The sequence below is a fragment of the Pauljensenia sp. 20925_1_25 genome, assembly GCF_041433955.1.
Classification (GTDB): Bacteria; Actinomycetota; Actinomycetes; order Actinomycetales; family Actinomycetaceae; genus Pauljensenia.
In genome coordinates, this window is the sequence record NZ_JAPWCL010000019.1 from 1 (window position 1) to 47,414 (window position 47,414).

A 47,414-nucleotide genomic window follows, 5' to 3' on the forward strand; every position below is an offset into this window, starting at 1 on the left:
ATTGACCGACAACCTCCTCCAGTCGAGAAGGTCTCATACGAACGGCGAGGGGCGCGTCCGCGGAAAACGCGGGCACGCCCAACTCGTCGAATGCTTCAGAATCAAACAGATCCATGAAACCTAGCCTACGTCAGGGTGACTCCCTGCGAGGAAGATCCGATCTTCGGACCGGACAGGACCTGGAGGACGACGAGGCCCCCAAGGATCAGCATGCACGCACCGGCACCGAGCAGGTAACCGTTCAAGCCCTCGGACTCATCGGCGGCATTCGAGGAGGACAGGACCTCCGCATGCAACTTCACAGAACCGGATGCATCCACCGACGCGCCCGCGCCGGCAGCCCCAACGGTCGACGCGACCTTAAAGTCGGCCCAGCCGACCAGCTGGTGCGAGCGGTTCGCCACGACGACCTTGTATTCGCCCATGGGCAGGCCGGCCACGTCCATCGTGACCTTGTTACCGTCTTCAACCTGAAGCCAGCGTGCCTCACCCGTCTGCATGATGTTGGCGCTCACCCACTCGCCAGCGCCAGCCTTGTCGGAGGGAACATTGATCGTCAGCTGTCCACCAGTGAAAGCCGCGCTCACGCCACCCTTATTTGCATCAGTCAGCTCAGACACATCCGATACGGGGGACACCGGGGTATCGGACGGCTGCGTCGCGTTCGCCGCAGGAGAGGCCGAAGCGGAAGGCGTTGCCGAAGGCGACGCGGAAGAAGTTGCGGTCGGCTGGACAACCGGCAACTGCGGATCATCAGGCTGAGGCGCGGGCGCGGGACTCACGGACGGTCCCGGGGCGGGACTCACGGGCGACTCCGGCGCGGGACTCACGGGCGACTCCGGCGCGGGACTCACGGACGGCTCCGGCGCGGGACTCACGGACGGCTCCGGCGCGGGACTCACGGGCGACTCCGGCGCGGGACTCACGGACGGCTCCGGCGCGGGTTCAACCGTGGGGTCTGCAGTCGGCTCCGGCGTTGGCTCGGCCGTCGCCGACGGGCTGGACGGCTCGAAGACCTTCACCGAGTAGTTGAATGTCTTCGCCAGGGTCTTGTCGTCCTGGTAGATCACGACGGTGACCCAGTGGGAACTACCGGGTTCCCAGGTCACATGTTCACCGTTGTTGGCGCCATTAGGAACCGGAACGACCATTCTGTAGTTGTCGAGCGCATTTACCTTCCACAGGCCATCAGCGGTCACCGTGACTGTTTCACCGGAGCGCTCGAAGGTAAGAGGCGCGGTCGGCGTTACGCCACCGTTATCCAAGATGACGCCCCAGTAGCCTGTCTTACCGTATTCCGCTTCAAACTCGGAGGCATTCTCGAGGTTGATAACGAACGTGGTGTTCGGGATAGGGAGGGGACCATCGTTGTTATCGGCACGCGCAGCGAAACCGGGAATGGCGAGCGCACCTGCGGCGAAGAGGCATAGGGCCATGAGCACGCTCATTACCCGACTGCGGCCAGCGAGCACCCGCGCTGCGAGGGCGGAAGTAACCCGTCCGTGCTGCATAACGGTTCTCCTTTGGGACTTAAATACTCAGAAGATATTGCCTGATAACCAGAGTAACAGCTACATCGGCTTCATGTGAAGCACGAACACGCACCATGCGGTCAGTGGTGATCACATTGGCATCGTGCGCTGCTCGCTCGATCTAGTGGAATGATCCATGCGACTTGCGCACAATGCTGACCGTCGCGATGGCACCGAGCAACGCAAGCGCCCCACCACCTGCAAGGATCCATCCGTTGAGGCGGCCCTCTTGCTCGCGGGCAGCTTGCTCCGTAGCCTGTTGCTCCGAGCGAGACCTAGGTCCAATCTCAGAAGCAGACACGCTCTGTTGTTCAGTAGACGAGGACGGATCGGGGGTGGGAGATCCCAGCTGGGACGAGCCGCCATTCACATATCCCCGCGACAAAGCACTCCCGGGACGTGACGACCCAGTACTTGCCGAGGCAGGGGGCGCAGAGGCATCCGTCGATGACGAAGTCGAGACCTGAGCGTCGGAAGCCTGGTCACCTCTTACCTCAGAGGTAAGTACTTTTGGTTCGTCAGCAGGAATGGCGGGCCGTGCCACCGTCGAGGCAGATTCACCGGGATCACTGTCTGCGGGAGCAGAGGGAGTCTCCTCCCCCGGCATATCTGGCACCACGACGGCGTAGCCAGGATCGGAGGGGTCAGGACTATCAGCGTTCATGGAGCATGTCCGAACATCAACGGCAGTGTCAACGACACGCACCTTAGCTTCGACATACGTTCCGGTGACAGCATCGCCAATGTAAACCACATGGGCTGACCCAACTTCCCAGGACGACGGGAGGGGAATATCCGTTGAGAAGGTTCCATCGGACGCCACGTCGGCGACGGCCCAGGCAGTACGATCACGACGAACAGCATCGGGAACCCAGCTGGGCAATTCCATTCCATCGGGGCGCTTCGTCTCACCATCATCGAGGGTGATGATAACGAATCCGCGTATCTGCTCAGTACCTGGACCCCAGCCAGAACCCTCAACATGAACCGATTCGCCCGCATGCACAATCGAGGAAAGAGAAGCCATCGACTCCGGACCCTGCGCAACGAGACAGGCGGCTGAAGCATCCGGGAGGGCATCGTCACCAAAAGCAGGAGGTGCAGTGACAAACACGCCACCAACAATGGACGCCGACGCGGCCAACGCAAGCAGGGACAGACGCAGCCCCTCGCTTCGCGTGAACGACCGTGGCGCCATGCGTGCCACCTTCCTTCCCTCATGGATAATTTTAGTAAGTTCGCTCAATTATGAACAGACCAACATGTCAGTGTCCGAGTAACTACGAGCCATACGCTCCATCCTATTAGTTCGTCCCCAACACGCAATTGCGAACAACAAGCAAATTCACGGACCGGTGCACCAAAACCAGGTTTTACAAGGAAAATTATATTTAATTGAAAAAAATTGTGAGCTAAATTATCGAATAACTGTCATCTAAAGTGACCTTCTGGTCAACATTTGAGACTATGAATCTCGTTTCTACCCCCCGCTAACGACGTGGAATGACCAGCGGTGCCCCCGACTCAGGATCCTCGATGACAACGCATTCAACCTCGAATACGTCGGAGATCAGAGAGGGCGTCACAATGTCTCGCGGCACTCCCTGAGCAACGATCCGCCCATCTTTCATACACACGAGATGCGTCGCGTAGCGGAAAGCAAGGTGAAGATCGTGCAATACCGCGACAACTGTCCGACCCCCCTCACGTAGGCGGTCCGCTAAACGCAGAACCTCCAGTTGATGATTCAGATCCAAATAGGTCGTCGGCTCATCCAAGAGCAGGATATCCGTCGACTGCGCCAGAGCCATCGCGATCCAGACCCTCTGACGCTGCCCACCAGAGAGTTCGCCGACACGTCTGGAGCAAAATGCGCTTACTCCGGCGTCACGCATTGCACGCGCCACGGCCTCGTCATCCTCCGTGCTCCACTGATGTGCGAGAGATTGATGCGGATAGCGGCCGCGCGCAACCAGGTCCTCCACCAACATGTCGCCCGGTGCAACAGAGGATTGCGCGAGGAGACCAAGGCGGCGCGCAAGGGCCTTCTGATTCAGCTCATTCAGGACCTGCCCATCCAACTCAACGACGCCGCAGCGCACGCTGAGCACGCGGGCGAGTGCCCGCAACAGCGTCGACTTGCCACATGCATTCGGGCCGACGATGACCGTCAGTTCGCCCTGCAGAACATCCAGTGAAAGCCCCTCCAGAATCGGAGAGTCCTTCCCGTAGCCAACGGTGATCGAATGGGCACGAAGCCCACCTTCACTGTGCCGATCAATCATGACGTTACCTCACCTCACGAACGAGTAACACGAGCAGATAGATGCCACCCACGACGCCAGTCACGACGCCCACCGGCATTTCATGGGGTGCCAGGAGCCGTTGCGCAACCACATCGGAGGCGAGCACAAGAAGCGCTCCCACGACGGCAGACGATGCAAGCCCCACTCCCCCGTGACCACACACGCGACGAGCAACGTGGGGTGCCGCCAAAGCCACAAAGGCCACCGGGCCTGCAACAGCGGTTGCCATGGAAACCAACACCATCGCCGCAGCGATCACCGCGATCCGCACCTCGCGTACCCGCACCCCCAAGGCCATCGCCACATCATCCCCCATCGCAAGCACAGCGAGTGGACGTGCGAGCCACGCAAGAACCAGTACGGTCACCGCAAGAACGAGAATGAACGGAACAATGCGCACCATCGTCACACCGGAGAACGATCCTGCACTCCATAACTGCGCGCGCTGCGCCGCTTCCAGGGGAGCCTTGACGATCAGCAGTGAATTAATAGCGTGGAGAGCGGCGGAGAAACCGATGCCGACCAAGACGACCCGAATACCTGTCACGCGGACGCCACCCGCGCAGGCAAGAATGAGCGCCCCCGACACGAGACCGCCCACGAGCGCTCCGACGCCCGTCGTCGCAGGACTGGACCCACACACAATGATCGCAAGGAGAGCGCCCGTCGCCGAGCCAGTCGACAGGCCGACGATGTCGGGACTACCGAGCGGGTTGCCAGAGATCGTCTGGAAGATGGCACCCGACAGGCCGAGCGCACATCCGACTCCCAGCGCCGCACACACACGCGGAAAACGAACAGACTGCACGAAGTACACGCCCAAGAAATCGTCTCGAGGCCCGCTGTCGCCCATCAGTCGACGGAAAGACTCTGCGGCGCTGAGACCATAATCCCCCAGCGTCAGCGAGTAAACGGACAGGCACACGGCAAGGAGTAGTCCAGCAACGACGACCGTGGCACTACGCCGATGAATGCGTAGCGAGACCCACGGCAATGCTAGTACCACGTAACGCCCGCTGTTCACGACATCCCCCGTCCACGCGCAGTTGCGATAAAGAAAGGTGCCCCAATGAGCGCGACGATGACACCGACAGGCACCTCCTGAGGAGCCAGCACGAGGCGCGAGGCAACATCTGCGACGCACACCCACGCAGCCCCCACAATGACGGACCAGAGAGCGATCAAGCCATGACGCGCGCCAACCGCGCGTCGGACGAGGAGCGGCACGGCGAGACCAACAAACGTGAGGGGACCCCCGAGTGCGGTCGCTCCTCCCGCGAGGGCTGTGACTGCCAGGGTTGCGAGTCCTCGAACAAGCCGCACCCGAACGCCGAGACCGACGGCGACCTCGTCTCCGAGCGTCAGAATGCCAAGAGCGGACGTCAGAAGCGCACCGAGTAACACCCCGCCGCCGATGACAACGCTCGCCAAGACGAGCGAATCAACTCCGATCCCCTCGAAGGAGCCGGACGCCCAATAGCGGAACTCATTGAAAGCAAACTGGTTGGCCGTCAGGATGGCCGACGTCAGCGATGCCAGTGCGGCTGACACGGCGATACCCGCCAGTGCCAGGCGTGCACGCGAGGCGCGTGCGCCCCGGCCAGACAGTGCAAAGACGAGGGCGGAGGCAACTCCGGCTCCTATCAACGCAGCGCCGAGGGTGACGGCACGCGTCGACACGCCCATGAGTGCGGTCGCCGACACGACCGCGAAGGCAGCCCCTGCGTTGACGCCGAGGATGCCAGGATCAGCGAGCGGATTGCGCGTCATCGCTTGCATGATTGATCCGGCCAACCCGAGCGCGCCCCCGATGATGAGCGCCGCGATGGTCCGGGGTACACGAAGGGATAGCACCACCCGCGCGTCCTGGGAGGTTCCGCCGTGGACAAGGGACTCCCAGACAATATTCGGGGCGATCTGCCGGGATCCCAGGGCGAGCGAGGCCATCACGACGACACCAAGCACCAGCGCCGCCACTGCACAGGCAATAGCGACGCTGGTGAGTCGGTGGGCGCTCATTCGCACAGTGCGCACCTGACCGCGTGTCCCACGCTCAGGACGCCGGGACAAACTGAGCTTCGATGGACGAGACGATACCGTCCATCAGCAGGTATCCGCCGGTCGAGGTCCACAGGGATCCATCGACGGGAATGACGTGGTTTGCCTGGACAGCTCCGAGAGAATCGAAACCAACAGTATTCTTCGCCTCCTCGAGTGCGGCGGCAGACGCCTCAACACCGGTGGCTCCGCCTGCCGACGGGTTGTTCACCGAGGACTTGCCGAGCGTGCCGAAGAAGATCCAGTCCGCGTCGATTTGGTCGATGTTTTCGAGGGAGACGGGCTCGGAGTGTCCCTCTCCATCACGGTCCTGATTGGCGGGGCGCTTCATGCCTAGAGCGGTCAGGGCTTGTCCGGCGGGCAGCTCCTTGAGAATCAGGCCTGCACTATCGCCCTGCCAGCGCACAACCGAGTATGTCTGGTCGAGGTAGCCAGCATCCTTCAGGCGGGCGCTCACATCTGCGACATGCTGGTCGAACTCCGCGAGTTTGACGTCAGCCTGTTCGGGCACGCCGAGCGCATCCGCGGTGAGGGCGAAAGTCTCGCGCCAGTCGCCGCCCGACTGCGTGGTGAAGAAGACGGGAGCTATCTGGCCGAGGGCCGTCAGAGTCTCGGTGTCGTTGTTCTTCACGGACGTGCCGTCAACGAGAATCAGGTCCGGGTGGGCGGCACCAATGGCCTCCAGGTTGGGGGTGCCGATGGAACCCAGAATCGGGATGTCTCCGGCGCGATCAAGGAGGTAGTTGGGGACCGTCTGCTGGCCGCGGCCCGATACGACACCAATGGGCGTCACTCCCAGGGCGAGCGCGTTGTCGGTGGTCGGTTCGGAAAGCGTCACGACGCGGGTCGGATGCGAGGGCACAGTGACCTCCTGTCCGGAGGCATCGGTAACGACGCGGGTCTCGCTGGTCCCGTTCGCTCCAGAGGACGAGGCCGGGGCGGGCTGCGTGGAGGAGCAGGCTCCCAGGGTCAGGGATGCAAGAGCGAGAGCCGCGAAAGCGCGAACTCGTGTCGAGATATGCACGTGTTCCTCAATTCGATTAGATCACGATAGATGCATAGGCAAGCCTAACCTAGCGGTGCAAAGGGCGCTCTCTTCGCATGCAATGGTGGATAGGCTCACGCGAACCATCTGTCGAGCATTCGCACGAGCCCTTCGCGCCACCATGCAACGTCATGGCCACCGGGATAGGACTCGAAACTGACAAACGATCCCGCCCCCTCTAAAAGAGCAGTACAATGCCGAGTTACAGGTAGCATCGCCCGCTCGCGCTCACCCACCTGACACAACACTGTCAAGCCTTGACCAAGACACCTCTGTCCCCTCATTAGTTCTTTTATCAGCGTCCCCTCGCCCCGGCCTCGTTCCTCTCCACCCCACCATAGAGAGGGGGACTGTGCGAGGAAACACTCGACGGGCAACGAACCCAGACAGGCAGCCTCGAGCACTGCAAGCCCACCGAAGGACTGACCGGCCAGAGCAACAGGACCAGCCCCGACCTCGGCACAAATGTCTCTCACGAGCTCCTCAACACGGCCCGCCTCGGTTAACTCCTCCTGGCGAGCGCGCAGATCACCAGCATCGATCGTCACGACGCGAAGACCAGGGTAGCGCCAGGTCAGCCAGCCAACGCCATTGGCTCGCCACATCTCCCCGTCGAAGAGAATGAGGGTTCTGCGTGCGGGGCACTCGCCGTCGTGGACCACGATGGAACGGGGTCGCTCACGCTCACGACGTGTACTGATGCGAACACCGATGTCTTCCTCACGGGCAGCACGCATCTGCAGAGAGCGGAGGCTCTCCGATGGCCACACGACGCTCGCATCGGGTCCCACAAACAGTGAGGCAACGTTTCCTCGCCCGTTGATGAGACTGCGGACGTTAGAGCAATCAGGGCGAGCAGCCTGACTTAATCGCAGCCAATCACCCCTATCCATGCTCGTGCGCGGATCGATGCCACCAGCGTCCACAATCGCGAACTGATAGCTGAGGATCGCATCCGCCGGCAGCGCACACGCGAGCACGTGCACGCGAGATCCGGGCACGCTTTCCAGACGAAAAGCGTCAAGGTGATCGCGGTTGCGATCCGTCACGGTATTGACGATAACGAAGCACTGAGCATTCTCAGGAGCATCGCACCGAAACGTCACGCGAACGGCGTTAACCCCGTCGAGGACGAGCCGACGACCGACGCGCGGGCCATCGGCGCACCCATGGTCATCCCAGTCCTCAGGATCGCTCTCGAGCCGACAAAACCCCGTCTCAGAAAAGAACTCCTCCTCGAAGGCCATCGGTCAGTCGAAAAGCGAAATATCGCCCGCGCCGACGCGCGCGACGACAGCGTCGCCTCCCGCAAAGTCGATGACCGTCGTCGGCTCAGCGACGCCGACAGGACCCACGACCACCAGATCAACCTGATGCCCGATGCGCTCGTCCACGTCAAAGCCGTCCGTCAGAGGCTCCTTCTCACCCGGCATGATGAGCGTCGAACAAGCTAGCGGCTCACCGAGGGCCTCGACAATCGCCTGGGTGATGACATGGTCCGGGATGCGCACGCCGACCGTGTGCTTCTTCTTGTTCAGCATGATGCGCGGAACTTCCTTGGTGCCACGCAGGATGAACGTGTAAGGTCCGGGGGTCAGCGCCTTCATCGTGCGGAACTCATGATTATCGACGATAACTAGCTCACCGAGCTGCGCGAACGAGTGGCACAGCAGCGAGAAATTGTGCTTGTCATCGAGCTTACGAACCGCGCGAATGGTGTCCATGCCCGACTTGTTGCCAATCTTGGTCGCGATCGCGTAGCCGGAGTCCGTGGGCAGCGCAATCGTACCGCCGCGTTCCAGCAGGTCAACGACCGTGTTAACCAGACGTGCTTGAGGATTTTCCGGATGCAACTCAACGTACGACATGTCTCTATTGTGCACGAAACCCCCACCGGCCGGGGCCAGATGGGGGTTTCGTGGACAGAACGCGCGAGAGCTAGATCACTTCTTCCCCTCGTCTGCGACCTCTTCACCGCGCTTCTTCGGCTTCGCGTCAACGCCGGCTTCCTTACGCTGCGCAGGCGTAATCGGAGCCGGGGCCTCGGTCAGCGGGTCGAAACCGCCGCCGGACTTCGGGAAGGCGATGACATCGCGAATCGACTCGGACTTCGTCAGCAGCGAGACGATACGGTCCCAACCGAACGCGACACCGCCGTGCGGCGGGGCACCGAACTTGAAGGCATCGAGCAGGAAGCCGAATTGCGTCTGGGCTTCCTCCTCGCCGATACCCATCACGTTGAACACGCGGTTCTGGATGTCGCGGCGGTGAATACGAATCGAACCGCCACCGATCTCGTTGCCGTTGCAGACGATGTCGTAGGCGTAGGCCAACGCATTGCCCGGATCCTTGTCAAAGGAGTCGATCCACTCGGGCTTGGGCGAGGTGAAAGCATGGTGGACGGCCGTCCAGGCGCTGTGGCCCAGCGCGACGTCGCCCTCGGCCTCAGCATCGCCGGTGGGCTTGAAGAGCGGCGCGTCCACAACCCAGGTGAAGGCCCAGGCATCGGGGTCGATGAGGTCGCAGCGCTTGCCGATCTCCAGGCGGGCAGCGCCGAGCAGCTCGCGCGAGGGGGTCGGCTTGCCGGCAGCGAAGAAGATGCAGTCGCCGGGATTGGCACCGGTGGCGGCAGCCAGGCCCTCACGCTCAGCCTCGGTGATGTTCTTGGCAACGGGGCCGCCCAGCGTACCGTCCTCGGCGATGGTGACGTAAGCCAGACCCTTCGCGCCGCGTGCCTTGGCCCATTCCTGCCACTTGTCGAAAGTGCGGCGAGGCTGCGAGCCACCGCCGGGCATGACGACAGCACCCACGTAGGGAGCCTGGAACACGCGGAAGGTCGTGTCCTTGAAGTACTCGGTGAGCTCGGTCAGCTCAAGGCCGAAGCGCAGGTCGGGCTTATCCGAGCCATAGCGTTCCATCGCGTCCTTGTAGGTCATGCGCGGGATCGGCGTGGACAGGTCGTAACCGATGAGCGCCCACACGTTCTTCAGGACGTCCTCGGCGACCTCGATGACGTCGTCCTGGTCCACGAAACTCATCTCGATATCGAGCTGGGTGAACTCGGGCTGGCGGTCGGCGCGGAAGTCCTCGTCGCGGTAGCAGCGCGCGATCTGGAAGTAACGTTCCATGCCCGCCACCATGAGCAGCTGCTTGAACAGCTGGGGCGACTGGGGCAGGGCGTACCAGGAACCCGGGGAGAGGCGGGCGGGGACGATGAAGTCGCGGGCACCCTCGGGGGTCGAACGGGTCAGGGTCGGCGTCTCGATCTCGACGAAGTCGCGGGCGTACAGGGCCTCGCGGGCGGCACGCGAAACCTTCGAGCGCAGGCGGATCGCGTACTGCTCGGGTTCGCGGCGCAGGTCGAGGTAGCGGTACTTCAGGCGGGTTTCCTCGCCGACGTTGCCGGAATCTTCAGCATTGGAGGACACCTGGAACGGCAGGGGCGCGCTAGTGTTCAGGATTTCGATGTCGTCACCCATCACCTCAATGGCACCGGTGGCCAGGTGGGGGTTCTCGTTGCCCTCGGGGCGAGCGCAGACCTCGCCGGTGACCTTCAGGACAAACTCGGAGCGCAGCTCGTGGGCGACACGCTCGTCACGGACGACAACCTGGGCGATACCCGACGCGTCGCGCAGGTCGATGAACGCCACTCCACCGTGATCGCGGCGACGATCCACCCAACCGGTGAGCGTCACGGTCTGACCGACCAGGTCGGTGCCGAGGGTTCCAATGTTGTGAGTGCGAAGCACTGTGATTCCTTTCGTTGTTACCATCCGCGAGACAGGCGGCGGCAGTATTATTGTACGCGCGCTCGGTCTGGGAGCACGCTCGCCGCAAATAGAATGGGTACTATGGCCGTCGTCTCTACTTCTTCTGTCCCCTCCTCCCCCGCCTGGACACCCACCGAGATCGGTCTGGCAATAGGTTCTGTCCTCTTGATCACGCTTGTTGCGTTTGAGGAGCTGGCAGCCACGACGATCATGCCGACGGTCGTCGCTTCCTTCGACGCCGCACCCTGGTATCCGATTGCCTCGGGTGCCGCGTTGGCGGCGCAGCTGAGCGCCACGGTAGTCGCGGGCGCATTGGCGGACTGGAAGGGACCTCGCGCCGTTCTCTTCACCGGTATGGCGCTCTTCGCCGTGGGCCTGATCATCTCCGCTGTGGGTCCGAACATCATTATCTTCGTCGCTGGCCGCGCGCTGCAGGGGCTGGGCGGCGGACTTCTCGTCGTTCCCCTGTATGTCCTGATCGGTGCGGTTGCCGCCCCGGCCCACCGCCCGTCGTTTTTCGCGGCCTTTTCGCTGTCGTGGGTACTCCCCTCATTGGTGGGTCCCGCAATCGCCGGCTACGTAACTCAAGTGTGGGGGTGGCGCTACGTCTTCGGCGTCGTCCCGATTGTCGTCGTCGTTGCGGCCATCCCCGTCGGCTACGTGCTGCGCACGCTGCCCGCCGCTGAGGCACGCAAGGCCGCGCGCTTGGCAGCACTGTCGTGTAACGCGGTCTTAGCGGGCACGGGTGTCATGCTCCTGCAGCTTGCAGGCGCGCTTACCTCCGTTCTTTCTCAGTTCGGTGTGTTCTTGCTCGGTGCAGGCCTCACGGTGTGGGCGCTGCCCCACCTGCTGCCGCGCGGCACGTTTGCATCCCGTCCAGGCATGCCGTCGGCGATCCTTGCACGCCTATGTGCCCTGGCCTCGCAGGTCGGACTCGCTGTCATGATTCCCCTCGTCCTGCAGCGAGTGCACGGGTGGTCCGAGGCTTCGTCCGCCTGGTGGGTCACACTCGGGTCGATCACGTGGTCGCTGGGCGCTGTCGCACAGGCACGCGTACACGATCCGCGCAAGCGTAAGGTTCTGCCCGTCGTCGGCGGCTCGCTCATCGCTATCGGCGCAGTGCCGGTAGGCGTGCTCCTCATCCCTGCAATTCCGGTCTGGGTCGCTCTGATCGGCTGGCTGTTGGTCGGTCTCGGCGTCGGCCTGGTCCACGCTCCCCTGTCGGTCCTGGCTCTCGAGGTGACCCCCGAGGCCAAGCACGGGCGCGTGGCCTCGTGGCTGCAGGTCGCTGACTCGGCGGGTCCGGCCCTCGAGCTCGCCCTCGTGTCCGTGGCTATGAGCGCGTGGGCCGCCACCGCCACGGTGGGCGGGGCGGCCTACGCTCCCTATTGGGTCATTGCAGTGGTCCTCGCGGGCCTCGCCGTGTTCGCCGTGAGGCGACTCCGACCGGCCGAGTGAAGGCTACTCTCAGTCGTCGTAGCGGCGCTTACCGAAGTGGCGGCGTCCGCCCTCGCGGTCTCCGTCCCGCTCCCAGCCATCGCGGCCACTCTCGCGGTCGCGGCGCGCACGCTTGATGTCCTTCTCCCAGCGCTCGGTACGAACACTGCGGCGCGGACGTGAACCGTCGCCCTTCTCGAAACGGTGCGGGCGCTTCTCGTCGCGCTCGCCGGAACGGCCCTCACGGTCACCGTAGCGTCCGTCGCGTTCCCCGCCGAAGCCACCACGACCTCGGGAATCGCGGTCGAAGTCGCGGCGCTCGCGACGCTCAAAGCCGTCACGCTCGCCACGAGCGCCCGGCCCCTCATCCACGCGGATGCGCAGCTGACGGCCGGAGACGTAGCCCTTGGAGATGCGGGAGAGCTGCTCGCCGGACAAATCGGCGGTGATGTCGACCAGAGAGAAGGTCGGGTAGATCTCGATGTTGCCGATGTCGCGGCCGTCAATACCCCCCTCGCCAGCAATCGCACCGACAATGGAGCCGGGCTTGACACGGTCCTTTTTACCCACCTCGATGCGGTAACGCGTGCCCGAGCCGGGGGCAGGACGACCGCCGCCACGACGACGAGCGCCGTTCGCACCACCCTTGAGCGGGCGGTCCTTGTCGCGGCCCGCCTCGAAGGAGGCACCCACGAACTCACCGGACTCGTCCAGGCGTTCCTCGCGGCGGATCTTGCCGTTTCCGCGACGATCCTTCTCACGGCGCGGGGCCGGTCCCTCGTCGCCGACAGCCGTGGCCATGAGGGCCGCGGCAATGTCTTCAACGGAGGACTCCTCACCCATGTCCGCCAGCAGGCCCTTATACATGTCAAGGCGACCGCGCTCAATGCGGGCGGCCAAACCCTCGAGCAGGCGGCGGGCACGGAACTCGGAGACAGCTGCGGGCGACGGAATCTCGACCTCTTCCATCTCGGTTCCCGTCAGCTTTTCGATGCGGCGCAGCCGACCATGCTCACGCGGGGTAAAGAAGGTCAGCGCGCGGCCCTCGCGACCCGCGCGACCGGTGCGGCCGATGCGGTGCACGTAGGCCTCGGGTTCACGCGGAACGTCGAAGTTAACGACCAGGGAGATGCGCTCAACGTCGAGGCCGCGTGCAGCCACGTCGGTGGCGACCAGCACGTCGAGGGAGCCGTTCTTCAGGCGCTCAACCATGCGCTCACGCTCGGTCTGGGCGACGTCGCCGGAGATGCCGGCGGCACGGAATCCGCGGCCCGACAGCTCGAGGGAGACCTCTTCGACGTCGGCGCGTGTGCGCACAAAGACAATGGCGGCGTCGGCTTCTTCCTGTCCCTTAGCGATGTGTTGGGCGCGGGTTGCGAGCACGCGGGACAGAGCGCCGATCTTGTGCTTGTAGGGCACGACGGCGTAGGTCTGGTGGATCGTATCGACCGTGGAAGACTCGGTGGAGACCGCGACCTTGACAGGGTCCTTCAGGTGCTCACGCGCCACCTTTTCGATGGCGGCGGGCATCGTGGCGCTGAACAGCGCGGTCAGGCGATCATCGGGGGCGCTCGACGCAATCGTCTCGACGTCCTCAGCAAAGCCCATGCGCAGCATCTCGTCGGCTTCGTCGAGCACGAGCATCCGCACGTTCGACAGGTCCAGCGCGCCCTTCTCGATGAGGTCGATGACGCGGCCCGGGGTACCGACGACGACCTGGGCACCGCGCTTGAGCGCGCCGATCTGCGGGCCGTACGGTGAGCCGCCGTACACGGGGACAACATCGAGGCGGGCCGTGCGCGCTGCAAAGTCTTCAATCGCCTGGGCGCTCTGCATGGCAAGCTCGCGGGTGGGTGCCAGGACGAGGGCCTGCACGTCGCGCTCATCCGCGTCGACGATGGCGAGCAGCGGCAGGCCGAAGGCTGCGGTCTTGCCGGTGCCCGTCTGGGCGATGCCGACGACGTCGCGCAGCTCCAGCAGCGGCGGGATGGCGGCTGCCTGGATCGGGGTGGGGACGCGGAAGCCCATGTCGGTCACGGCCGCGAGGATCTCCTCGGGCAGGCCGAGGCTCGCGAAAGTCACGGTGTCGTCATCCGCGTCGTCAGTGTCCTCGGCGTCGTCAAGGTCGGTGTCTTCGTCCGCACTGTCGTCGACGAGGCCGGGATCCTCGTCCGCATCAATGATGTCGTCGCGCTCGTCTTGTTCGTCGCGGTCCATGTAGTCCTCAGAGGGCATAGTGATTCCTTGTCTGTTGCATGTGGGGTAGCAAAACCATCGGGGCGGGCCATCTCGGCTCCTCAGCGCGGCCTCACCCATAACAACAAAACCCGCATCCCGCGGGGCACCATAACAAGGGGCTGCGCCTCATCGCTCCCACCAGCATAGCGTGCACTTCCTCAGAAAAGGTGCCCGTGGTCGGCGAATTCACTGTTCGACGCCGCTGGTGAGCGCCGCTTCACACCCTCTTGTCGAGGTGGAGGCGTGCCACGAACGAGGCAATGGTGACCTGGCGATTATCTTCCGCCCGCAGCGGGGCGACGACGAGACGGTCAACCTCGTCGCGGCACATGGCACGCACGTCGTCCATGACCGCCCGTTTGCGGCGGGACGCCACCCAGGAACACAGCGCTCGATTCAGGCTCGCGCACAGGAAGGTCACCGCGAAGCCGCAAACGAGAATCACCGTGGGCATAGGGATCGGGCCGATGGCGGGGACGTCGGTATCGATGAGCACGGCACGTCCCAGGTGCACGAGGCCGATCCACGCAGCGCCCATGAGGCTGACCATCCACGCAATAAGCTGGAAGCCGCCGAGGATGCGGGAGAGACTCGGCGCGCTCGCGCTCACGCGCAGGTTGTTCGCCACCTCGCGGTGCGCCGCTGCGGGCACCACGGCTGCGCCAGACAGGGCGCGCTCGACGAGCAGTCGGCGCCAGCGCTCGGGGCGCCCCTGCGAGCGTGCGGCCACCTCGCGACGCACGGCGTTCGCGAAGGCCGCCTCGTCAGAGGCGGATCGCGTCGGCAGCGTTGGAGTCGTCGCACTCTCCTGGCGTTCCTCCTCCCCCAGGTGCAGACGCCGCAGGGGATCAACCCCCAGGCGCGCGAGCCAACGCAGCGGCAGCCAGCCACCCGTACGCGTGCCGGCGCGCAGGGTCGAAGCGGCCACGGCCTCAGCGATAATCGGGGCTCCGACAAGATCGGCGGCCACCCTCGCCAGATCACTTGCCATTCCCTCGGTTTCAACGCCACGAATCGCGCCCTCGACGCCCACCGCGTCGCGCACAAGCCGAGCTGCCTGGCTCAGGGCGGCCCGCGCCCGGGCAGCCTGACGCGAGACGCGGGCCGCCTCATCTGCCAGATGGGAGGCCAGCTCAGCCACTCCCTCCCCCGTCGTCGCACTGACCGGGACAACGCGAGCGCCCGTCAGACCACGCTCATCCAGGATGCGGCGCAGGTCGGACACGATGGAGGTCCTCTCAGCCACGCCGAGCGTGTCGATGTGGGTCAAGGCAACCGTCACGGAGGCATGCGAGGTGCGCAAGCGTTCCAGCCACTCATCGTGCAGGCGCGCATCCGCGTACTTCTGCGGATTAACAACGACGACAAGGGCGTCCACACGCGTGGCCAGACGCCCGGCCACCTGCGCGTGAGAAGTCTCGACCGAATCGATGTCGGGCAGGTCAATAATCGCGGTGTCGCCCGATAAGTCACCGGGCGCGCAGACGCGGGTTCGCACGCCCAACCAACCGAGCAATTCCTTCGGCTCGCGGCCCGCGGGCAGGACGGCACACGCCTCGTTCGTCGTGGGCCGCAAGACACCGGCACACACGACCTCTCCCCCGGCGAGAGCGTTCACGAGGGAAGATTTCCCGGCACCCGTTCCGCCGAGCATGCCGATGACACACCAGGTCGGGTCGATCTCGGCCCGATCCGACGTCACATCGATGAGTTCCCGAATACGCTCCAGTATCTGCGGCTCAATATCAGAGGCTGCGAGCGTCGCGATCTGGTCCAGCTCCGCGGCAGCCGCGGCAACCGGCGTTGCTGCGCGCTTCATACCAGCGCCTCCCGCGCGGTGGCGAGAGCAGACTCAAGCGCGTCAATCCGCTCGTGCTCCCGCGAGTTGTCGAGCCTCATCGCAACAGGCGCGACGACCTCTGCCAGCGAATCGGCAGCCAGTCGTTCGAGCGCCTCGCGCGCCTGCATGGCCAGGGAACGCACCGTACGCTCGCCGAAATAGGATTCGAGGATCGTCTGCGACAGCGCAGCAGAGGCACCAGCGACGCCAACCTCGACCCCGGTCACCCCGCCCGTCATCGCGAAAACGCTGACCATGAGCGAGAGCGTCACAACGTTGATGCCGCCCGCCAGCAGCCGACCGCTCACGCGTGAAGACTGTGCCTGGCCACGGACGATGTCCGTTACCTCGCTGGTCCATTCCTGCGCGGTGTGGCGGGCGCGCTCGGCAGCCCCGTCCACGTCCAGCATCGGTTCCAGTCCCGCGGCCTCTCCCACCGACGCAGCCAAGCGCAGGGCGTCGTTCCACGCGCGGTGATAGGAGTCCCCAAGACGCTGAGCCACGCCACCCGTCAGGTCGCGACGCACCTGTTCCTCCGGGGCTGCCGTGCCCCGCACGGCACCCACGATGCGTTGGCGCACCGACGCCACAACGCGGGAAAAGGTTCGCGTCATGTCCCAGGACCCCAGCACCTCGGCGATGCGCGCGCTCACCTCACCGCGCAGCACATCGTCGCTCGAGGACGAGGCAACCTCGTGGGCCCGCGAGACGACCGTCGCCTCAAGCTCCTCGCGCGCAAAGTCCACTGCACGACAGCTATCACGAGACGCATCCAGAGCACGATCAGACTCCTCGAAGGACGCTGCGACAGCGCCGGTGAGGGCACGACGCACGATCACCGCACGCTCCTGCGCATCGTGCCCGATTCCCTCCAAGAAAGAACCGACCGGGTAAATAGCGTCAATGGGTAGGCGACCATCGGTCAGCGACTGCTCAGTAATGACGATAATCGGGACCTCGCCCAGGCCTCGTCGTTGCACGAGCGAGGCAAGATCCGCACGGATCTCAGCCTCAGCGCCCGGGGGGACGCGGTTGAGGACGATGGAGACGCGCAAGCCGCGCGCGGCTGCCTCCTCCAGGTGCGTCCAGGCGACCGCGTCGGCGTAGCGTGCGGCACTCGTCACGAAAATCCAGAGATCCGCGCCATCGAGCAACTCTGACGCGAGCCGTCGATTGCCTTCCTCAACCGAGTCAATATCGGGAGCGTCGAGGATACCCATGCTCGGCCACATCAAGTCGTCCACCGTGATCGTCACGGCATCCAGGCTCGTGCCCTCCCCACCCTCATGTTTGGCCAGGCGCGGCAGCACGCGATCCGACATGAACCACGAGCGGGCCTGAGGCGCACACACGAGAACCGGCCGCCGTGTCGTCGGACGAACAGCGCCCGCCCGACTCACCGTACGTTCAAGCAAAGAGTTGACGAGCGTTGACTTACCCGCCCCCGTCGAGCCGCCAACCACCACGAGGAGCGGCGCATCGGCTTCCTCTAGACGAGGCAGCACAACGTCCTGCAGTCGGCGCAGTGCCCTCTCAGCGTCCGCGCGAGCACCCGAGGGCATCGCACTGAGCGCCTGCTCAAGCGCACCCGCCAGGCCGCGGGCTGCTTCAACCGCAGAGGCCGACACTCAGGGCATCACCTTCTCGACCGAAGGGGCTGCGTCCGCCTCGGGCACAACCCAGGTGGCGGCGTCGGCGTCCACCTGCTCACCCGTGCGAATGTCCTTGACCGTGTCGGCTCCATCCTCGCCCGGGAACCAGACGAAGGGGATGCCACGCTTGTCGGCGAACTTGATCTGCTTACCGAACTTGGCCGCGCTTGGTGCGACGTCCGTCGAAATACCACGCGAGCGCAGGATGGCCGCGATCTCCTCGGAGCGCTCGCGACGCTCCTCGTTCGTGACGGCAACGACGACGGCCGTGGGAACCTTGCGCGAGGCGCGCGCCAACGGCACGGAAATCATGCGGGAAACCAGTCGCGAAACACCGATGGACAGACCCACACCCGGGTAGGTGCGCTTGCCATCCTTCGCCAAGGAGTCATAGCGCCCGCCCGAACAGATCGACCCCAGGTCCTCGTGGCCCTCGATCTCCGACTCGTACACGCTACCCGTGTAGTAATCCAGGCCGCGCGCGATCTTCAGGTCCGCGACGACCGCGCCCGGCATCCGCTTGTTTGCGGTGTCGAGCAGAGCGGTCAGCTCGCGCAAACCCTGCTCGAGCAGCTCTCCGCTCACACCCAGCGCGCCCAGGCGCTCGCGCACCTCGACCGAATCGGCCGTGCGAATCTGCGCCATCTGCAGCAGCACGGACGCCTGGTCACCGCCGATACCGGATTCGGCGAGTTCCTGAGCCACACCCTCCGGGCCAATCTTGTCGATCTTGTCCAGTCCGCGCAGGGCCGCCTCAACGTCGGTGACGCCCAGCGACTCACACACGCCCTGTACGACCTTGCGGTTGTTGACGAGTACGCGCACCGGCGGAATGGGCAGGTTGTTGAGCGCCTCAGCCATCACGAGGGGCAGGTCCACCTCGAAGTGGAAGGGCAGCTCGCCGTTACCGACGACGTCGATATCGGCCTGCGTGAACTCACGGAAACGCCCCTCTTGGGGGCGCTCGCCGCGCCAGACCTTCTGAATCTGGTATCGCTTGAACGGAAAGTCCAGCTCGTTCGCGTTCTCCACGACGTAACGCGCGAAGGGCACGGTGAGGTCGAAGTGCAGACCCATGCCCTTGTCCTTGGGGGCACGAGCGCCGGAAGCGGCAGCTTTGAGCGCCTGCAGGCGGTCCAGGACGTAGATCTCCTTGGAGGTCTCGCCCTTGGCTTCAAGCTGGGCCAGAGTCTCGACCGCGCGCGTCTCTATGCCAGCGAAACCGTGCAGCTCGAAAACGCGGCGCAGCTCGTCGAGGACGTGCATCTCGACGATGCGGCCCTCGGGGAGCCATTCGGGGAAACCTGACAGGGACGTGCGAGCCATGACGTAATCCTTCGCAAACAAACGGCACCGACGCTAGCCAATACGGCGAGCGCGGATCAAATACTGGTTGGAGCGTATCTCATCGGCCATCGTTGTTGCCGGACCGTGGCCGGGGATGAGGATCGTGTTCGGGTCCAACGCGTTGGAAATAGTACGCAGTGAGTGACGCATTTGCGTTTCGTCACCACCGGGCATGTCGGTGCGTCCAACGCTGTCCTTGAACAGGACGTCGGCGCTGAGCGCCCACGGCACGCACTCCTCGTTGGCGTAGAACGACTGGTTATTGACACGGATGTCCAGGGGGCTGTGCCCCAGGAAGACCGCCGATCCCTCCGTATGGCCGGGGGCGGGAACCATGCGAACCCACACGCCGGGGGTCAGCTCGACCGAATCCGCGGGCATCTCACGCAGGTCGGTGGGCTTGACCCACTCCCCCACGAAGTCAGGCAGGGGCATCGGCAGGAACGAGGCCGGGTCATCCATGCGGTACATGTCCGGTCCGGGCAGGTAGACGGGCACGGTGGTCCCGTCAAGGCCCCACGTGGAGACTTCGGCGGCGTCCCACACGTGGTCAGGGTGACCGTGTGTGAGCAGGACAGCGCCGACGTTCACCCCTTCGGTCTGAAGAACTTCGCGGATCAGATGCTGGATGCCTGCGGAAGGGTCAACAACAAGGGCTGTGCCCGCCCCGGAAGGGACGAGCACAAGCCCATTTGCCGCGTAGAAAGGCGACGGGATAACGTGAAGGCGCATGTCACTCCATGGACGAGGAGATCTGCGCGAGCCAGGCGCGCTTGGTTTCGAGGGTCTCACGCACGGCGGAAGCCGCCTTGTTGTCGCCCTTAGCCTCGGCGTCAGCGAGGGAACGCTCAAGCTGAGTGATCTGTTCTTCGAGCTGTCCCACCATGCCGGCGGCGCGTGCGCGCGTTTCGGGGTTGGTACGGCGCCATTCCTTCTCTTCCGCTTCGCGCACGGCGGCCTCGACGGCACGCAGGCGACCTTCGATGCGGTGCAGGTCGGAGGAGGGCACGCGACCGACCTCTTCCCAGCGGTCCTGAATGTGACGCAGCTGAGCCTTGGCACGCTCGATGTCCTTCACGGGCAGGATCGCTTCGGCGTCAACCAGGATTGCTTCCTTGGCGGCCAGGTTCTCCCGATACTCGGCATCCGTGGCTTCGTCCTTGGCGCGACGGGCGTCGAAGAACACCTGCTGAGCGGCGCGGAAGCGGGCCCACAGGGCATCATCTTCCTTGCGGGAGGCGCGCGGGGCGGCCTTCCACCGGTTCATCAGCTCACGGTAAGCGCTCGAGGTGCGCGACCAATCGACGGAGGAGGACAGTGCCTCGGCCTCGGCGATCAGTGCTTCCTTGATGCGCTTGGCCTCAGACTGCGCCTGATCCAGCTGCGAGAAGAACTGTCGGCGGTGACGGTCGAACTGGGTGCGCGCGGAGGAGAAACGCTTCCACAGCTCGTCCTCCACGGCCTTTTCCAGGCGCGGGCCGCGACGCTGCAGGGTCTTCCACTCTTCCAGCAGGTCACGCAGGGTCTGGCCCGACTGCTTCCAGTGCGTCTTGGCGGGATCCTGGGCAACGATCGCCTCGGCGCGCTCAACGACGGCCGTGCGGTCTGCGAGAGCCTGAGCTTTGGCGGCCTTACGCTCCTCGCGGGCGATCTCCTTGCGTTCTTCGGCGGCCTCCGCGGCGGCCTCGACGCGAGCGCGCAGAGCCGGGATGTCACCGACGACGTTCGGGGAGGCAACCTGCTCGCGCAACGTGGCCAGGGTCTGGTCAATGTCGCGGGGACTCAGCTGAGCCATGCGGTCTTCGAAGAGCTTGATGGTGGCCTCGAGGTCGGCGTAGCGACGCTCGTAGAGAGCGTACGGCGAAGCGGGAATTCCCTCGGGGAAGCCGCCGATAACGCGTTCCTCGTCTCCATCCTTGACATAGACGGTCCCGTCCTCACCGATGCGGGCGAAGGGGTGCTCGGGCAGCTCCGACGCGGGAATCGCAGAGGCCGTGGTCTCCTCGGATGCAGCCGTGACGGCTTCGGGGGTGGTTTCGTTGGTCGGAATCGACGTCTCGGTCACGATATTCCTTCTAGGACGAGGGCTGACGCCCGGCGCGGTCGTGTGCCGATGTGACACACAAAGCTAGTGTGTCACATCTAACGGGAAAATGGGCGTACGACACCGAAAAAGGGGACGGATGTAACACGTCGCTGTCCCATGTGAGCGCGTGGGTGTCACGACCTCGTCTAAGCGTCGGAGCCGATCCGAACCGCCTCAAAGACCCCGTCGACCCGGCGCAGCGCCGACAGGACCGCGTTCAGATGCCCCAGGTCCGCCAGCTCGAAAGAGAAGTTTCCGGAAGCCACCTGGTCGCCATCCGTCTTCAGGGCTGCGGCCAGAATATTGACACGATAATCCGACAGGACCCGGGTCAGGTCCGAGAGCAGACCGCCGCGGTCAAGCGCGCGCACCTCGATCTGGACACGGAACGGAGCTGTCATACCCTCGGCGTTCCACGACACGTCGACGAAACGTTCGGGCTGAAGCTGAGCCAGGCGCACCGCGTTTGCACAGGTCCTGCGGTGCACGGACACCCCCTGGCCTCGCGTAATGAAAGCGACAATCTCGTCACCCGGAACGGGCGTACAGCACTTCGCGAGCTTCACCCAGATTTCGTTCGGACTCAGACCCGCCACAGTAATGGCCGCGTCGCCCGACGCTTGCGAACGGGGCTTTGTAGAACCCGGTGTCACGCCCTCGGAGAGCGTCTCCTCGGTGCCGTCTCCCCCACCCAGGTTGTCCATGAGCCGGTTGACGACGTTCTGCGCCGAAATATGCCCGTCGCCCACCGCCGCGTACAGGCCCGACACGTCCGGGTATCCAAACGACGTCGCAACCGACAGGATCGACTCATGATTCATGAGCCGCTGCAGCGGAAGGTTCTGCTTACGCATCGTGCGAGCGAGCGCTTCCTTGCCCGACTCGATGGCCTCCTCGCGGCGCTCCTTCGAGAACCACGCCTTAATTTTCGAGCGAGCACGCGGCGAGGCGACAAACGCCAGCCAGTCGCGTGACGGTCCAGCCTTATCCGACTTCGAGGTCACGACCTCGACCGTCTCACCCGACTCCAAGCGCGTGTCGAGGGCGACGAGGCGCCCGTTCACCTTCGCGCCAACCGTGCGGTGACCGACCTCGGTGTGCACCGCGTAGGCGAAGTCAACCGGAGTCGCACGGGCTGGCAGGACGATGACCTCACCCTTCGGGGTGAAGACGTACACCTCGTCCCCGGCGATCTCGTAGCGCAGCGAATCCAGGAACTCCTCCGGATCACCCGTCTCGCGCTCCATCTCAACGAGAGCGCGCAGCCAGTTCGCCTGCTCCTCCGAACTCATGCGATCCGAGTCGCAGCTCGTGGCGTTCGGGTTCTGCTTGTACTTCCAGTGCGCGGCGACACCGTGTTCCGCGCGCTCGTGCATGTCATACGTGCGAATCTGGATCTCCACCGGTTTACCACCCGGACCGATGACCGTCGTGTGCAGCGACTGGTAGAGGTTGAACTTGGGCATCGCGATGTAGTCTTTGAAGCGGCCCGGGATCGGGTTCCACCGACCGTGCAGGGCACCGAGAACGCCATAGCAGTCCTTGATCGAGTCTACCAGCACACGCACGGCGACCAGGTCGAAGACCTCGTTGAAAGCCTTGCCTCGCACAATCATCTTCTGGTAGATCGAATAGTGGCTCTTCGGGCGACCACTGACCGTGCCCTTCGTACCCGAGCGGCGCAGATCCTCTTCGATCTGGTCGATGACGTCACGCAGGTACTCTTCACGCTGAGGGGCCCTCTCCGCAACGAGGCGGTCAATCTCCTCGTAGATTTCCGGATACAGGGTTTTGAAGGAAAGCTCCTCGAGTTCCCACTTGACCATGTTCATACCGAGGCGGTGAGCCAGCGGCGCGTAGATCTCCAGCGTCTCCTGCGCCTTCTTCGCCGCCGACTTGGCCGGAACGAAACGCCACGTGCGGGCGTTATGGATGCGATCGGCCAGCTTAATGAGCAGCACGCGGATGTCGCGGCTCATGGCGACGAGCATCTTGCGCAGCGTCTCGGACTGAGCAGCAGCTCCATAGCGGACCTTGTCGAGCTTGGTGACACCGTCGACCAGATTCGCGATGGGTTCACCGAAGTCGGCGGTCAGTTCCTCGAGCGTGTAGTCCGTATCTTCCACGGTGTCATGCAGCAGTGCAGCAACCAGCGTCGGGGTCGTCATTCCCATCTCGGCAAGGATCGTCGCTACGGCCACCGGATGGGTGATATACGGCTCGCCAGACTTGCGCATTTGCCCACGGTGGCATTCTTCAGCCTTGCGGTAGGCCCGCTCCACCACGCTGATATCCGCCTTCGGATGATTCGCGCGCAAAGCCCGCACAAGCGGCTCAATCTCGGGGATCGTGGCGCGTCCACGGGACCCGAACCACACGAGGCCGGAGCGCACTCGGGAGACGGCCGCGGGCAATGCGGCCCCTGAAGTCGTGTCGTCGCTACTCATGAACCAATGATAGCGACGAACGAGCGGGTCCGGGGATCGTGACAATCCCCGGACCCGCTCGTCTCTGTGAGTTGGTCGCTCAGACGTGCAGTGCGGTTTCCACCGTCACACCGTCGAGCTTGCTACGACCGTTGAGACCGTCGAGCTCCATCAGGACAGCGAGGGCCTCGACCGAGGCACCACACTGATTGAGGAGGTCGACTGCCGCACGCGCGGTGCCACCCGTCGCCAAAACGTCATCAATGATGAGAACGCGCTGACCCTCGCGGACCGACTGAGGGCGGATCTCCATGCGGGCACTGCCGTACTCGAGCGAGTAGTCGACACCGATGACCTCACCGGGCAGCTTGCCAGCCTTGCGGATCGTCAACATGCCCAGGCCCAACTCGGCGGCCACGGGGGCACCGAGGATGAAGCCGCGCGATTCCAGGCCGGCTACCGCGTCGATGCGGCCCGCGTAGCGCGCGCCGATCAACTCCACAAGTTCCTTGAACGCGGGTCCGTTCGCGAACAGGCCGGTAATGTCGCGGAATAGAACGCCCGGCTCGGGAAAGTCCGGGATCTCGACCAGGTTGTCCTGCACGAGAGTGGCGATGCGATCGCCGAGTTCGCCGATCATCGATGAGTCTTCTTCCTCTGAGGCTGATTCTCGTTGCCCAGGCGCCTGCCGGGCTTAATCGGAGCCACCTTAACGGCTTTCGCGGGCGAGGCCTCGTCGGTGGCGTGGCGGTGTTCGCGCTCGTACGCGACTGCCGCGTCGTGCTCGCGGGTGGTGTTCGACAGCTCCTGGAAGGTGACGAGGAGCGGGGAGGCGATGAAGATCGACGAGTAGGTACCCGCGATCATGCCGATGAACAGCGCCAGCGAGATATCCACCAGCGTACCCGGACCCAGGGCCACAGAACCGATGATAAGGATCGCACCGACCGGGAGAAGCGCCACAACCGAGGTGTTGATGGAGCGAACCATCGTCTGATTGACCGCGAGGTTGACGTACTCGGCGAAGGTGTAGTGCTTCTGATCGTAGACGTCCGCGGTCAGCTCGCGCACCTTGTCGAAGACGACGACGGTGTCATAGAGCGAGTAGCCCAGAATCGTCAGGAAGCCGATGACGGTGGCGGGCGAGACCTCAACCTGTAGGATCGCAAAGACACCGACCGTCACCGCGATGTCGTGCACGAGCGCGAGAAGCGCAGACACTGCCATCCGCCACGAACGGAAGTACACGGTCATCAGCAGGGCCACGAGGGCCATGAAGATGACGAGAGACTGAGCGGCCTTCGTCGTCACCGAGGAACCCCACGAGGGACCGATCGAGGAAGACTGAACCGAGGACGGATCAACGCCGTAGGCGCTTGCCAGAGCGTCACGCACCTGTGCTGTCGTCGCAGAATCCAGCGACGTGGTCTGGATGCGCACGGAGTCGCTTCCGACGCGGGTCACCTTCGAAGCACCTTCGACGAGGCCGGTGTCGGCCACAGTGCGCGATGCGAAGGACTCGCTCTGGTCGCTCACGTGAGCGACGTCGAACTGGGAACCGCCCGTGAACTCGATCGAGCGGTTCAGCCCCATGATCGCGACCAACACAAAACCGATCACGAGGACCGCGGCAGCCAGACCGACGAACGTCTTACGGTTGGGAATGACGGCGTAGGACTTCTCGCCGGAGTACAGGGCGTTGCCCCACTGAGCAAAACTCATCATGTCAGTTCTCCTCTTCCTGCGCCGCGGACGCATTCTGCGCCGCCAGACGCGCCGCACGGCGACGCTCGGCGATCGACAGACCGTCCCCGGCCTCGTCCTTCGTAGCCTTCGCCTCGGATTCACCGCGCACGACGACGCGACCGCGCCCGGCGTACACGAGGGCATTCTTCGCGCCCAGGTGCTCGGGATCAAGGCCCGAGAATTTGTGGCCCTCACCGAAGAAGCGCATGCGGATGAGCAGCTCCATCATCGGGTGGGTGAACAGGAAGATCACGGCGATGTCGATGACAGTCGTGACGCCCAGGGTAAACGCGAAGCCCTGAACGCCACCCACGGCGAGCAGATAGAGCACGACAGCGGCGACCAGGTTGACCGCGTCGGAGACCAGAATCGTGCGCTTGGCGCGATCCCAGCCCTCTTCGACGGCGGCGCGCAGCGGGCGTCCATCGCGGACCTCGTCACGGACACGCTCGAAGTAGACGATGAACGAGTCGGTCGTGACGCCGATGGCCATGATCAGGCCGGCGACACCAGCCAGGGACAAGCGGTATCCCATCCACCACGACAGCAGCGTGATCACCAGGTAGGTGATGATCGAGGCGACAACGAGCGAACCAGCCGAAATAATCGCCAGGCCGCGGTACTGCCAGATCAGATAGAGAATAACGAGCAGGAAGCCGATCACGGCGGCCCACAGACCAACCGTCAGGTGATCGGTACCGATCGTCGCAGAGATCTGCTGCTCGGACTCAACCTCGAAGTTCAGCGGCAGCGAGCCGAAGCTCAGCTGGTTGGCAAGCGTACGCGAGGTCGCGGCAGTGAAGTTACCCGTAATCTCGGCCTGTCCGGTCGGGATGATCGAATTCATCGACGGAGCCGTGATGACCGTCCCGTCCAAGACGACGGCGAAGTGGTTACGGTCAGGGGTACCCGCGCCGCCGTTGCCGCCAGCCTCGGGATCCGAATCGTGGAAGCCGTAGAGAATCTCAGAGCTCTCCTTGAACTTCTCGGCACCGTCGTTGTTGAACTGGAGGGACACGGACCATGCGCCGGTCGATCCGCCCGTCTGGGTGCGAACCAGGCCCGCGGTCGCCGACTTCAGGTCCGAGCCGGGAACTGTGACGGGGCCAAGGATGTACTTGATTCGGCCGGAATCGTCACAGGCGGCGTACGGCTTGTCAGCGGGACCTTCGACGCGCTTGACGTCAGCGGAGGCCGAGCAATCGAGGGTCAGGAAGTCGTACAGGACTTGCTCGGTCTCCCACTTAAGGGAGGAAGCATTCTCGGGGTCCTCAGCCGGAGTATCCGAGAGAACGCCGTCGCCGTTCTTGTCGGCAAAGCTCATCGCGACCGCCGGGTCAACGGCAGTCGAACGCAGCTCGGTCTGGCCTGGCTTCGATGCTTCGGCGGCCGCGCCCGACTGCGACGCCACGGTGGCGGCCTGGCCCGACTGGGCGTCCTCACCGGACTGCGCGGTGACCTCACCCGACTGGGTGGTAGCGCCCGACTGAGTATCCGTCGAGCTGGCGTCACCGGACTGCGCGTTGGTGTCCTGGACCGGCGCGTTCGTCTGCGCCAGTCCCATGCGCAGCACGGGGCGGAAGTTCATCTGCGAGGAGGCACGGATCAGGTCCAGCTGCTCCTGCGAGGGGGTGCCGGGGATCGACACCATGATATTCGAGTTGCCCATCGAGGAGATCTCGGACTCGGACACACCGGAGGCGTCGATACGATTACGAATAATCGAGATCGCCTGCGTGATGTCGTCGTCAGTGATCTCGCGCTGTCCCCCGGCCGTCACGGTCGGAGTCAGGATCAGCTGGGTGCCGCCCTTCAGGTCGAGGGCCAGGTCGGGGTACGGTGATACGCCCTTGGTGAAATGCCCCAACGCCAGCGCCGCGCACGCCGCCACGATGGCGACGGTGAGCGTCACGAGCGCGCGCACGGGGCGTCGCTTATGAGATGCCACGGTTCTACTTTCCGTTCAGCCTTGACTTACTTCTGTTGCTCGTCGGAGTCCTTGGAGGACGGCGCGTCGTCGAGACCCAGGATGGCCTCGTCCTCGTCGCTGATCTCCTCCGTCTTGGTGCCGTCGGTCGCCTCGTCGTCCTCTGTACTGGCGAGAGGCGGCTGGCCGCCGATCTCGGCGATCATCTCGCGTTCCCAGTACATTTCGTGACCGTCGGTCGTCTCGAGGACGACAATGTCGCCGTCGAGGTCGACGAAACGGCCCCAAAAGCCGACGCGGGTACGAACCCACTCGCCGGGGGTGACGGCCGCGAGCTGCTCACGCTTGTCCTGCTCCATCTTTTCCATCTGCTTCTTGCGGGAGCGCGAGCTCCACCACATGAAGGCGATCATGACGACGAGCAGGCCCATGAGGGTGTAGTTGTTCATAAAGGCTGGTTCACTTTCGATGACGGTCGGGCGCTTGAAGCGCACTGTGACAGTCTAATGCCGAAGGAGGGTTTTAGCCTATGCGATATGAGCCGCGCGGCACCGCGCATGCTACCGCCGGTCGCGCCTTGTCACGATGACGCGGACCGTCGCGCTTCTCTCTCTTCGACGAGGCCCGCTCCCCTAGTCAAAGAGGGAACCATCCGGCATGGGTGGGTTCAGGCCGAGGTGTCCCCACGCCTTCGGAGTCGCCATACGTCCGCGGTTGGTGCGTACGAGGAAACCCTCGCGCACCAGGTACGGTTCGGCGACGGTTTCAACGGTTTCCGCTTCCTCGCCGATGGTGACGGACAAGGTCGTGAGGCCCACGGGCCCGCCGGCGAAGCGACGGCACACGGCCTCGAGAACAGCGCGGTCGAGGCGGTCCAGGCCGGAGGGATCGACCTCGAAGAGTTCGAGGGCACCGCGCGCGGCATCCAATGTGAGTGTTCCGTCACCGTGCACCTGCGCGTAGTCGACGACACGGCGCAGAAGCCGGTTCGCGATGCGGGGCGTACCGCGCGAACGTGACGCGATCTCATGGGCGGCGCGAGCGTCGATGGGCGAGCCGAGGAGACTGGCTGAGCGGGTGACGACCGACTGGAGTTCGTCGGTCTCGTAGAACTCCAGGTGCGCGGTGAAGCCGAAACGGTCGCGCAGCGGGGCGGGCAGCAGGCCGGATCGTGTGGTCGCTCCGACGACCGTGAAAGGCGGGAGCGTCAGGGGGATCGAGGTCGCACCGGGCCCCTTGCCGACGACCACGTCGACGCGAAAGTCCTCCATCGCGAGGTAGAGCATTTCCTCGGCCGTGCGCGCCAGGCGGTGGATCTCGTCAATAAAGAGGATGTCGCCTTCCTGCAGGCCCGACAGGATTGCGGCCAGGTCGCCCGCATGTTGGATGGCGGGGCCGGAGGTCAGGCGCAACGAGGTCCCCATCTCGGCGGCGATGATCATGGCGAGCGTCGTCTTGCCCAGACCGGGAGGGCCTGCGAGCAGGACATGATCGGGGGTGGACGCACGCATGCGGGCGGCGTCGAGGACCAGCTGGAGCTGGCCTCGCACGACGCGCTGACCTACGAACTCGGAGAGCTTCTTGGGTCGTAGAGCCGCCTCGGCGGCGCGCTCGAGCTCACCCGCGTCCGGGGCGATGATGCGCATCATCTCGATGTCGGGCTGCTCAGCCACGGCCGCCTCCCAGGCTCACCAGCGCGGCGCGCAGCATGTCGGAGGCACCCAGCCCACTGCCTGCGAGCTTCTCGATGGCCTTGGTGGCCTGCGCCTCGGACCAGCCCAGCCCCACCAGGGCGGCACTGACTTCGGAGGCGACCGTGTCCTCGCTTGGGACGGGAGCTGGGGTGGCCTCGGCACCGGGCAGGGCCGCGGGAGTGCCGAGTTTGTCCCCGATCTCCAGGGCCATGCGCTGGGCAGACTTTTTTCCAACGCCGGGGATGCGCTGAAGCGTGGCCAGGTCCTGGTCGCGCACGGCGCGGCGCAGGTCGTCGGGGCGCAGCACAGCCAGGGCAGCCAGCGCGATCTTCGGGCCGATGCCGGAGACCGACATGAGCGTGGTGAACACGTCGCGCTCGTCGCAGGACTCGAAGCCGTAGAGGGTCATCGAGTCCTCGCGTACGATCATCGAGGTATAGACCGTGATCTCCTCATCGCGCGCATTCCCCTGCGCGAAAGCGGGGGTCACGTGGACACGGAAGCCGATGCCTCCAACCACAACGTCGATATGGTCGAGTCCGACGCTTGCGACAATGCCGCGCAGAATCGAGATCACTGCGGTCCTTTCCCTGGCACGAGACCCGCCGACCGGCGGGCGAACATATGTACGATTCTAGCCGCGCCTGCGCCGAGGATCGACGGCACCCGTCCGGCGTTGCGCGGCCTGGGCCTCGGCCCACGCCCGCTGTGCGGGGGTCATCGAGCCACGCGCAGTGAGACGACCCGAAATGGAGACCGCGACCGAGGAGTCCTCGGGTGCGCCGAGCAGACCGGTCCCCCGCCAGGCGTGCGTGATCGCGATCGCGAGGGCGTCAGCCGCGTCCGCGGGCTTGGGCGCCTTGGCGAGGCCGAGGATGCGCGCGACCATCGTCTGCACCTGCGCTTTATCTGCGTTTCCATTGCCGGACACGGCGGACTTGACCTCCGAGGGCGTATGGACCGCCATCGGCAGACCCGCGCGACCTACGCAGGTCATGGCCGCACCCATGACCTGCATGGTGGCCGTCACCGACTGCAAGTTATCCTGCGCGAAGACGCGCTCGATGGCGACTACCTCGGGCTGGTATTGCTCGATGACTGTGTCGATCGCGTCGGCGATCGTACGCAGGCGAAAGTGCGTCGCCAAGTCCTTGTCCGTGCGGGCGACGCCGACGTAGACGAGGCTCGCTCGACGCGAGGCGTCCACGTCGACGACGCCGAGGCCGCACCGCGTCAGGCCCGGGTCGATGCCCATCACGCGCATTACGCGCGGGCCACCATGTCGACGAAGAGGCCGTGGATACGGTCGTCTCCGCCCACCTCGGGATGGAAAGACGTCGCCATGACGTTGCCGCGCCGCACCGCGACGATCGGGCCGTCGGCGGCATTCCCAGCGCGCGCGATCACCTCGACGCCCTCTCCCACCGACTCAACCCACGGAGCGCGGATGAAGACGGCGTGGAAGGGGCCCCCGTCGAGACCCTCAAGGTCCAGGTCCTCCTCGTAGGAGTCGACCTGACGGCCGAAGGCGTTGCGGCGCACGACCATGTCGAGAGCACCGAAAGATCGCTGATCGTCGCGGCCGTCCAGGATCGACGAGGCGAGCATGATCATGCCCGCGCACGTGCCGTACACCGGCATGCCGGAGGCGATGCGGTCATTAAGAGTGTCAAACAGGCCGAAAGACAGGAGAAGATTCGACATGGTGGTCGACTCGCCGCCCGGAATGACCAGGCCATCGACCTGGTCGAGTTCAGAAACCCTACGCACAAGCAGCGTGCGGGCGCCGGAGTTTTCCAGCGCCCGCACGTGCTCTGCGACGTCGCCCTGCAGGGCGAGAACGCCGATGGTCACCATCCGCGCTCCGCGAGGCGGTGATCCACGGGCAGGTCGTCGACGTTAATGCCGACCATTGCCTCACCCAGGCCACGCGAGACCTCGGCGATGACGGACGGGTCGTCGTAGAAGGTCGTGGCCTTGACGATGGCGGCCGCACGCTTGGCGGGGTCACCGGACTTGAAGATGCCCGAACCGACGAAGACGCCCTCGGCACCCAGCTGCATCATCATGGCAGCGTCGGCGGGGGTGGCGATGCCACCGGCCGTGAAGAGCACGACGGGGAGGCGGCCCTCACGGGCGACCTCAGCGACGAGCTCGTAGGGGGCCTGCAGCTCCTTGGCTGCGACGTAGAGTTCGTCCTCGGGCAGGGAGGTCAGGTGGCGGATCTCGTCGCGAATCTTACGCATGTGCGTGGTCGCGTTGGAGACGTCACCGGTGCCAGCCTCACCCTTGGAACGGATCATGGCCGCGCCCTCGTTGATGCGGCGCAGCGCCTCACCGAGGTTGGTCGCACCGCAGACGAAGGGAACCGTGAAGTTCCACTTGTCGATGTGGTGGCTGTAGTCGGCGGGGGTCAGCACCTCGGACTCGTCGATGTAGTCGACACCCAGGGACTGCAGGACCTGCGCCTCGACGAAGTGACCGATGCGGGCCTTGGCCATGACGGGGATCGACACGGCTTCGATGATGCCTTCGATCAGGTCCGGGTCGGACATACGTGCCACGCCGCCCTGGGCGCGAATGTCGGCGGGGACGCGCTCGAGGGCCATGACGGCCACGGCGCCCGCGTCCTCAGCGATCTTGGCCTGCTCGGGGGTGACGACGTCCATGATGACGCCGCCCTTGAGCATCTGGGCCATGCCGCGCTTAACCTGCGGGGTGCCGACCTCGCGCTTCGCGGTGCTCTCGCTCATGGTTACTCCTGCTCTTCCAGCTGGGCACGAACCTCGTCTGAGAGGGACATGTTCGTGTAGATGTTCTGCACGTCATCGGAGTCCTCGAGGACATCGATGAGCTTGTTGACCTTGAGGGCACCCTCGAGATCGAGCTCGACCTCGGTGGAGGCGACGAACTGGACTTCGGCGGAGTCGTAGTCGATGCCGGCCTCCTGCAGGGCGGTGCGCACGGCGACGACGTCCTTGGGGTCAGATTCGATGACGAAGAGATCGCCAGCGTCCTCGACCTCTTCGGCACCGGCATCGAGGACGGCCATCATGATGGATTCCTCGTCCACGCCGTCGGCGGCGGGCACCTCGACGACGCCGCGACGGGAGAACAGGTAGGAAACCGAACCGGGGTCGGCCAGGGAACCGCCGTGGCGGGTGAAGCCCAGGCGCACGTCGGAGGCGGCGCGGTTGCGGTTGTCTGTCAGACACTCCACGAGGAACGCAACGCCGTTGGGGCCGTAGCCCTCGTACATGATGGTCTCGTAGTTGGCGCCACCGGCCTCGGCACCGGAGCCGCGCTTGACGGCGCGGTCGATGTTGTCGGCGGGGACGGAGTTCTTCTTCGCCTTCTGGATGGCGTCGTACAGCGTCGGGTTACCAGCGGGGTCGCCGCCGCCCGTGCGAGCCGCAACCTCAATGTTCTTGATGAGGCGCGCGAAGAGCTTGCCGCGCTTGGCGTCAATGGCGGCCTTCTTGTGCTTAGTGGTCGCCCACTTAGAGTGTCCCGACATCACTTCTCCCTGTTGGGTGGATAGATACCGGCACATTCTATCGCGTTGAGGCTGCCCTCCCCTATGTGTGTGGCACTCACGTGGACAAACGTAAACACCGTCACAGGATCGGGGACGAGGCCGTGGCCGCCTCCCCGGGGCACATCACCTATCGGGTGGGCGGGGTGTAGAAGACCCGCATGGCACACGTTCCGGGCGCGAGATCCTCCCATGCACCCTCGAAGGAGAGGACGAGGGCAGTGGCGGTGGGCACTCCCCTGTCGGCCGCCCCTCGGTCCTCTTGGCGGGCGAGGATGTATCCGGCATAGGAGATGACGGGTTCGTGTCCGACGATCAAGCAGGCCTCGCCGGTGAAGGTGCAGGCCAGCTCGATGATCTCTTCCTCGCCGCCGTCGTAGATGGAGCGGTCGTACCATGACTCGTCGGCGCCTGTGCGCGCGAGGATCGCCGCGAAGGTTTCGCGAGCGCGCTGCGCGTCGGAGGAGACGGCGACCGAGAACGCGCCGATCTCGCGGGCGAGGGTGGCACCGAGGCGCGCGGCCTGGTCGCGTCCGGCGTCGGTGAGGGGGCGGGCGCGGTCGGGGTAGTTGTAGGCGGCTTGCGCGTGGCGAACGAGGACGAGGGTTGGCATACTTCCAAGCGTAACCGCATCGGGAGGACACCATGGCTCTGGGAGTCGAAAGCGCGTCGGGTATCTGCTCGGCACGCGAATGCACGAACGCCGCGATCTATCGGATCGACTGGCGTAATCCGGCGATCCACCGCGCCCGCACGAAGACGTGGCTAGCGTGCGAGGAGCATCTGCCCTACCTGGAGGGCTATTTCAAGTACCGCTCGTTCCCCTACGAGGTCTCGCCCTTCGTGGCCCCCACCGACGGACCGTCAGGCGACGAGAACCAGCCTCAGGCCCACTGATCGAGCGGGCGGTCGTTCCAGGTCAGGGCATGTAGGCCCTTGGCCAGCTCGGAGGCCGAGGCCGGGGCGAAGCCGGGAGCCCACTCGAAAGTGGTCGTGCCCGTGTTCGACATGAAGTGCTTTGACACGAGGGACTCGTCAATCTCGGCCGACAGCCACGTGGCCAGCAGGCGCGTGAGCGCACCGTGGATGACGAAGACGGCGACGGCGTCCTCCCCCGCCTGCTCGCGAGCCGCCAGTCCCACGCGGCGCACGGTCTCCAGGGAACGAGCCAGGGCCTCGCGCCCGCTCTCCCCGCCCGGCATCCGGTTGTCCACGTCCCCCGCGCACCACGACAAGGTCGTGCGCACGTACTCCATCTGAGAGGCAGGGTCGGCGGCCATCTCCAGGTCACCCGAGCGCAGCTCGCGAATCCCCGGACAGACGCGCGGGGTGAGCCCATAACGCGCAGCCAGCGGCGCGGCCGTCAGGCGCGTGCGATACAGACCAGACACGGCGATAACGGTGGGAGCAGGCGCAACCTCGGACTCCCAGCGATCCGCGAGGCGGCGCGCCTGAGCCAGGCCCTCCTCGGTCAGGCCGAGGCCGGGGCGGACCGTGTCGAGGGCCCCCAGTCGGTTGGCGGGGGTCTGTCCGTGCCGTACCAGCACAATCTTCACTGCTGCTCCCAGAAAGCTCGTTCCATCACGTTGCGCGCCTGTCGTGCCGCGCGCAACCAGTCTTCTTCGAGGGCGGTTAGCCCGCCGCTCCCGTACCCGAGGATAGCGGCAAGCGCGCTCAGCTCCGCGCTGTCACGGGGCAGGACGTCGAGCTTCACACCGCTCATGCGCCCGGTCGCCAAGGTATTGCCGGCGCGAATACGCGTGGCCAGGTCCCAGGCGCTCAGGAGAATCTCGGCGTCGGGCGCGGCCAGCAGCCCCGCGTCGCGCGCGACCGCAATGGCCCGCGTCGTGGAGGGGGTCCGCAGGCCCTCAACCTCGCGCCCGTGGCGCATCTGAATGAGCTGAATCGTCCACTCGACGTCGGAGAGTCCGCCGGGGCCGAGCTTGACGTGCCGGGCGGGTTCGCTGCCGCGCGGCAGACGCTCGTTTTCCATGCGGGCCTTGAGCAGTCGGATGTCACGCACCTCCGACTCGCTCACCTCCCTGTAGGCCATGGACTCAAACAGGGCGCGGGCGCGCTCGTCGAGGTCGCTCGATCCGATAGGCCGGGCGCGCACAGCAGCCTGGCGCTCCCATGTCGAAGCCCAGCGCTGCGCGTACTCCTCATGTGAGGCGATGGTGCGGCTCATCGGGCCGTTCTTCCCCTCGGGGCGCAGATCGAGGTCGACAACGATGCCGAGCTGGCTGGTCGCCGAACCGAGGAGTTTCTTGACCCGATTAACGATCGCAGTGGCGCTGGCCGCGGCCTCGGAGTCGGAGGCACCACCCACGGGTTCATGCAGGGCGATGACGTCGGCGTCGGAGGCGTAGGAGCACTCGCGCCCGCCGTAGCGCCCCATCGCCACGAAGGTGACGTGGGCGCGCTCGCTCCCCCACCGCTCGGCTTCCTCCCGCCCCGCAATCGCGAGGGCTCCGAGCAGTGCGGCGTCCGTCGCGTCGGCGATGGCGTGCCCGCGCGGGTCGACTCCGCCGAGTAGGTCGCTCATGGCGGCGCGCGTCAGCTCGCGGGTGCGCACGGCGCGCACGCGGGCGGCTGCCTCCGTCGCGTCGTCGTGGCGGTCGATGAGAGCGGCGACTTCTCGGGTGAGCCTCTGCGGCTCGCGCGGTGCCAGCTCCGCGTCATCGTCCAGCCACGCCACGGCCTCGGGCCGCTTGGCCAGCGCGTCGGCGATCCACCGGGAGTTCGGCAGCATCGTCATCAGTCTGCGGGCGGCCACCCCCGAGTCGCGCAGGAGTGCCAGATACCAGTGCGACTCCCCAATGTCCTCGGACAGGACGCGGAAGTTGAGCAGGCCCATGTCGGGGTCAGCGCCGTTTGCCAGCCACGAGATGAATACGGGCAGGAGGTGGCGTTGGATCGCGGCGCGACGGCTCGTGCCCTGGGTGAGGGCGGCGATGTGTATGAGAGCTCCCGCGGGGTCGCGGTATCCGATGGCGGCCAGTCGGTCGCGCGCGCCCTCGGCGTGCAAGGAGGCCTCATCCGCACTTAGGGATGCGGTAGCGGCGATGATCGGCCGGTAGAACACGTCCTCATGCAGGGCGCGCACGTCAGCGCGCACGTCGTCGATGGCCGAGCGGATCGCGTCGGCGTCGGGGTAACGCACCGGGTCCATAGCCCGCCCGAGGACGCGCAGGTCGCTGTCCTTGTCGGGAATCAGGTGGTTGCGGCGCATGCGCGGCAGCTGCGTGCGGTGCTCGAGCGCGCGCAGGAAGCGGTAGCAGGAGGACAACTGGTCGGCGTCGGCGCGGGCGATGTAGCCGCCCTCGCGCAGCGCGCTGATCGCCTCCAGGGTCGAGCGCACCCGCAGGAAGGCGTCAGTGCGTCCGTGAACCAGCTGAAGCAGCTGCACGGTGAACTCGACGTCGCGTAGTCCGCCGCGCCCGAGCTTGAGTTCGCGTGAGGCGTGGGAGCGGGAGATGTTGTCTTCGACGCGGCGGCGCATCGCGCGCGCGGCCTCCACGAAACCCTCGCGTGCTGACGCGCTCCACACGTAGGGCTGCGCCGCCTCCTCGAAGGCGCGCCCCAGCTCTGGGTCACCCGCGCACGCGCGCGCCTTGAGCAGAGCCTGGAACTCCCAGGTCTGCGCCCACTTGTCCCAGTACTGTCGGTAGGACTCAATCGTGCGCACGAGGACGCCGTTGCGCCCCTCGGGCCGCAGGTTCGCGTCCACGGTCCACAGCGGTGCCTGCGTTCCCGGCCCCGAGCACGCCGAGGCCGTGGCTGAGGCCAGGCGGGTTGCTTTCTCCAGGGCACTTCGTTCGTCCCCGTCTTCCCCCGCCTCAGCCACGTAGATGACATCCACGTCGGAGATGTAGTTGAGTTCGCGCGCGCCCGTCTTGCCCATGGCGATGATCGCGAAGGGGACGGAGCCCTCGGGGTCGACGTCGCGGCGGGCCAGGGCCAGGCCCGCGTCGAGAGTGGCGTCCACCAGGTCCGCGATGCGCGCCCCCACGCTCGGCATGATGTCCTCGGGGGTGCCGCTCGTCAGGTCGTCGGCGGCCAGATGTAGCAGCACGCGCCGGTAGGCGGCGCGCATGTCGTCGGCGGTGGCCTCCCGCGCGGCCACCAACGCGCCGCGCCCGACAGTGCGGGCTCCCACGGCCTCGTACAAGACCTCCCGAGGATCACCCGGATCCTCATTAATCGCGGCCGCGCGGGCAGGATCAGCGATGACGTAATCGCCCAACCACTGGCTCCCACCCAGGATCGCGCACACGCGACGACGAGCGCGCTCATCTCGGCTCAGCGCATCGACGAGGCCGGGGTCCGCCTCGCGCAGACGCACCGCCTGCAGCAGGGCCTGGTCGGGATCGGCCGACGCGCTCAGATCCCCCACCCACGACTGCCCCGCAGGCAGTTCCTCCAGGAACGACAGGGCCCGGCGCGCGTCGAGGAAGCCGGCGACCCGCAGATCGTCGGGGGTCACCGGGGAACAACCTTCAGGAATTGCTCAAGTTCCTGTCGCGTGATCTGCTGGCGGTACTCCGTCCATTCCTTGCGCTTGTTGCGGATGACGTAGTCAAAGACCTGTTCGCCCAGTGTCGAGGCCACAAGCTCCGACTTCTTCATCTCACGCACCGCGTCCGACAGGGAGGTCGGCAGGGCGTGGATACCCATCACCTGACGCTCGCGATCCGACAGATCCCACACGTTATCCTCGGCCTCCGGCATCAGTTCCATCTTCTTCTCGATGCCGTCCAGGCCAGCCGCGATCATAACGGCAAAAGCCAAGTAGGGGTTTGCACTCGGGTCAGGGGCGCGGTACTCGATGCGCGCCGACGCGCTCTTCTTCGGCTTGTAGAGCGGCACACGCACGAGAGCGGAACGATTCAGGTGGCCCCAACACACATAGGAGGGTGCCTCTCCCCCGCCCCACAGGCGCTTGTAGGAGTTAACGTGCTGATTCGTGATCGCCGCTATGTCGCCGGCGTGCGCAAGCAGGCCCGCGATGAAGCGGCGACCCGTCATAGAGAGCCGGTACTGACCCGACGGCGAGAAGAACGCGTTCTCCTCACCCTCGAAGAGCGAGAGATGCGTGTGCATGCCCGACCCCGGGTGCTCAATAAAGGGCTTCGGCATGAAGGTGGCGACCAACTCCTCACGCAGGGCCACCTCCTCGATGACCGTACGAGCTGTCATGATGTTGTCGGCCGCGCGCACCGGGTCCACCGCGCGCAGGTCGATCTCGTTCTGGCCGGGGCCTCCCTCGTGGTGAGAGAACTCGACGGGGATCCCCATATCCTCCAGCATGCGCACCGTGCGTCGCCGGAAATCATTAGAATCCCCGCGCGCGACGTGATCGAAATAGCCCGCCTGATCGACGGGCACCATGCGCTCGGGGGTGACGGGCTGACGCAGCAGGTAGAACTCGATCTCAGGGTGCATCATGACGCGGAACCCCGCGTCGGCGGCGCGCTCGACGACACGCTCGAGAACGCCGCGCGGATCTGAGGGGGCAGAGCGACCATCGGGCATGAGGACGTCGCAGAACATGCGAGCGACGGGATCCTCGTTGGAACGCCACGGCAACAGCTGAAAGGTCGAGGCATCGGGCATGAGCAGCATGTCGGACTCAAACACGCGGGTGAGGCCCTCGACGGCCGAGCCATCGAAACCAATGCCCTCAGCGAAAGCGTCCTCCAGCTCGCCCGGGTCAATCGAAATCGACTTCAGGACGCCAGCGACGTCCGTAAACCACAGCCTGATGAAACGGATGTTCTTCTGCGCAACCTCGCGCAGCACGTGCTCCTGATGCGAATCCACCGGTGTCCTCCCCTTGAATAGACGACGGGCCGACCGCAGGGACTGCGGTCGGCCCGGCATAGGCTCCAGTCTACTTGCCCAGACCGAAACCCTTCGAGATGGATTCCAGTGCGCCGGTCAGATCGGACGGAACCATCCACAGCTTGGACGCCTGTCCATCCGCGATCTTCGGCAGCATCTCCAGGTACTTGTAGGAGAGCAGCTCCGGGGTAGCCTTGCCCGCGTTGATTGCGGAGAAGACCGTCTGGATCGCCTCAGCCTCACCCTGCGCGCGCAGGATCTGAGCCTGGCGAGCGCCCTCGGCCTGGAGGATCAGCGCTTCCTTCTGACCCTTGGCCTGCAGGACCTGAGCCTCCTGCTGGGCGGAGGCAGCCAGAACAGCGGCCTGCTTGGCACCCTCAGCCTTCTTGATCTGGGCCTCACGCTCGGCCTCAGCCGTCAGAATCGTCGCTCGCTTGGTGCGCTCCGCCGTGATCTGCTGCTCCATGGCAGCCAGGACGCGCGGCGGCGGCTCAATGGACTTGAGCTCCACGCGGGTCACGCGAATACCCCACGGACCCGTGGCCTCGTCGAGGACGCCGCGCAGCTGCTTGTTGATCGACTCGCGCGAGGTCTGTGTTTGCTCCAGATCGAGGGAGCCGATCAGGTTACGCAGCGTCGTCGCGGTCAGCTGCTCGATCGCCTGCAGGAAGTTAGCGACCTCGTAGGTCGCGCTGCGCGGATCCGTGATCTGGAAATAGATGACGGAGTCGATCGACACCATCGCCTGGTCGGCGGTGATGACGGGCTGAGGCGGGAAGTTCGCGACCTGCTCACGCAGATCGATACGAGCGGCAACGCGGTCCACGAAGGGGACCAGCAGGTGGAAACCACCCTTCATCACGGCCTGGTAACGTCCCAAACGCTCAACGACGTACGCCTGCGACTGCGGAACGATGCGGACCGCACGGACAAGCGACACAACAACAAAGATGACGAGGGCAATGATCACGATAACCGCGACGTTGCCGATGAGTTCTGCTGACCTCAATGCGTCTTTCCTTTCATACTTCTCATACTTCGAAGCCGACAGGTCGAGCCTATCGGTAGGCGGGACCCGCAGGCGGCTGGGCGAGAGGCTGCTGCGTCAGGCTGAGAGCACTGACAACGGCGGTCGCACCATCAATACGATCAACGCGAACCTCAGTACCAACGGGCAGCTCCGGCCCTTCGGTTCGCGCGCTCCATTCACCGCCAGAAAACTGGATGCGTCCGTGACGCTCGCCCACTGTCTCGGTGACGTAGCCGCTCTTGCCGATCAGGCGGTCCGTGTTGCTGGGAACGTAGTTGTTCGACCGTTCGATCCGTCCCTTTAAGAAGGGACGCAACACAACCAGGAGAGCGACAGACACGATAATGAAGACGATCAACTGAACCATCAGATTCGCGCCACATGCTGCCGCAATACCGGCGGCGAGAGCACCAATCGCGAGCATCAGGAACACGAAGCTCACGATCATGACCTCGATAATGCCGGACACAAGGGCCGCCAAAATCCACAACCACCAGGTACTCATCGCCCTGCCTCTCTTACTCGGTCACACCGCGCGCCCACCAGCGACCATCGGTGCGACCGGCGAGCAACGGCATGCCATAGACCTGCGACAGATTGACACCCGTCAGTATGTCCTCGATGGGACCCTGATGAGTAATCTGCCCCTGCGACATGATCGCGCAGTGCGTCACGCCGTCAGGAATCTCCTCGATCTGGTGGGTCACCAGGACGATCTGCGGAGATTTCGAACCCTTCATGATCTCAGAGAGCGCGGCGATGAGCAACTCGCGAGCTCCCAGGTCGAGACCGGAGGTGGGTTCGTCGAGAACGAGCACCTCCGGATCGGTCATGAGTGCGCGCGCGAGAAGCACGCGCTGCGCTTCACCCTCCGACAGCGTGGAGAATTCGCGCTGGGCGAGGTGGGCGACGCCGAAGATCTCCATGAGCGTGCTCGCGCGCTGGTCATCGACCTCCTCGTATTCCTCGTCGTGAGCGACGCAGAGGCCCCAGGCCGCGCTGCGCACGGTGTCCAACACCGACTGCGTGGGGACGATCTTCGCCGCCACGGCAGCCGAGGCCAGCCCGATGCGCGTCGCCACCTCAGCGGGATCCGCGTTCGCGAGATCCGTGTCAGACACGCTCACCTCGCCCAAATTGGGCGAGACCCGGCCAGAGACAACGCGAGCGAGGGTCGTTTTGCCCGCTCCGTTGGGACCGACGATGACCCAATGCTGGCGCGGACGCGTCGACCACGAGACGTCGGACAGGATCTGTGTGTCTCCTCGTCGAAGCGACACATGAGAGAGATTTAGGACGTAAGTCATGCATCTAGCCTAGTCGTGTTGGACACCGCGCGCGTCTCAGACGAGCGAACGATACAGATCAGCGGTCTTGACGCCGATAGCTTCCCAGGAGAAGTGTTCGCGTGCGCGCACGAGGCCCGCCTCGCCCATGCGGCGGCCCAGCTCGGGATCATCCAGGACGCGGACGAGACGGTCAGCCATGTCGCGCTCGAAAGTCTCCGGGTCGAGCGGAGTGCCCGTACCATCCTGCACCTGTTCGATGGGGACCAGGTAGCCGGTCTCGCCGTCGACAATGACGTCGGGGATACCACCGGTCGCGGTGCCAACGACGGGCAGGCCGAGCGCCATGGCCTCGAGGTTGACGATGCCGAGGGGTTCGTAAACCGACGGGGTGATGAAGACCTGAGCGGCGGAGAGGATTGCCGCGACCTCGGGCTGTGGGAGCATCTCGGAGATGAGCACGACGCCAGAGCGGGTGGCACGCAGCTCAGCAACCAGCCCCTCGACCTCAGCAGCGATCTCAGGGGTGTCCGGGGCACCGGCACACAGGACGAGCTGGACGTCATCGGGCAGCAAGCGGGCGGCACGCAGGAAGTAGGGCAGGCCCTTCTGGCGGGTGATGCGGCCGACGAAGACGACGGTGCGGCGGGTCGGGTCGATACCGTGCTCGGCCAGCACGCGAGCGCGCAGCTCGTCACCGGCCTCACCCTCGGGCGCATGCCACTTGTTCAGGTCAATACCATTGTGGATCACGTGCACGCGCTCGGGATCAACAGACGGGTAACAGCGCAGAATATCGTCGCGCATGCCGTTGGAGACGGCGACAATAGCGCTGGCAGCCTCGTAAGCGGTCTTCTCCACGTAGGAGGAGAGGCGGTAGCCGCCGCCGAGCTGCTCGGCCTTCCAGGGGCGCAGGGGCTCGAGGGAATGGGCGGAGATGACGTGTGGGATGTCGCCGAGGAGCGAGGCGACGTGGCCTGCGAAGTTGGCGTACCAGGTGTGGGAGTGCACCAGGTCCGACCCCTCGCACGCGGCAGCAATCTCAAGGTCAACGCCGAGGGTACGCAGCGCTGCGTTGGCACCCTCCAGCTGGGGCAGGTCCGAATGGCCAGTCACCCCCGGATCGGCTCCGTCGGTTCCGGGTTCACGAGGGCCATCGAAGGCCTGCACTCGCAGATCATCGACGAGGCCGCGCAGCACCTTGGCCAACTCGAGAACATGGACACCGGCTCCGCCGTAGACGTGGGGCGGGTATTCGCGGGTGAGCAGATCAACGCGCATGATGTGGTCCTTCCGACAGTGGCGACGCGTGTAACACATAGTATCCGAAATCACGGGGATCGAAATCGAAACGAGACGGTGTAGCAATCGATGCACATCTGTAATACAGTGTGACCACACCCACGGACCTGCGTCGATGCGGGTCTCACACGACCAACGAAGAGGTGCCGTATGGCAAAGAACCACGTTCTAGCTATTGTTCTTGCGGGCGGTGAGGGTAAGCGTCTGATGCCGCTGACAGCGGACCGCGCGAAGCCTGCCGTTCCGTTTGGAGGTCATTTCCGTCTGATCGATTTCGCGCTGTCGAATATCGTGAATTCCGGATACCTCAAGATCGTTGTACTGACTCAGTACAAGTCGCACTCTCTTGACCGCCACGTCACGAAGACCTGGTACACCTCTCCCCTGCTCGGCAACTTCATTGCCCCTGTTCCGGCCCAGCAGCGTCGCGGACCCCACTGGTACCTGGGCAGCGCGGACGCGATTTACCAGTCGCTCAACATCGTCGACGATGAGCAGCCCGAATACATCGTCATCATCGGCGCTGACAACATCTACCGTATGGACTTCTCGCAGATGGTCCAGCACCACATCGATTCGGGTCTGCCGGCCACGGTCGCAGGCATTCGTCAGCCGATCGAGCTCGCTCCCGCACTGGGTGTTATCGACGGTGAGGGTGGTGTCGTCAAGAACTTCCTGGAGAAGCCCCAGCACGCCGAAGGCCTGCCGGACGATCCCACGAAGGTCCTTGCCTCGATGGGCAACTACGTCTTCACCACGAAGGACCTGGTCCACGCGCTGCGTGAGGATGCTAAGGACCCCGATTCGAAGCACGACATGGGTGGCAACATCATTCCGTGGTTCGTGTCGCGCGGTGAGTGCGGCGTCTATGACTTCCAGGACAACGACGTGCCGGGTTCGACCGACCGCGACCGCGATTACTGGCGCGACGTTGGTACGCTGGACGCCTACTACGAGGCGAACATGGACCTGATCTCGGTGCACCCGGTGTTCAACCTGTACAACCGCGAGTGGCCGACGATGACGATGATCGACGGCTCGCTGCCTCCCGCGAAGTTCGTCTATGGCGATCAGGATCGACTGGGTCATGCAATCGACTCGTTTGTGTCCCCGGGTGTCATCGTCTCCGGTGGCGAGATCGTGCGCTCGATTGTCTCCCCGCACACCTACGTCCATTCGTGGGCTCATGTTGAGGACTCGGTCGTCATGCACGGCACGCGCATCGGTCGCCACTCGAAGGTCGTCAAGACGATTCTGGACAAGAATGTCGTCGTCGAGGAAGGTGCCGAAGTCGGCGTGGATCCCGCCCGCGACATCGAGCGCGGCTACACGGTCACCGAATCCGGTATCACGGTCGTTCCCAAGGGGACGGTCGTCACCAAGTGAGCATGACTCACCATCTCGATGAGCCGGGTGCCCCGCTGCTGTTTACCAGCGGGGCACCCGGCCTCGTTGTTACTGACGTTGATTCGACACTGATCACCCAAGAGGTCATCGAAGAGCTGGCCGAGGTCGCGGGCACACGGGAGCGTGTCGCTGAGATTACGTCTCGAGCGATGAATGGCGAACTCGATTTCGCTGAGTCGCTGCGTGAGCGAGTTGCGACACTACGCGGTGTTCCCGATTCTGTGTTCGGTGATGTTCTCGCGTCCATCACGCCCACGGAGGGCGCGCGCGAACTCATCGACGCCGTGCACGCCGCCGGTGGGCATTTCGGTGTCGTCTCGGGCGGGTTCGAAGAGGTGGTCGCTCCCCTCGCGGCCTCCCTCGGCATCGACTTCTACGCCGCGAACCGGCTGGAGGTCGAGGACGGCGTTCTCACGGGCCGCGTGCTGGGGCGTATCGTGACCTCCCAGGTCAAGGTCGAATGCCTACGTGAGTGGGCCTCGTCCCTGGGTGTGCCCATGGCGCGCACGGTCGCAATCGGAGACGGGGCGAACGACATCCCCATGATGGACGAGGCCGGGGTCGGGATCGCTTTTTGCGCGAAGCCCGCGGTACGTGAGCGGGTGTCGGTCCAGCTCAACGTACCTGACCTGTCGCTCGCGATCACTCCGCTGGGACTCTCCCGCGCCTAGGTCGCCTTAGGGTTCGCGGGTCTCGGTCAGCTCGATGAGCTGGCCGTCCCAGCCGTCTTTCCAGACGCGCGCAAACTCGAGGATCTGCGCGGGGTAGATTTCCCCGTCGATGGTTGCCGTGGCCTCGTCGATATCCCACCAGCGTTGCGTATCAATGACGGAACGTTCCAGCTCAGTCCACCCGTCCCGACTGAGAGTAGTTGAAGGGGCGTGCGCGATGAAGAACCACTCGTCTTGGCGAGCGGTAACGGCCAGGAAATCGAACTCGGCGGTCCGGTAGAGAACGGGACCGACCAGATCGGATGCTTCCAGGCGAATTCCGGTCTCTTCGAACACCTCGCGCACGGCGGCTGCGCGGGGGTCTTCCCCCTCCTCAATGCCACCACCGATCGTGAACCACCAGGCACGCTCGGGCTGATCCTCATCGTGTCCCATGGCCAGCAAGACACGTCCGTCGTCGTCAAAAAGGAGGACGCGGGCGGCCTCCCGATGGGGGTAGCCGTCCGCGTCCACAGGCCAGTCGAGTGCGCTCATGCCTCCAGCGTAGCGCGACGACGACGCACTCCCCAGACGAGGAGCGCGATCGCCACTGCTGTCACCGGCAACTCGATCGCACCGTAGGTGAGGTTCCACGAGTCCTCGGGCGCAAGGAAGCCCACTCCGTTCGCCTGCGCGTGCAGGAGCACGGCACCTACAAAACCACCACACACCGCAAGAATTTCGACGAACGCGTTTCTCGCGCGCAGGAGCGCCCAAGCCAGGAAGTAGGCGAAGACTCCGGTGTAGATCGCATGCCCAAAGCCACCCAGCACCCCACGGATCAGGAAGGCTTGCCCCAGTCCACCCGTGCCGTCTTCAAGCGCGCTCACGTAGTAGCCAATGTCTTCACCCCACGCGAAGCCGAGACCGACGAGTCCACCCAGAACAGCCCCCTGAGCGGGGTGCCGCAGAGCCCTGCGGGCTGCAAGGATCAACATGAGTGCACCGATACCCTTCGCGGTTTCCTCAATGAGTGGTCCGCTCACGACTGACGTCATGACATCCGTGGTCTCCCCGCCTAGCGACGTCGATTGAACGGCAGCGTCGGTCACGCCGTTGCCGATGCCGGCAATGATGAGCGCACCTCCAGTCCCCCACATGAATGCCGCAATCCACGACAGAACCGATGGAGCGAATCGCGCTAGCCACACGAAGAAGACGAGGCCGACGAACGCGCTCACGCACGAGGCACTCACAGCTAGCGCCGCCGTAGAGGTGGTGACACCATAAATCGCACCGATCACTTCGTGGGCCATCGTCGGGATCCCGACGATGATCAGGATGACCGAGCACACGGCGAGAGTCCGAGACGAGGCACGGACATGTTGAGCATTAGTCACGTATGTTTCCTTTCTGTCGGCGCAATCATGGCCACTCCTCCTGTGCATCCTCTGTGAGGAGCCGGTGAAGCGGCCATGATGCGGCACGTCAGAATCGTCGCATACCTGTGAGCTTCATGAAGATCTTGCGTTGTGAGGTTGCTTCCTTCGCGAGTTCTCTCGATTCTTCGATGCGCGCCTGCTCGGGACCACGATTCTTCATGACGACCTGGTGCAGGCCGAGTGTGGCGAGCGCGTACATGAACTGCTTCATTGCCTTCTTCGCCAACGGCCCACCGTTGGACGCCCAGGCCAGGGCGGCACGACGTGAGCGAGGATCGCACACCATCTGGATCTCACTGGGGACGATCCACCCCTGCGCCACGTAGGGCATGAGGCCCGCTGCGGCGTCGCGTCGTTCGCGCTTCATCGCCAGCGCGATGAACAGGAACCACAGGAGGAACAACGGGACGTGGATGAAGATGTAGAAGGTGTCGAACAGTTCATCGTCACCCCCAGACAGGACGGCAGTGCCGTTCCACGTCGCGTGCAGGAGCATACCCGTGAACCAGCCGAGGGCCACAGCTCCGCATCCGGCGGCAGCCGAGCGGGCGCGTGTGACCGCCCACCCCGTCGCCCACCCCATGCAGCTCGTGTACATGACGTGTCCGAAAACACCCATAACGACACGTTGGAAGAACGTCTGCCCGAGGTCACCGTCCGTCAAAACTGCTCTCACAAAGTAGGTAAAGTCCTCGACAACCAGGAATCCGCAGGCTGCAAAGCCAGCGTAGACGAGGCCATCGATGGCAGATGAAATGTGGGTACGACGAGCCCACACGATAACGAGAACGCCAAGACCCTTCAAAAGTTCTTCGACCACCGGCGCACCGACAACGACGGAGAAAATCATTCCTTGGACTTCGTCACCCGTTTGTTCAGTGACGGAATACTGAACATATTCATTTCCCATGATTCCGAAGAAAATGGACACACCGCCGCCCCACGCCAGCGCGGCAAGCTTCATCCCCAGGGGTTCAGGTTCGAAGCGGTCGATGAACAGAAGCACCGAGACGACGATAGCGAGAGGAACGATGCACAAGATAGCGATGAAGACCGTCACAATCGGGCCACTGGCCTGAAGGAAACCCAGCACACCGACGAGCATGAGCGCTGCTCCCGCACCAGCGACAACCGACTCAAAGATCGGCAGGGGTTTTTTCTTCGGCTTGGGCACCGACCACACCTGGGCGGTACGGGGCGCGAGCGTCGGATACTGGGCAGTCTTCGGCCCCGGCATCGAGGGGCCGGACTCGACAAAGGCCTGGAACCTGGGGCTGAATTGTCCCTCACCGGCAGCGCCCGTGGAGGGCGAAGAGACCGGGGTGTTCGATCCACTGCTCGGCGACGTGCGCGGCGTCGGGTTGGAGGGTGTCTCGGGGCCGGATTCCTTCGTCGCATCGGTGGCAGATTCCTGCGTTATTGTGGGTGCGGACGGGGTATTCGGAGCATCCTCGGGCCACTGCGGCCCTGTTTCGCCGAGAGGAATACTGCGATCCGTGTGTACGGAGGACGGGGCCTTCGTAGATTCATCTGCAGTGGTTGTCTGTGTGCCGACGGGAGATTCACGTGTCTGCCCCGGATGCTGCGGGAGAGGCTCCCCGAAGGGAAGACTCCGGGCGGCTCCCACAGGGGACGAGGCCGGGGCTTGGCCACCCGCAAAGGGGCCCTGCGGACCACCGACCGGACGCGGCCCCATACCCATCGGAGCCTGCGGACCACCAACCGGACGCTGCCCCATACCCATCGGGCCCTGCGGACCACCAACCGGACGCTGCCCCATACCCATCGGAGCCTGCGGACCACCAACCGGACGC

40 protein-coding genes are annotated in these 47,414 nt (G+C 64.7%); 4 read left to right on the forward strand and 36 right to left on the reverse strand.

What is annotated here, in order from left to right; translation table 11 throughout:
- Window positions 1-125: 125 nt before the first annotated feature.
- The 8 genes from O3932_RS08425 to aspS all read right to left on the reverse strand — a co-directional run bounded on the left by O3932_RS08425 (window position 126) and on the right by aspS (window position 10,690).
- Window positions 126-1,448 carry a type IV secretion protein Rhs gene (locus O3932_RS08425; protein ID WP_371537667.1) on the reverse strand — a complete coding sequence of 441 codons (1,323 nt, stop codon included), beginning with the start codon at window positions 1,446-1,448 and terminating at the stop codon, window positions 126-128.
- A gap of 1,574 nt (window positions 1,449-3,022) precedes the next feature.
- Complete coding sequence (locus O3932_RS08430) at window positions 3,023-3,817, reverse strand: ABC transporter ATP-binding protein (RefSeq protein ID WP_371537670.1); 795 nt, start codon at window positions 3,815-3,817, stop codon at window positions 3,023-3,025.
- 4 nt (window positions 3,818-3,821) lie between these two features.
- Window positions 3,822-4,862, reverse strand: coding sequence for a FecCD family ABC transporter permease (locus tag O3932_RS08435; RefSeq protein WP_371537672.1), 1,041 nt, complete (start codon window positions 4,860-4,862; stop codon window positions 3,822-3,824).
- Entirely contained in the window at window positions 4,859-5,857 is a 999-nt protein-coding gene (locus O3932_RS08440) for a FecCD family ABC transporter permease (protein WP_371537675.1), read from the reverse strand. Before O3932_RS08440 ends, O3932_RS08435 begins: the two co-directional genes overlap by 4 nt.
- Before the next feature lie 34 nt (window positions 5,858-5,891).
- Window positions 5,892-6,920 (reverse strand): ABC transporter substrate-binding protein, encoded by a 1,029-nt coding sequence (locus O3932_RS08445; RefSeq protein WP_371537678.1) that lies wholly within the window; start codon window positions 6,918-6,920, stop codon window positions 5,892-5,894.
- 95 nt (window positions 6,921-7,015) lie between these two features.
- A complete protein-coding gene (locus O3932_RS08450; RefSeq protein ID WP_371537681.1) occupies window positions 7,016-8,188 on the reverse strand; it encodes an enterochelin esterase domain-containing protein in 1,173 nt (390 codons plus the stop codon).
- Window positions 8,189-8,191: 3 nt separating this feature from the next.
- Window positions 8,192-8,809 (reverse strand): L-threonylcarbamoyladenylate synthase, encoded by a 618-nt coding sequence (locus tag O3932_RS08455; protein WP_009647719.1) that lies wholly within the window; start codon window positions 8,807-8,809, stop codon window positions 8,192-8,194.
- A 75-nt stretch (window positions 8,810-8,884) separates the two neighbouring features.
- The gene (gene aspS, locus O3932_RS08460) at window positions 8,885-10,690 is read right to left on the reverse strand and encodes an aspartate--tRNA ligase (protein WP_296504252.1); all 1,806 of its coding nucleotides are present in this window, start codon (window positions 10,688-10,690) and stop codon (window positions 8,885-8,887) included.
- Window positions 10,691-10,792: 102 nt separating this feature from the next.
- Here aspS and O3932_RS08465 point away from each other — a divergent pair, with 102 nt between their 5' ends.
- Entirely contained in the window at window positions 10,793-12,169 is a 1,377-nt protein-coding gene (locus O3932_RS08465) for an MFS transporter (RefSeq protein WP_371537684.1), read from the forward strand.
- Window positions 12,170-12,178: 9 nt separating this feature from the next.
- On the opposite strand, the gene O3932_RS08470 is transcribed toward O3932_RS08465, so the two are convergent.
- From O3932_RS08470 to O3932_RS08555, 18 genes are all read right to left on the reverse strand, one after another.
- A complete protein-coding gene (locus O3932_RS08470) occupies window positions 12,179-14,383 on the reverse strand; it encodes a DEAD/DEAH box helicase (protein ID WP_371537687.1) in 2,205 nt (734 codons plus the stop codon).
- Window positions 14,384-14,603: 220 nt separating this feature from the next.
- Complete coding sequence (locus O3932_RS08475) at window positions 14,604-16,205, reverse strand: GTPase (protein WP_314736502.1); 1,602 nt, start codon at window positions 16,203-16,205, stop codon at window positions 14,604-14,606.
- Window positions 16,202-17,854, reverse strand: a complete 1,653-nt coding sequence (locus O3932_RS08480; RefSeq protein WP_314568341.1) for a GTPase — start codon at window positions 17,852-17,854, stop codon at window positions 16,202-16,204. The genes O3932_RS08475 and O3932_RS08480 overlap by 4 nt, the downstream gene beginning before the upstream one ends.
- Window positions 17,855-19,204, reverse strand: a complete 1,350-nt coding sequence (hisS, locus tag O3932_RS08485) for a histidine--tRNA ligase (protein WP_314736503.1) — start codon at window positions 19,202-19,204, stop codon at window positions 17,855-17,857.
- A 33-nt stretch (window positions 19,205-19,237) separates the two neighbouring features.
- Window positions 19,238-19,957 (reverse strand): MBL fold metallo-hydrolase, encoded by a 720-nt coding sequence (locus O3932_RS08490; protein WP_296504241.1) that lies wholly within the window; start codon window positions 19,955-19,957, stop codon window positions 19,238-19,240.
- Between the two features lies 1 nt (window position 19,958).
- Window positions 19,959-21,290, reverse strand: coding sequence for a DUF349 domain-containing protein (locus O3932_RS08495; RefSeq protein ID WP_371537691.1), 1,332 nt, complete (start codon window positions 21,288-21,290; stop codon window positions 19,959-19,961).
- Between the two features lie 167 nt (window positions 21,291-21,457).
- A complete protein-coding gene (locus O3932_RS08500) occupies window positions 21,458-23,758 on the reverse strand; it encodes a bifunctional (p)ppGpp synthetase/guanosine-3',5'-bis(diphosphate) 3'-pyrophosphohydrolase (protein ID WP_371537693.1) in 2,301 nt (766 codons plus the stop codon).
- Between the two features lie 79 nt (window positions 23,759-23,837).
- The gene (locus O3932_RS08505) at window positions 23,838-24,377 is read right to left on the reverse strand and encodes an adenine phosphoribosyltransferase (RefSeq protein WP_009647702.1); all 540 of its coding nucleotides are present in this window, start codon (window positions 24,375-24,377) and stop codon (window positions 23,838-23,840) included.
- The gene (secF, locus tag O3932_RS08510; RefSeq protein ID WP_371537695.1) at window positions 24,374-25,462 is read right to left on the reverse strand and encodes a protein translocase subunit SecF; all 1,089 of its coding nucleotides are present in this window, start codon (window positions 25,460-25,462) and stop codon (window positions 24,374-24,376) included. Before secF ends, O3932_RS08505 begins: the two co-directional genes overlap by 4 nt.
- Window position 25,463: 1 nt before the next feature.
- Window positions 25,464-27,431 carry a protein translocase subunit SecD gene (secD, locus tag O3932_RS08515; RefSeq protein WP_371537697.1) on the reverse strand — a complete coding sequence of 656 codons (1,968 nt, stop codon included), beginning with the start codon at window positions 27,429-27,431 and terminating at the stop codon, window positions 25,464-25,466.
- Between the two features lie 26 nt (window positions 27,432-27,457).
- Complete coding sequence (gene yajC / locus O3932_RS08520) at window positions 27,458-27,859, reverse strand: preprotein translocase subunit YajC (RefSeq protein WP_034504514.1); 402 nt, start codon at window positions 27,857-27,859, stop codon at window positions 27,458-27,460.
- 183 nt (window positions 27,860-28,042) lie between these two features.
- A complete protein-coding gene (gene ruvB / locus O3932_RS08525) occupies window positions 28,043-29,056 on the reverse strand; it encodes a Holliday junction branch migration DNA helicase RuvB (protein ID WP_371537732.1) in 1,014 nt (337 codons plus the stop codon).
- Window positions 29,057-29,075: 19 nt separating this feature from the next.
- Window positions 29,076-29,681: a Holliday junction branch migration protein RuvA gene (gene ruvA, locus O3932_RS08530; RefSeq protein WP_371537700.1), complete on the reverse strand. Its 606-nt coding sequence runs from the start codon at window positions 29,679-29,681 to the stop codon at window positions 29,076-29,078.
- A gap of 57 nt (window positions 29,682-29,738) precedes the next feature.
- The gene (gene ruvC / locus O3932_RS08535) at window positions 29,739-30,368 is read right to left on the reverse strand and encodes a crossover junction endodeoxyribonuclease RuvC (protein ID WP_034504511.1); all 630 of its coding nucleotides are present in this window, start codon (window positions 30,366-30,368) and stop codon (window positions 29,739-29,741) included.
- Window positions 30,368-30,961 (reverse strand): pyridoxal 5'-phosphate synthase glutaminase subunit PdxT, encoded by a 594-nt coding sequence (gene pdxT, locus O3932_RS08540; RefSeq protein ID WP_371537703.1) that lies wholly within the window; start codon window positions 30,959-30,961, stop codon window positions 30,368-30,370. Before pdxT ends, ruvC begins: the two co-directional genes overlap by 1 nt.
- Window positions 30,955-31,857, reverse strand: a complete 903-nt coding sequence (gene pdxS, locus O3932_RS08545) for a pyridoxal 5'-phosphate synthase lyase subunit PdxS (RefSeq protein WP_295917896.1) — start codon at window positions 31,855-31,857, stop codon at window positions 30,955-30,957. The genes pdxT and pdxS overlap by 7 nt, the downstream gene beginning before the upstream one ends.
- 2 nt (window positions 31,858-31,859) lie before the next feature.
- Complete coding sequence (locus O3932_RS08550) at window positions 31,860-32,621, reverse strand: YebC/PmpR family DNA-binding transcriptional regulator (protein ID WP_009647727.1); 762 nt, start codon at window positions 32,619-32,621, stop codon at window positions 31,860-31,862.
- A gap of 148 nt (window positions 32,622-32,769) precedes the next feature.
- Window positions 32,770-33,252 (reverse strand): histidine phosphatase family protein, encoded by a 483-nt coding sequence (locus O3932_RS08555; RefSeq protein ID WP_371537708.1) that lies wholly within the window; start codon window positions 33,250-33,252, stop codon window positions 32,770-32,772.
- Between the two features lie 32 nt (window positions 33,253-33,284).
- On the opposite strand from O3932_RS08555, the gene O3932_RS08560 reads away from it, so the two are divergent.
- On the forward strand, window positions 33,285-33,536 hold the full coding sequence (locus O3932_RS08560; protein WP_371537711.1) for a hypothetical protein: 252 nt from the start codon (window positions 33,285-33,287) through the stop codon (window positions 33,534-33,536).
- Here the strand turns inward: O3932_RS08560 and O3932_RS08565 are convergent.
- From O3932_RS08565 to glgA, 7 genes are all read right to left on the reverse strand, one after another.
- Window positions 33,524-34,195 carry a histidine phosphatase family protein gene (locus tag O3932_RS08565; RefSeq protein ID WP_371537713.1) on the reverse strand — a complete coding sequence of 224 codons (672 nt, stop codon included), beginning with the start codon at window positions 34,193-34,195 and terminating at the stop codon, window positions 33,524-33,526. The genes O3932_RS08560 and O3932_RS08565 overlap by 13 nt on opposite strands.
- Window positions 34,192-37,125 carry a bifunctional [glutamine synthetase] adenylyltransferase/[glutamine synthetase]-adenylyl-L-tyrosine phosphorylase gene (locus O3932_RS08570; protein WP_371537715.1) on the reverse strand — a complete coding sequence of 978 codons (2,934 nt, stop codon included), beginning with the start codon at window positions 37,123-37,125 and terminating at the stop codon, window positions 34,192-34,194. Before O3932_RS08570 ends, O3932_RS08565 begins: the two co-directional genes overlap by 4 nt.
- Window positions 37,122-38,462, reverse strand: a complete 1,341-nt coding sequence (locus tag O3932_RS08575; protein ID WP_371537718.1) for a glutamine synthetase family protein — start codon at window positions 38,460-38,462, stop codon at window positions 37,122-37,124. The genes O3932_RS08570 and O3932_RS08575 overlap by 4 nt, the downstream gene beginning before the upstream one ends.
- Before the next feature lie 70 nt (window positions 38,463-38,532).
- Window positions 38,533-39,492: an SPFH domain-containing protein gene (locus O3932_RS08580; protein WP_371537720.1), complete on the reverse strand. Its 960-nt coding sequence runs from the start codon at window positions 39,490-39,492 to the stop codon at window positions 38,533-38,535.
- 49 nt (window positions 39,493-39,541) lie between these two features.
- Window positions 39,542-40,018 (reverse strand): NfeD family protein, encoded by a 477-nt coding sequence (locus tag O3932_RS08585; RefSeq protein ID WP_299240560.1) that lies wholly within the window; start codon window positions 40,016-40,018, stop codon window positions 39,542-39,544.
- A 13-nt stretch (window positions 40,019-40,031) separates the two neighbouring features.
- On the reverse strand, window positions 40,032-40,820 hold the full coding sequence (locus O3932_RS08590) for an ABC transporter ATP-binding protein (RefSeq protein ID WP_371537723.1): 789 nt from the start codon (window positions 40,818-40,820) through the stop codon (window positions 40,032-40,034).
- A gap of 36 nt (window positions 40,821-40,856) precedes the next feature.
- Window positions 40,857-42,080, reverse strand: coding sequence for a glycogen synthase (glgA, locus tag O3932_RS08595; RefSeq protein WP_009648892.1), 1,224 nt, complete (start codon window positions 42,078-42,080; stop codon window positions 40,857-40,859).
- 171 nt (window positions 42,081-42,251) lie between these two features.
- Between glgA and O3932_RS08600 the strand changes: the two genes are divergently transcribed.
- Entirely contained in the window at window positions 42,252-43,487 is a 1,236-nt protein-coding gene (locus O3932_RS08600) for a glucose-1-phosphate adenylyltransferase (protein WP_009648848.1), read from the forward strand.
- A 2-nt stretch (window positions 43,488-43,489) separates the two neighbouring features.
- Window positions 43,490-44,179 (forward strand): phosphoserine phosphatase SerB, encoded by a 690-nt coding sequence (gene serB / locus O3932_RS08605; RefSeq protein ID WP_009648845.1) that lies wholly within the window; start codon window positions 43,490-43,492, stop codon window positions 44,177-44,179.
- Between the two features lie 6 nt (window positions 44,180-44,185).
- On the opposite strand, the gene O3932_RS08610 is transcribed toward serB, so the two are convergent.
- The 3 genes from O3932_RS08610 to O3932_RS08620 form a co-directional block, all read right to left on the reverse strand.
- Window positions 44,186-44,713: an NUDIX hydrolase gene (locus O3932_RS08610; RefSeq protein ID WP_299240565.1), complete on the reverse strand. Its 528-nt coding sequence runs from the start codon at window positions 44,711-44,713 to the stop codon at window positions 44,186-44,188.
- A complete protein-coding gene (locus O3932_RS08615; RefSeq protein WP_371537727.1) occupies window positions 44,710-45,558 on the reverse strand; it encodes a PrsW family intramembrane metalloprotease in 849 nt (282 codons plus the stop codon). Before O3932_RS08615 ends, O3932_RS08610 begins: the two co-directional genes overlap by 4 nt.
- A gap of 88 nt (window positions 45,559-45,646) precedes the next feature.
- A partial coding sequence (locus O3932_RS08620; protein WP_371537729.1) for a PrsW family glutamic-type intramembrane protease occupies window positions 45,647-47,414 on the reverse strand: 1,768 nt, incomplete at its 5' end.

Bases quoted from the DNA above. Each gene is read 5' to 3' on its own strand.
- O3932_RS08425 (WP_371537667.1), bottom strand. From the start codon at position 1,448: ATGAGCGTGCTCATGGCCCTATGCCTCTTCGCCGCAGGTGCGCTCGCC.
- O3932_RS08430 (WP_371537670.1), bottom strand. From the start codon at position 3,817: ATGATTGATCGGCACAGTGAAGGTGGGCTTCGTGCCCATTCGATCACC.
- O3932_RS08440 (WP_371537675.1), bottom strand. From the start codon at position 5,857: ATGAGCGCCCACCGACTCACCAGCGTCGCTATTGCCTGTGCAGTGGCG.
- O3932_RS08450 (WP_371537681.1), bottom strand. From the start codon at position 8,188: ATGGCCTTCGAGGAGGAGTTCTTTTCTGAGACGGGGTTTTGTCGGCTC.
- O3932_RS08455 (WP_009647719.1), bottom strand. From the start codon at position 8,809: ATGTCGTACGTTGAGTTGCATCCGGAAAATCCTCAAGCACGTCTGGTT.
- O3932_RS08465 (WP_371537684.1), top strand. From the start codon at position 10,793: ATGGCCGTCGTCTCTACTTCTTCTGTCCCCTCCTCCCCCGCCTGGACA.
- O3932_RS08470 (WP_371537687.1), bottom strand. From the start codon at position 14,383: ATGCCCTCTGAGGACTACATGGACCGCGACGAACAAGACGAGCGCGAC.
- O3932_RS08475 (WP_314736502.1), bottom strand. From the start codon at position 16,205: ATGAAGCGCGCAGCAACGCCGGTTGCCGCGGCTGCCGCGGAGCTGGAC.
- hisS (WP_314736503.1), bottom strand. From the start codon at position 19,204: ATGGCTCGCACGTCCCTGTCAGGTTTCCCCGAATGGCTCCCCGAGGGC.
- O3932_RS08490 (WP_296504241.1), bottom strand. From the start codon at position 19,957: ATGCGCCTTCACGTTATCCCGTCGCCTTTCTACGCGGCAAATGGGCTT.
- O3932_RS08500 (WP_371537693.1), bottom strand. From the start codon at position 23,758: ATGAGTAGCGACGACACGACTTCAGGGGCCGCATTGCCCGCGGCCGTC.
- O3932_RS08505 (WP_009647702.1), bottom strand. From the start codon at position 24,377: ATGATCGGCGAACTCGGCGATCGCATCGCCACTCTCGTGCAGGACAAC.
- secF (WP_371537695.1), bottom strand. From the start codon at position 25,462: ATGATGAGTTTTGCTCAGTGGGGCAACGCCCTGTACTCCGGCGAGAAG.
- yajC (WP_034504514.1), bottom strand. From the start codon at position 27,859: ATGAACAACTACACCCTCATGGGCCTGCTCGTCGTCATGATCGCCTTC.
- ruvB (WP_371537732.1), bottom strand. From the start codon at position 29,056: ATGCGCATCATCGCCCCGGACGCGGGTGAGCTCGAGCGCGCCGCCGAG.
- ruvC (WP_034504511.1), bottom strand. From the start codon at position 30,368: ATGCGCGTGATGGGCATCGACCCGGGCCTGACGCGGTGCGGCCTCGGC.
- pdxT (WP_371537703.1), bottom strand. From the start codon at position 30,961: ATGGTGACCATCGGCGTTCTCGCCCTGCAGGGCGACGTCGCAGAGCAC.
- pdxS (WP_295917896.1), bottom strand. From the start codon at position 31,857: ATGAGCGAGAGCACCGCGAAGCGCGAGGTCGGCACCCCGCAGGTTAAG.
- O3932_RS08550 (WP_009647727.1), bottom strand. From the start codon at position 32,621: ATGTCGGGACACTCTAAGTGGGCGACCACTAAGCACAAGAAGGCCGCC.
- O3932_RS08555 (WP_371537708.1), bottom strand. From the start codon at position 33,252: ATGCCAACCCTCGTCCTCGTTCGCCACGCGCAAGCCGCCTACAACTAC.
- O3932_RS08560 (WP_371537711.1), top strand. From the start codon at position 33,285: ATGGCTCTGGGAGTCGAAAGCGCGTCGGGTATCTGCTCGGCACGCGAA.
- O3932_RS08585 (WP_299240560.1), bottom strand. From the start codon at position 40,018: ATGAGTACCTGGTGGTTGTGGATTTTGGCGGCCCTTGTGTCCGGCATT.
- O3932_RS08590 (WP_371537723.1), bottom strand. From the start codon at position 40,820: ATGACTTACGTCCTAAATCTCTCTCATGTGTCGCTTCGACGAGGAGAC.
- glgA (WP_009648892.1), bottom strand. From the start codon at position 42,080: ATGCGCGTTGATCTGCTCACCCGCGAATACCCGCCCCACGTCTACGGC.
- O3932_RS08600 (WP_009648848.1), top strand. From the start codon at position 42,252: ATGGCAAAGAACCACGTTCTAGCTATTGTTCTTGCGGGCGGTGAGGGT.
- serB (WP_009648845.1), top strand. From the start codon at position 43,490: ATGACTCACCATCTCGATGAGCCGGGTGCCCCGCTGCTGTTTACCAGC.
- O3932_RS08610 (WP_299240565.1), bottom strand. From the start codon at position 44,713: ATGAGCGCACTCGACTGGCCTGTGGACGCGGACGGCTACCCCCATCGG.